The following is a 57036-nucleotide window of genomic DNA, read 5'->3' on the forward strand; positions in this document are numbered from 1 at the left end:
CTGCGTCAGCAGCAGAGAGGCGAACTATACGCACCATACCTAACCCTGTCAACACTTTTCTTGTAAATAGTTTGAAAGCTAAGTTTTCAACCTCCTTTTCCTGTTGCATTTTTCCCTTTGCAATAAGTATTTAGTAAAACCCCTCTGCTGGGGTAAAATCTATACTTATTAAACATGCACTCTTTAGACAAGCCCCCTTTGCAGTAAATTCTATTACCTAGATGAAACTGCTCTTGTCTTACTTAATTAAAGCGATAAAGGTTTATCACAATGAAAGTTCTTGTCATTGGTTCTGGCGGTAGAGAACATGCACTTGCATGGAAACTATCTTCGTCTCCTCGTCTATCTAAAGTATTTGTTGCACCTGGTAACGCAGGTACTGCACTAGACAAGAACTTAACCAACGTTCCGCTAACTGAAATTAGTGAGTTAATCGCTTTTGTAAAGTCAGAGCAAATTGAACTAACCGTCGTTGGCCCTGAAGCACCTCTGTCTCAAGGCGTTGTTGATGCATTCCGCGCTGAGGGTTTAGCTATTTTTGGCCCAACAAAGTCTGCTGCTCAGCTAGAGTGGTCTAAAGACTATGCAAAAGCATTTATGGCTCGCCACCACATTCCAACTGCTAAATACCAAACATTTAGCAGTGCAGAAGATGCGCATGCTTATATTAAAGCGGAAGGCGCACCTATCGTGATTAAGGCCGACGGTCTTGCGGCGGGTAAAGGTGTCGTCGTCGCGATGTCCCTAGAGGAAGCACATGCAGCGGTCGATATGATGTTACTTGATAATAAAATGGGTGACGCTGGTGCCCGTGTTGTTATTGAAGAGTTTATGCAAGGCGAAGAAGCTAGCTTCATTGTCATGGTAGATGGTGAGAATGTGTTAGCGCTTGCAACAAGTCAAGATCACAAACGACTGCTTGATGGTGATGCAGGCCCAAACACGGGAGGCATGGGTGCTTACTCTCCTGCGCCTATAGTTACTCCGGAAGTTCACGGCAGGGCAATGCGAGAAGTGATTATGCCAACCGTGCAAGGCATGGCTAAAGATGGTCACCCATACACTGGCTTTTTATATGCTGGTTTAATGATTGATGAACATGGCGCACCACGTGTCGTTGAGTTCAACTGCCGTATGGGCGACCCGGAAACCCAGCCAATTATGGCTCGCTTGAAAACGGATCTAGTTGATTTGGTTGAAGCGGCTGTAAAAGGCACATTAGATCAAGTAGAGGCAGAATGGGATCGCCGTGTTGCTTTAGGCGTTGTGTTAGCGGCGGAAGGGTATCCTGATGCACCGAAAAAAGGTGCTGTGATTACAGGATTAAACCATCAGGTTGAAGATGTGACGGTTTTCCATGCAGGCACTACATTTAACGATGAAAAAGCAGTGACTGTAAGTGGCGGCCGTGTGCTTTGCGTGACTGCACTTGGCGAAAACGTGAAGCAAGCACAAACCAAAGCATATGAAGTCGCCGATCAAATCGAGTTTGCAGGTAAGCAATTACGCAGAGACATTGGTTACCGTGCGGTTGGTCGCCGTTAATGTTCAAACGGTTAACCATTCAACGTGATCGCTTAGTTAGCCAATATTTGAAAGGTGGGGTATTGAATTACCCTACCGAGTCTTGCTACGGATTGGGTTGCAAACCTAGCGATCCCAATGGACTCAAACGGATCTTACGTATCAAAGGTCGTCCGCAACATAAAGGGATGATTGTGATTGCTCATGAAATTGCACAACTCAAAGGCTTAATCGAGCCATTGAGTGATGAGGACGTTCGCATCCTTAAGCAATTTTGGCCAGGTCCGTTTACCTTCCTTCTTCCGGCCTCGAAAAAAGTACTACCTTTATTGAGAGGCAAGCATAGAACTTTGGCGGTCCGCATTACTAATCACCCAGTTGCTGCAAGCATTTGCAAACAGGTAGGCGCCTTGGTGTCGACTAGTGCGAATAAAGCAGGTTGTCCATCAATCAAGTCTGCTCGCAATGGTCAAAAAGTATTCGGACAAAAAGTGCTAACGATTGCGGATCGGATCGGGAAGTACAGCCAGCCCTCTACCATTATTGATTTTTCTAGTGGAAGGGTGCTGCGTGGACAGCTAACTAAAGATCAGCAAAATTTGATTAAAAACAGAGTTTTATAGAAAGCCGCTGAGAAGTTTTGCTATTTCAGTTAGAATTCGAGCGAAATTGTGTTGCGTATCACCAAAGCGATTATCTCAATACTTAAGATGTCGCTCTAATTTATTTGTTAGTGAAAAAGTTTATCGTTCATGCCCCTTTATACATTAGGGATTAATCATCACACAGCGCCACTAGCGATTCGGGAGCAGGTTGCATTCCAACCTGACCGGTTGCCTGCTGCCTTGAACGAAATGCTCGATAAACTAGCCGCTCATGAAGCAGCCATTCTTTCGACCTGTAATAGGACGGAAATCTATTGCAATGCCGATACACCGGAAGCCGCGATTGATTGGCTTGCCGAATATCATCAAATTAGCCGTCATCAGATTGAGCCTTATGTGTACGCGCTACCAGCAGAGGATGCCATTCGCCATGCATTTAGAGTGGCTAGCGGCTTAGACTCTATGGTGCTAGGTGAAACTCAGATTCTCGGACAACTAAAAGACGCCGTTAAAACCGCGGAAGATGCTGGTACGCTTGGCAGCTTATTAAATAAGTTATTCCAAAAGACATTTTCAGTGGCCAAAGCAGTCCGCTCGGAAACGGAAATTGGCAGTAATTCAATTTCGATGGCAGCGGCAGGCGTTAGATTAGCAGAACGCATTTTCCCATCTATTGCTGATCAGCAGGTGCTTTTTGTTGGCGCAGGTGAAATGATTGAACTTTGCGCAGCCCATTTCTGTGCGCAAAATCCTAAAAAAGTAGTCATTGCCAATAGAACCGTTGAGCGTGGGCAAGAGTTAGCCTCGCGCTTTCAGGGCCAAGCAGTGGCACTAAACACGCTACCAGATATTCTCCATCAGTTTGATATTGTCGTTTCCTGTACGGCAAGCCCACTTCCTATTATAGGCAAGGGGATGATGGAGCGAGTCATCAAGCAGCGTAAACACAGACCTGTGTTCATGGTGGACTTGGCTGTGCCGCGCGACATTGAGCCTGAAATTGCACAAATGGATGATGTGTTTCTTTATACCGTCGATGATTTATCGGTGGTGGTAAAAGAAGGCATGGATGCGCGTCAAACTGCAGTGAACCATGCAGAAGCAATTATCGATCAGCAAGTTCAAGAGTTTTTGCAATGGCTAGATAACCAAGCGGTTGTGCCCACCATCAAAAGCTTAAGAGACCATGCGGATCGGATTGCCAGAAACGAATTAGAACGCGCAAAGAAACGACTGGCAGCAGGAGATGCACCAGAGAAGGTGTTGGAACAACTAGCGAATGCGATTAGCAATAAATTTACCCACCCGCCTACGCTCGCATTGCAACAAGCAGCACCACATGAGCGAACTGATCTGATCCGTCACGTTTGCCGTTTATTTCATATTCAAGACCATCATTAGCGTTTCCCCGCTAATTAGCCCTCCCTTGCTTTCTTACATGCATGCTATAGTCCATGCAAATTAAACGGATGTTCGTATCAAATGAAACCATCGATCCTTGAAAAATTAGCCCAACTGGCTAATCGACTTGAAGAAGTTGGTCATCTTCTCGCCAGTGAAAACGCCACGGCAGATATGACACAGTACACCAAGCTAACCCGAGAGCATGCTGAGCTCACGCCGGTTGTTGAGCTATATCATCGTTTTCAGCAGGTAGGAAAAGATATCGAGGCCGCTCAAGAAATGCTGAGTGATCCAGATATGAAGGAGCTTGCAGAAGAAGAACTACAAGCAGGCAAAGAAACCATTGAAGCGTTAGAGGTTGAGCTACAAAAAGCCTTGCTACCTAAAGACCCTAACGATGAGCGCAACGTATTTATTGAAATCCGCGCGGGTACGGGTGGTGATGAATCTGCGTTGTTTGCAGCGGATTTATTTAGGATGTACAGCCGCTTTGCTGAGCGTCAGCGTTGGCAAGTGGAAGTACTTTCAGCCAATGAGTCTGATTTAGGCGGCTATAAGGAAGTTATTGCTCGTCTAATAGGTTTTGGTGCGTATTCACAGCTTAAATTTGAATCTGGCGGCCACCGCGTCCAGCGCGTCCCGGCGACAGAAACACAAGGTCGTATTCATACCTCGGCTTGCACGGTGGCGATATTACCGGAAGCGGATGAACTTGAAGAAGTGAATATTAACCCTGCCGATCTTCGGATTGATACCTACCGTGCCTCTGGTGCGGGTGGTCAGCATATTAACAAAACAGACTCGGCCGTACGGGTAACCCACTTACCGACGGGTATTGTGGTGGAGTGCCAGGATGATCGCTCCCAGCACAAAAACAAAGCGCGTGCCTTAGCCGTGCTGGCGGCAAGGATTCAGGACAAGGAACGTCAGGCACGTCATGCGGCAGAAGCTGCGACACGCAAATCGCTAATTGGATCGGGAGATCGTTCTGAGCGAATCCGTACTTACAACTACCCTCAAGGTCGTATTACAGACCATCGCATCAATTTAACCCTATATAAAATTGATGCGATTATGGACGGAGATTTGACCGAGTTAACGCAGTCATTAATCACCGAACATCAGACAGAACTCTTGGCTGAATTAGCCAACGAAAATTGATCGGATGATCGAACGAAAAAAGGAAGCCGTGTGCTTCCTTTTTTATTTCCTTCTTAAAACCGAAATTTTTTTACCTTTCTTGTAACAATTCCTGGTTTTCTCCGACTAAAGACCATATACCCTTTAAGATAGCTACTTAGGTAGTCATTTTGATCCACAGGAGAGCGAGATGTTAATCAAACGTCCGAGTGATATAGCCCCTTCCGAAATCACCAGTAAATCTTTATTCGAATCTCGTCGAGAGTGGATGAAAATGGCTAGCGGCCTTTTAGTGGCTGGAAGTGGTTTGATTTCCATGGAGGCAGAAGCGGGATTTCAGAAGCTAATGAAAAGCCCCTTATCGACAACAGGCAAAGATGACCCGATCAATACGCTCGCGGAAATTACTAGTTATAACAACTACTATGAATTTGGCACAGGCAAAGATGACCCAGCTCAAAATGCAAAAGGATTTAAGGCTCGTCCGTGGACATTAACGGTAAGCGGCGAAGTCGGCAAACCTCAGACGTATGATATTGATGCACTCATAAAACGCATCCCACTTGAAGAGCGTATCTATCGCTTACGTTGCGTTGAAGGATGGTCGATGGTGATTCCGTGGGTGGGATTTCCTTTAGCCACTTTGCTGAAAGAAGTCGCCCCTAACAGTAATGCAAAATTTGTTGCCTTTGAAAGCATCAAGCGACCTAAAGAAATGATTGGCCAACAAGAAGAAGTACTCGCATGGCCATATGTTGAAGGCTTGCGATTAGATGAGGCAATGCATCCTCTCACTATTCTTGCGGTGGGTTTATATGGCGATATTCTTCCCAATCAAAACGGAGCACCAGTTCGACTGGTGGTGCCATGGAAGTATGGATTTAAAAGCATCAAAGCGGTACAGAATATTCGTCTAGTACAACAAATGCCGCCAACGAGCTGGAACAGAGCCAACTCAAGAGAATATGGTTTTTACTCGAACGTGAACCCTGCGGTTGACCACCCTAGATGGAGCCAGAAAACCGAACGTAGAATTGGTGAATTTAGCAGAAGGCCAACCCTTCCCTTTAATGGATACGCAAATCAAGTCGCCCATTTATATCAGGGAATGGATCTGAAAAAGTACTACTAACGCCAGATGATTAAGCATATGAACAAGAGACATTGGACGTTTTGGTTGAAATGCGCGCTTTGGCCGGTGTTGCTATTCCCTGCCGTAAGAATTGCTTATGGGCTTTGGTCTGACCTCACCCATGGCACACTGCTACTTACCGCCAATCCTGTTGAATACATGATTCGCCAAAGTGGATACTGGGGCTTATGTTGGTTGCTAGCGGGGTTAGCTATTCGTCCAATCGGAAAGATGCTTCCTAAAGAGGGACTAATTCGGACAAGAAGGCTGGTTGGACTATTTGGATTTGCTTATATCATCGTGCATTTTTCTCTTTATGCATGGCTTGAACAATCACTGATGCTTAGTGAAATAACGCATGACATTGCTCAGCGGCCATTTATTTTATTCGGCATGATTGGGTTAATCATATTGCTGCCGCTAGCATTAACATCCACACAATGGAGCCAGAAGAAACTGGGAGGTAATCGGTGGAGAACCCTGCATAAGGGGGCGTACATTGCGCCTATATTTGGTGCGATCCACTACTACTTTTTAGTTAAAGCAGATCATCATTTGCCGATTCTTTTTGCATGTGTGCTTGTTGGATTGTTGAGTACCAGACTGCCTTTGTTGCTAGCATTCCGAAAGAAGCATCCTCAATAAAAAAGGAGGAAAATCATTCCCTCCTTTTTTATTGCCTAGCGCACAGCCATTAGCAGACATCTTCTTTTAACGAATCAGGATTCATCCCAATTGCCAATGCTCCCCAGTGTCGCCCATTGATGTAGATAGGCGCAGACACCGTCGCCAATACTTGTCCAGTATCACGAGTGTAGGTTTGTAACAGTAAGCTAAGCTTGCTTTTTGAGAGGCTCTGGATACCAGACTCGGTGAATATCCGTTTGTGTCGACTATCGACTAAATCTTTTTCTGCATTGCCGGTCTGCTCTCTGGCGAACCAACTGTTATGCGTTGGCGCATAGCCATGATCGTCAAAACATAGCGCAAAAATACAACCGGGTATTTTCTTGGCTAGCTCATCATAGATTTGTTGGAACTCCGAAGAGAAACACTCATCCCAAGTGGTGTGGTATTTCGCCGGCTGTGTATTTGGAATTTGCTTATATTGGCGATCAAAAAAGTCTACGCCCTGATTTGCCAAGCGTTGAAGCTTACCTTGGATCAATTCTTTTGATGCCTGAACATGGGTGATGGCAAAATCCATTGGGCCAACCCCTACTCGGAATCGGGATACTAGCGCCTGTACATTGGATGTATTTTCAGTTAGTTCTTTTGACGCATCCTTAGATAACTGCATCTGCTGCTTGATGTTTTCGGTGCCGTCATGGATTTCAGAAACCGTGCCATTAATTTGCTGATTCACCGCTGAAAACCCACCAATTCTGACGGTGATATCTGCCAATTGCGTGGCGATATTCTCATACGCCTGAATCATGCTCTTGAAGTTATCCGCAGACACTGCAACCACATCACGTGTAATCGATGTATCTTGGTGAATCTCTTCCGTTTCGGACTTCGTATTTGAAACTAGGCTAATCACATTATCGATATTCGCTGCAATTTCATCTGTCGCAGAGCGCACTTTAACTGCAAGATTTCTCACTTCATCCGCTACAACAGCAAATCCTCGTCCCGCTTCACCGGCCCTAGCTGCCTCAATAGAAGCATTGAGCGCCAACAGGTTAGTCTGGTCAGAAATGGATTTAATTAAATCGACAATTTGGCGAATGCTAGAAGTGCTTTGGTATAAGTGATCTACGGTTACGTTAAATTGTCCGACTTTATCGCTGATCGTGTTGATACGACTCATCACGTTCATCAACTCTGCGTAGGATTCGTTAGCTTTTCCTAGGTTTTCGGTATTGTGATCTGCAATCGCATGCGTTAACTCACTCACTAACTGTACTGACTGAGTGGCCTCGGTACTGTTAGCGTAAATTCTGTCAGCTAGCTGACTTTGCACCTCTGCACTTTTCGCCGTGAGATTAATGTTTCGATCATTGATTGCGGACGTTACTCCGATATGTAGAACGGATGCTCGTACCTGCTGAATAATAGTCCTAAGATTCACCAAGAAACGGTTATAGGCATCGGACATATCCTTAATTTCATCATAGGTAATTACGGGGATATCCCTCGTTAAGTCCCCCTGCCCTTTTCCTAGTTCATCAAAAATGTGCGTTACTTGATTTAACGGCCTAACAATTAAGAAACGAAGATACCAAACCAAGAAAAAGACAAAAACGGTTGTCACCACCGAAATGCCAATGATCCAATAAATTGCATTTTCAAAGAGAGCCTGAATACTTGCAGTTGTCTCCAATGGCAAATTGGCGGCAGAGATCACAGACGTTACTTCGGACGAGTAATAGGACAAGACCAGTAGAATAGCGCCTTGGAATAACAGCACAAAGAAAAAACTACATAATTTTTTGGATAACGAATTCCAAAAGGTTTTTTCAATCCATGTGTATAGCTGCCAAAAGGCTGTCATGTCTTCTCTCCAAAGCGGCCTACCGCAATGCCAGTTAATATAGCAAGTCAATGAAACGGGAGGTTGACCCCTATCAAACCGGACGTGTTTTGTAATGTTAGGTTAGACAGTGGATGGCATTTCTGCAAGGGTGATAAACAATTTCAAAGCGGATTAGAAAGTATATTTCGATCGTTTTTGATACTTAAACAGTAAAAAAGCAAGAAAATAGAAAACCACTAAGCATGGCCAAAGATCGGCAGCAAGATTTGCAACAGCCGTAAAATTTTGAAGATGTCCTAATGACCATTTAAAGATATGCAGCATGGCGACAGGATTGGCGGTCAATGGCCAGTGATAGCTAATGACTTGCTCTAACAAAATAAGCACTAAACCACCAAGGGCTAGGTACACTCGTTTAAATCGAATTAATAATGGCAACATGAGCCACCCCAAACACTGAGCCAATGCAATATTTAGGTTTAGCCAACTAAACAAGTAGCCAGGCGTCAACAATAACCCGGCAAGCGCTAACTTCATTAATAATGTAAGGAGCGAAAGTGTTAAGAGTATAGGATAAAAGTATCGATTACTACGTACTAGCATGGCCACAAAAATGCTGACGCATAAGAAATGCACTAAGGAACCACTAACCTCTAATATGCGCAGAAAAAGACCAGGATCAGAGATCGGAGACTCGAATGGCTGAGGTAATCCTTGAGGTTTGACCACAATGCCAAACATGGGCATTGCAGGGTCGGACTGAGCAATAAACCATATCACACCCAGTACCAAGGCATAGTCTGCCAATAACCCTTCCGCAAAAACATGGTATCGCCAACGACGGATTTCCAAAGAGAATGGTAAGCGTCGAAAAACGGGCGGGATCAAAGCACCTAACATACCCCCCAAAGAATTGGCCAGTAAATCGACATTGGATGCATTACGACCAGGCAAGAACATCTGCACAGATTCGATAGTAAAACTCAGTAATGCACACAGGCCAGCGGAGATGATCCAAGCAGCTACAGCATGATGACGTTGCCTAAAATCTTGTCGACAAGCAATCCCTAATGGAATAAATGCCACAATGTTTAAGCCAAAATCAAATCGAGAAAAATAATAAGGCCAATGATATGAAAGAAAGGCCCAGAGAGGGGTGCCATTATCTCGCCAGCCTGTAAACGGAAATAAGCCAGCCCACAATAATAGGATGGCAAAACCAAGTGCAAAAAATCTTGGTACACGACTGTGTTTCGGTGGGCGTGCGAGATAGCTAATCGTAAACATAAGAACTAGAAAATACCGTTTTGCAGCTAGCGGGGCAAGCGAATATTAAACATGTAGATGGAATATTTGTAAATTATGTGAAGTATTTAATCAGCGATTGTGCGAAATGGCTGAATTTGATAACTTATGGTATCTCCATAATGATATGATCAGTAATAGATTAGCCTAATAAAACAGCAAGCAAATACGGCTTTCGAATTGCTTAGCGGGGAATTTATGCGTACACCAGTCATTTTAATCGTTGATGACGAACCATTTAACGTTGAAATTATTTGCGAATATTTGAGTGGGCTCAATTGCGAACTCATTACCGCAGAAGATGGCGAAACAGCATGGCGCATCTTGGAAAGTGATCCAGAGCGTTTTGACTTGGTCGTCTTAGATCGCATGATGCCAGGCATTGATGGTATTGAAGTACTGGCAAGAATTAAGGCAAACCCAAAACTCAAGACGCTACCTGTCATCATGCAGACAGCCGCAGCCGCTAAAGAACAAGTGGTAGAAGGATTAAAGCTTGGTGCTTATTATTATCTAACCAAGCCTTATGAGTGTGATGTACTACTTGCAGTGATTCAAACCGCGTTGGCGGATCGATTCTCTCACTTATCTGTTGTTCAACAGATTCACGAAGAGCGAATTATTTTAGACCTTCTCAAAGAAGGTACTTTTCACGTTCAGACATTGCTGGAAGCAAAACGTTTATCTGCTTGCATTGCTAACATCACTAAAAACCCCGCGATTACTGCGCTTGGCCTTTCAGAACTAATGATTAATGCGGTTGAGCATGGCAATTTGAATATTGGTTATGATGAAAAAACTCGGTTAATGGATGAGGGCACATGGTCTTCTGAGATTGATCGCCGATTGTCTCTGGACGAACATAAGAACAAACGGGTTTCTATTCAATTAAAGCGCGACGAATCATCCACCACTGTATTGATTACAGATGAAGGTGATGGATTTGATTGGGAGCACTATATTGAACCATCCCCTCAACGAGCATTTGACTCTCATGGTCGCGGCATTGTTTTAGCCAAAAACCTATCGTTTAAATCTGTCACCTACCTTGGAAAAGGGAATCAGGTAGCGGTTGAATTAGACGTATAAAACAACACCGGATGATTGACTGGTTCAATCTGGGCAAAAAAATGGCCATACAGACGTATGGCCATTTTTTATCTCATCTAAATTACCAAGTTACATTATGGATACGCAGGGTAATTATTTGGTGCTTTAAAATCTTCACTCAAGATATGCCCAAGCGGGATTTTACGAGAACCGTTCATAAACCATTTGTTGTAGTAGGTCATGATTTCACCAGTAATAAACAAATTAGCTAGTGTTTTATTAATAGTTTTCATGAAGTCTACGTCATCTTTACGCGTCATGATGCCGTAAGGTTCAACAGACAAGTACTCATGCAAGAAGGTATAAGCATTACCACCCGCTTTGCTTTTCGCTGCCTTGTTAGCTAACAGAATGTCATCGTATGCAATGGCTTCAACCTGTTTTTTCTCTAATAACTCCCAGAGACTTTCCAAGTCTTTAGACATCACAACCTGATAACCCAATTGCTTGTCGTTAGAAACGCCTTTGAGCAACCCCTCTCCTGTCGTCCCTGCTATCACACCAACCTTTTTACCTCTCAAGTCGGAAAAGCTTTTATAACTCTTACTTTTATCTGACAGCAGACGAATACCGGCCACATACATCGTATATGAGAAGCTGTATTTCTTTTGACGTTCACGATTATTGGTTGTATCAGCACATAATGCATCGATTTTCTTGCCATCCATCAGCGTAAATCGATTTTTCGCATCAACAACATCGACCCAATTAATTTGGATTGGTTTGCCAGACGACTTTGATAAGTCCTCGACGACGCGTTTGCATAAATCAATTGAATAGCCAATTGGTTGCTTTTGGGCGTCTACATCTGAAAATGGCTCTTCACCAGGAAAGTGGCCAAGATTAATCTGACCACTAGATAAGATACGATCTAATGTTGCATCTGCTACTGAAGGTTGGGAAATCAACATAGCAGAAGCTGAGGCGACAGCCAGCAGCATCGGATTGCTACGTGAAGGATGTTTTTTTTGCATGTTTTTCTCTCCTCAAAAAACAGACAACAGTGAAACCTAAATGACTGGTCATTCACCATTAGGGGAAATACGTAGATAAATCTACCTTAGTCCAAATTGCCTGTTAATAGTAGGAGCGAATTAAAATGGCCGCTAATACAGCAAAGATAATAATTAGCAACCAAGTCTGCCGGCGCTGCTCTCTTGCTAAATGTAAATAAGCATCGGTAAGCGTCTTACTGTGGTTGGCTGACAACAATTGATCTAGTTTTCTAGGCCATTGCGGGATGCTGGTTGCCCAATGAGGCACTTCATTTTTTAGCGTTTTCCACAACCCTTTAAAACCGATTTGCTCATTCATCCAGCGTTGTAAGAATGGTTTTGCCGTTTTCCAAAGGTCTAACTCAGGGTCTAACTGACGACCTAAGCCTTCGATATTGAGAAGCGTTTTTTGCAAGAGCACTAACTGAGGCTGAATCTCTACCTGGAAGCGTCTAGATGCTTCAAACAAGCGCAATAAGACCTGACCAAAGCTAATTTCTGCTAATGGTTTATCAAAAATAGGCTCGCAAACGGCACGCACTTCTTTTTCTAGTTCATCTACCCTTGTTTCTGGTGGCACCCAACCAGATTCGATATGCGCAGTGGCGACACGCTTATAGTCTCGATTAAAAAACGCCAGAAAATTAACGGCGAGATAGTGTTTATCTTCATCTGATAAAGTGCCAACAATGCCGAAGTCTAGGGCGATATAGCGACCATCTGGCGCCACCAATATATTGCCTGGGTGCATATCCGCGTGGAAAAAACCATCCCGAAACACTTGCGTAAAAAATATTTCTACACCAAATCGGGACAGTTGTTTTAGGTCTACCCCTTCGTTTCTTAAGCGCTCAATCTGGCTAATTGGAGTGCCATGCATGCGCTCCATCACCATCACATTGCGACGGGTAAAATCCCAGTAAATCTCAGGCACGATCAACATGTCTGATTGAAGGAAGTTTCGGCGCAATTGGCTACCATTTGCCGCTTCTTTCATCAAATCCAGTTCATCGTGCAAGTATTTATCAAACTCGCGGACGACTTCTTGCGGGCGTAATCTCTTTCCATCAACAGATAATCGTTCGACCAATGAGGCAAGAACGCGCATTAATGCGAGGTCTGACTCAATCACCGGTTGAATACCTGGACGCAAGACTTTTACCGCGACTTCTTTGCCATTTAGCAGTTGCGCAAAGTGGACTTGCGCGACAGAAGCGCTAGCGATGGGTTGGCGATCAAATTGAAGAAAGAGTTGTGATAACGATTGGCCAAATTCTGACTCAATAATTGAAATCGCTTCGTCCCCAGAAAAAGGAACCACTCTGTCTTGGAGTTTTGCGAGTTCATCAGCCACATCTGGGGGAAGTAAGTCGCGTCGAGTCGATAATACTTGGCCAAACTTTACAAAAATTGGGCCTAGGCTTTGTAAAGCTAAACGTAATCGTTCTGCACGTGGTCGACTAGCAGGGCACCAGATTAATAAAAAGGACACTACTTTTCGACTTAGCTTTGTTCGCTCATGCCCTAACAAAAACTCGTCTAACCGATACTGCACCACGACGCGGGCAATCGACAACAAGCGTAACAACCGCATACTATTCCTTGTTCTTTTTAGCTTCTAGTGCTTGAATTCGAGCGGCTAGCCTCGCGACATCGTCTCTTAACGAATCCACTTCAGCCACAAAATCTCTGACACTGATTTGATCCGCTAACACGCCGGCCTCATCACGTAGCCAAGTAGTTACTTGCTTGCCAATAGATTTGGTTAACTGTTTGCGCTGATTGAGTTCGGCGGATAGCCATCTCATGAGCGGAACCGCCGCGGCATCGCCAACCACAGTAGCTAGATCGGCAGTGGCATCCCAACGAAGGGACTGCAAGACAGTCCCCATTGCATGGGCTAGTTGAACATCGCCTTCAATTCGAAATGCGGTGCGGCGGGTTGCCTCATCGCCAAGCAATTTAGGCAGTTCACTAAATGCGCAGGACAACGTTGCGTCGACGACGACAGGGGAATCGATCCGGCTTAGCGCGCCATCGGGATGAATGAATAAATCCATCTCTAATGGGGACAGTTGCACCCGGACCGTTTTACCAGCAAATGGTTGTAAGTTGGCAAGCAGCTCAGGTTGCTGGCCTAGCAAATGATGGACAACAAGATAACCAGATTGTCTGAGCATATTCTTTACCTACTGACCGTACGAAATTAAAGCTTAAACCCTTTGTGAAGCGCTACCACGCCACCGGTTAGGTTGTGATAGTTCACCACACCAAAGCCAGACGCTAACATCATTTCTTTTAGCGTGTCTTGGTCCGGGTGCATGCGAATAGACTCTGCTAGATATTGGTAGCTCTCTGGATCATCGGCGACCAATTTGCCCATCATTGGCAGCAGTTTGAATGAGTAAAAGTCATAAGGCATTTTTAAAGGGCCCCATACTTTAGAGAATTCCAGCACCAGCAAACGGCCACCCGGCTTTAATACACGGCACATTTCACTTAAGGCAGCGTCTTTGTGGGTCATATTACGTAGGCCGAAGGCAACACTGACGCAATCAAAGTAGTTATCTGGAAACGGTAATTTTTCTGCGTCACACAACAAGCTAGGCACTACAAAGCCCGCATCTAGCAAGCGATCGCGGCCGACTTGTAGCATAGAGCTATTGATATCGGTGTGCCATACCTCGCCTGATTTGCCTGCTTTTTTAGCAAACGCTTTTGTCAGGTCACCAGTTCCTGCCGCAATATCCAATACACGGCTACCTTCACGCACTCCACTTTGCGCGATGGTAAAGTGCTTCCAAATGCGGTGAAGACCACCAGACATAAGGTCGTTCATCACATCGTACTTCTGCGCTACCGAATGAAAAACGCCCGCTACTTTTTGAGCTTTTTCGTTTTCATCGACTGTCTTAAAGCCAAAATGGGTATCAGCCATGGCATATCCTTCGCAATTTTCTTTAAAGCGGATCGCGTGAAGCGCCGGCAGCGGCTAATCTGCCTAAATAATCACGCCAATAAATATCGTATTGTTTGCCTAGATCATACAGGTATGACCAAGAATAAAGGCCTGTGTCATGCCCATCATCAAACACAAGTTTGATGGCATAGTGACCAACAGGCTGAATATCTTTAATGTTTACTTCTTTTTTGCCCACTTGTAATACCGCTTGCTCTGGGCTGTGGCCTCTTACTTCTGCACTTGGCGAGAAGACGCGTAAATATTCACAAGAGAGCTGAAAAGTAACGCCATCTGAAAATGAAATCTCTAATACACGAGACTGCTGATGCAGTTTGATTTCTGTTGGAAATGTAGACGAATTCACTAGTTTGACTACCGATGGTTTTCACAATCCTACATGATACGCTACAGAGCGAATTGCCGAAATCTATCTAGACATAATCGAGGGCGGAATATTACAAAAAAGTACCGGATAACAGCTTAAATCCATCAACCTTGCAAATTTGTCATGTATTCGTAACATTAATCACATAAGCTTCACACATCTGTAGCAGAACATTGATATGAGAGAGAAGGAAGTATTATGGCCGCCAACATTTTGGTGATTGAAGATGAACCAGCGATTCAGGAATTAATTGCATTTAACCTGGAGCAAGCAGGGCATCATGTCATGCGTGCAGATACTGGTGAACGCGCCCTTTCTCTTGTTAAAAATGCCCTTCCTGATTTGATCTTGTTAGATTGGATGTTACCTGGCCAAAGCGGTATTGAATTTGCGCGCAAAATGCGTGGCGATGAGAGAACGCGTACCATTCCTATCATTATGCTAACCGCTAGATCAGATGAGCAAGACATGATCACCGGTTTAGAAACCGGTGCAGATGACTACATCACCAAACCATTCTCTCCAAGAGAATTGCTTGCCCGCATTAAAGCAGTATTGCGCCGTCGCGCACCGCAGATGACAGACGATCAAGTCGAGGTACGTGGTTTAAAACTAGACCCGCAAACTCACCGTGTGTCTAGCTCTGGCAAAACCTTAGATTTGGGACCAACCGAATTTAGATTGCTGCACTACTTCATGACCCATGCAGAACGTGTACACTCTCGCACCCAATTACTAGACCAAGTGTGGGGCGACCATGTGTTCGTTGAAGAAAGAACAGTGGATGTGCACATTCGTCGTTTACGTTCCGCTTTAGAACCATCTGGTCATGCAGACCTTATCCAGACTGTTCGTGGTGCGGGCTACCGTTTTTCTGCTCAATTAAACTAATTCAGCCTGACCAAATTGGTGAAAAGAATGGGGCGTTGATAAACGCCTCTTTTTTTGCGCCTATGGCGGTGCTAACCTAACCATATCTAGCTTGATTGCGAATCATCAGATGAGTGACTCTTTCTTTTCCACCAAACAAAAGCCGGCTTATATCAAGCGATATCCGCCCATTATGAAGTTTTGGGGAAGGATTTTATCCTACGCCCTACCCTTTATTGCGATTGTTTGGGCTTGTTTCAAGTTTGATTATGAAAAAGAAGGTCTGATCATTGCCTGCCTTTTTCTTGGCATGGCATTACTTAGCCAGCTGCGTCAGCTTTTTAAACTCACAGCCTGGTTGCTAGATCCTAGCCTTGAAACCGCGCCGGATGCGAAAGGAAACTGGGGTGATGTATTTCTGATGTTGTATCAGCAAGAAAAACGTCGTCGTAAAGATCAGCGCAAACTTGCCGCCACCCTAACTCGATTTACGAGAGGGGCGGAAGCGTTGCCCGACGGTGTGGTTGTGCTAGATGAGAATCACCGTATTGAATGGTGCAATGTCGTGGCAGAACGTCATCTAGGGCTTTCTCGTAAACGCGATATGGGCCTTACGATTAACTACCTGATCCGCCAGCCGCATTTTGTTGAGTACATTAACAACGAGCGCTATAAAGAGTCGATTACGATTCACCCTGATGCAGCGCCAAACACCCTACTTTCTGTTCAAATCTTTCCATTTGAAGCGACACTCAAGCTATTGGTCACTCGAGATATTACTCAGCTTGAAAAAATTGGCGTCGTACACCGTGATTTTGTGGCCAACGTGTCGCATGAATTGCGTACACCATTAACCGTCGTCGGTGGTTTCTTAGAAACCATGCTAGACATGGAAAATATGGAGGCGGCAGCCAGCAAACGCTATATGGGGATGATGTTAGATCAGACCAAGCGGATGGAACGATTGATTGCTGACTTGCTGACTTTATCTCGTCTAGAAAGCCAAAGCGGGCAACACAAAGAAGAACCAGTGAATATTCCGAAACTAGTTGAAATCATGGCGCATGAGACACGCAGTCTATCGGGTGGGCGGCATCAAATCACCATTGAAGTGCTCTCTGCAGACTGGTTACATGGCAACATGGATGAACTACATAGCGCGATGGGTAATCTAGCAAGTAATGCGGTGCGCTACACCCCTGAAGGCGGTAGCATCACCCTGAAATGGGAGCGTCAAGGCGAGATAGCGGTATTCTCTGTCAAAGATACTGGTATCGGTATTGATCAAGAACACATTGATCGCTTAACCGAGCGATTCTACCGAGTAGATAGAAGCCGCTCTCGCGAAACCGGCGGAACTGGCTTAGGCTTGGCAATTGTAAAACACGCTTTGCTACGCCACCAAGCCAAGCTTGAGGTAAGCTCGGTATCGGGTGAAGGTAGTACCTTCAGCGCGGTATTCCCAAGTAGCCGGATTATCCCCCGATCGATGACGGAGCTTAGCTAAACCAATCTGATTTCCTCACCACATCGCATACTTAAACTTATTCAACAGATTAGGTATGCGATGCCAACCATTGCTGCAATTGCATTGCCGACATTGCGCCCGAATGACGCGCTACTTCTTTTCCAATTTTAAATACGATCAGCGTAGGGATGCTACGAATTTGAAAACGCGCACCTAGCATTTGCTCGGTTTCGGTATTTACCTTTGCCAATCTAAATCGTGTTTTTAGCTTTGCCGCTGTCTCTGCAAAGCCTGGCGCCATCATCTTGCACGGACCACACCAATCTGCCCAAAAATCGACTACCACTGGAAGTTGGTTGTTATTCACAAAGGCATCGAACTGGCTGGTAGTTAAGTCAATCGGGGCATCCGTTAGCACGGGTTGATGGCAGCGCCCACAGTTTGGGGCGTCTGATAGGCGTTCTGCGGGCAGACGGTTCGTAGCAAAACAGTGAGAGCAGACAATGTGAAGACTCATTTGGGTATCGCTTATCAAATCATGTTATTCAGCTATACATAAGGTAAGAGTATCGATTTTCAAGTAGCAATAGATACGCTTACCTTTCAATCGCTTACTTTTTACAGCTATTGATTCCGATAATTGGGTAAAGCGGGCAAAAGCGGAACATGCCGGTTAGTAACGGCACAATGCCAATATATCCCCAGAAGCCAATCTGTCCAGAGATTGCCGCAACCACTAAAAGTGTGCCGACAACAATACGTAAAATACGATCAATACCACCTACATTTGCTTTCATGACTTCGCTCCAATTAAAGACTTACTTTTGAATGACCTGACAACTTTTTGCACCTAAGCGCTTCAATATGATTTCTAGCGGACAAAACCGGGTAATGCCACTTTGAAACAAATTAAAGCCAACAAATGCGGTAAACCAAAGCCACTTTGCGCTCACAAAGAGCGGACTGCCGGCAACGCCCAGCCCTAGAGAGAGCAGAATAAATACGCCTGCGAAAATTCGAATCATGCGCTCAACGTTCATTTTGAACCCCTTTCTTCTTCGCGTGTTTGATGACTAACAAAATACAAAATAGGAATGACGACCAACGTGAGTAGCGTAGACACTAAGATCCCAAATATGAGTGAAATCGCTAACCCATTAAAGATAGGGTCATCCAAAATAAAGAATGCGCCCAACATGGCAGCTAATCCGGTTAACACAATTGGCTTGGCGCGCGTCGCCGCAGACTGAATAACAGCCTCAGCTAATGGCATGCCGGCATTGGTTTGTAATTGGATAAAATCCACTAGCAAGATCGAGTTCCTTACAATAATGCCTGCCAAAGCAATCATCCCAATCATGGAGGTTGCAGTAAATTGCGCGCCCAATAATGCATGCCCTGGCATCACACCGATGATAGTGAGTGGAATTGGCGCCATAATGATGAGTGGCATTAAATAACTTCTAAATTGCGCGACGACCAAGATGTAGATCAGCACCAATCCCACCGCGTAAGCTGCCCCCATGTCTCTAAAGGTTTCATAGGTGATTTGCCATTCGCCATCCCACTTTACGCCTGCGCCAGTTTGGTCTGACACAGGAGGATGAATGAAATACTCCTGAATCTGTTCACCATTTGAAAGCGGCTTCGCGAATAAGTCTTTTCTTGCCGCAAACATGCTGTAGAGCGGGCTATCTAAATGACCGGCAGCATCTGCCGTCACAAAAATCACAGGTAAAAGATCTTTGTGATAGATAGGTTGTTCCACCTGCGTTTTCTTGACGCTCACGAGTTCGGATAGCGGAAATAATTGCCCAGCCTGATTGGAGACCCGAAGTTGCAGCGTATCTTCAATACGTGTTTGCAACGCAGGTGGCAACGCTACCCGAATAGGAATCGGGGCAAAGCTATCTTTTGCATGTAGCCATGTTGCATCTAGCCCGATGCCGGCAGCGTACAATGCTTGCTGAACCGCAGTCACCGTAATCCCTTTTCTTGCCAATTGATCATGATCGATCACCAAGGTGACTTCATCGGCTTTCGCTATTTGCGTACTATCTATCGCAACCAAATCGCTATTTTTTTGAAATGCCAATAATGCTCGGTTGGCGGCTTCCTCACGAAGTGGCGTATCTGGCGCATAAATTTCGGCCACAATTGGTGCTCTTACTGGCGGACCTGGAGGCACTTCTACTACATTTACTTTGCCGCCCATTTCTTTTGCGATGCGATCCAATGTTGGCCGGACAGACGAGGCGATTTCATGGCTCTGACGATCACGGTGATGCTTATCCAGTAAATTCACCTGAATATCACCTAGCTCTGCGGCTGCACGTAAATCGTATTGCCTAACGAGTCCATTAAAATTAATGGGCGCAGACGTCCCCGCGTAGGCCTGATAGTTGACCACTTCAGGGATGGTTGCCACATATTGGCCCATCCGCTCTAGCACGGCGGCGGTTTTTTCTACCGGCGTGCCAACAGGCATATCAACCACAATTTGGAATTCACTTTTGTTATCGAATGGCAACATTTTCAGTACCACCAAACGGACACCCGCCAAGCCAACCGAAATCACCATTAGTAAAAGAATGCCGCCCCATAGTAGGCTTCGTGCTCTCCTCCCTCTTTGCGAATCCACAAATGGGGTAAACACCTTTCTAAAAAACACGCCTATCCCCTGATGCGCTGGGTCAGCATACTGCTCGTTAGCATGGCTATTTTTTAACCATCTGCCGGCTAACCACGGCGTAACAACGAAAGCAATGGCTAAGGAAATTAACATCCCCATACTGGCGTTAATTGGGATTGGGCTCATATATGGCCCCATTAATCCGCTCACAAACGCCATTGGCAATAAAGCGGCAATTACGGTTAGTGTAGCCAAAATAGTTGGCCCACCTACTTCATCTACCGCCGCAGGAATAAGTTGATACAAAGATTTGCCCGGGTTTGCTGCATGGTGCCGGTGAATATTCTCCACCACTACAATTGCATCATCGACCAGAATGCCAATACTAAAAATCAAGGCAAATAATGAAACGCGGTTTAGCGTGAAGCCCCATGCCCAACTGGCAAACAACGTAGCCAATAATGTGAGCACAACGGCAAGCCCCACAATGGCTGCCTCTCTTCGTCCTAGCACCAACCAAACCAAGGCCACTACCGATGCAGTTGCAAACAATAGTTTCTGGATCAGTTTCTGCGCTTTGTCGTTCGCAGTTTCGCCATAGTTTCGGGTAACCGTCATTTCCACATTGGCAGGAATCAACACGCCTTTTAGCTGATTGACTCTTTCGGATAGATGATTCGCCACATCAACGGCATTTTCACCAGCCTTTTTCGTTAATTGAAGCGTAATGGCAGGATGGCTAGCAGAATCCTTACCCGCTGTTCCATACCAGACATATTGCGTAGGCGTTGGAGCGCCATCGGTAATATCGGCGACATCGCGTAGATAGATTGGCCTTCCCGCATTTGTACCGACAACGACATTCTGTACGTCTTCGACGGAGGTGAAATACTCCCCCGCATGCAAGGCAACACGCTGATTATGATCAACTAGTGCGCCGGCATCGATACCGGTATTTGCTTGCCCTAACGCATTCGCAACACTACTAATCGAGACACCGCTATCCGCCAAACGCGTAGGGTTTACCCATACATTGATGGCGCGGCCAGGATCTCCAATCAGTTTGAGATCACTAACCCCCTCCACTCGCTTTAAGATGGGGGAAATCGTTCGGGCAACCTTGGCTAAATCATAGCCAGTTAACGATTCATCTTTCGACCAAAAGGTAAATGCCATGACAGGTACATCATCAATCCCTTTTGGCTTGATGATCGGCGTACCCACACCCATACTAGTTGGCAACGCATCGGTATGCGCATGAATAGTGTCATATAAGCGAACCAGCGCTTCGCTATGTGGCACGCCCACTTTGAATTGCACGGTAAAGATAGCCATCCCTGGGCGTGAAACCGAATACACATGATCTACCCCTGCGATTCGATCAAGTACTTGCTCATAAGGGGTAGCAACAAACTTCTCTACATCAGCTACCCTTGCGCCCGGGTACGGCACCATCACGTTAGCCATCGTGACGTTGATCTGAGGTTCTTCCTCTCTTGGTGTCATGAAGACAGCAAATAAACCCACCAAAATAGCAATTAACGCTAATAGTGGCGTGAGCGAGTTTTGCTGAAAGAGCGCAACAATTCGTCCAGAGATGCCCATTGGTTTTGTCTCTTCAGACATTATGGATTTCCCTTCGTATTGGGAAGGCTTTCAACCACATCGCCGATTTGTAACCCAGCCAGTACTTCTACACCTTCCGGTCCAAAATCACTACCTAAGCGAACCATTCTGCGTTCCGTTTTGCCTTGGTTACGCACATTCACAAGCGCTAACTCGCCACGGTGAATCACACTTTTACTTGGAATCACCATTTTGGTGACAGGCTCTGCCATCACCCACAAAGCAATGGTCTGCCCAGGGACAACGTTGGCTGAAGTCGGCAACAACATGCGCACTTCTCTTGTATGGGTAACGGCATCGGCAGCGGGTAATACAGTGATCACGCCCCCGCTTTGCCAAGGTTGTGAACCTACTTGCCAAGTTACTTTGCCTGCTTTTGCTAATTGTTCTGCCACCGACTGAGAAACATATGCCACGGCACGAAGTTTTGATGGATCAAATAACGTCATCAACGCCACGCCCGGCGCAGCGATTGTTCCTTTTTCAACCGAGGTTTCACTTACAACCCCATCAAACGGTGCGGATAACTGCGAAAAACTAGACTGCGTCACCGATTGGCTCACCCCGCCAGAAAGGGATTGCACGGTTGCCAAAGCGGCATCGTAGTTCGATTGCGCAGTATCTAAAGACGCCTTGCTAACAAACTGCTGAGCCACTAATTGCTTGGTGCGCTGCAAATTGGCTTCCGCATTTTTTAGCTGCGCCTTCGCCGCACTGAGTTGCCCTGCAGAAATAGAAATGCCATTTTGTAAGACGCGGTTATCCAATCGCACGAGCAACTGCCCTGCTTTGACCTTGTCGCCCGCATTGACCAACACATCGGTCACCCTCGCCTGAATATCCGAAGACAATTGCACCGTATTCACAGCTTGTACGCTTGCAGTCAAACGGATTCCTTGATGTACTTGCTTCATTTGCACGGTGTAGCTAGCTTGAGTTCCCCCAGCCATCGCTGCAGTAGCAAGCAGCACATTGGCAAAAAGCGCGGTCAGGAGACTTTTTTTCATGGCATTTACTTTTAATTTACTATATAACCATATAGTAATATGCTTTTATAAAAAATCAAGTACATTTTGATGTAGTAGATGCGCTAAAATGAAAAGTACAACAGAAGGAATTTGTTATGGAAATGCTCAATGATGCGGCGTTAATCAAAGTGGCTAGTTATTTCAAAGCACTTTCAGAGCCAACTCGCTTAAAACTATTAAATGCAATGCGTGACGGCTGCAAAACGGTTAGCGAACTCAAAGAACTCACCGGTTGTAGCCAAGCGAACACGTCTAAGCACCTTGCTATGCTGCTAGAAGCCGGCTTAGTTTCCCGCTTACAAAAAGGCAATCAAGCGATTTACTCAATTGCGGATGAATGCACTTACGAACTTTGCGATATTGTCTGCGGCAACGTGGCCAAGATTTTGCAGCGAGATGCAGTCATCAGCGCTGCATTACAAGGCATTAACCCGAATAGTTAAAGGGAAACTTGTGACTAGAATCATGATTTGCATCAAAGCTTTGATATAAAGCGATTGTGATTCAAATGAGAGCTTGATAGCATCTGATAATCAATATCGTTTAGATTTCGGATTGAAGATCATGACCGCCGTTCCGCTACATACCTTACCCAAAGGTGCACATGCCAAGATTATCAGTATTGATATTCAAGAGGCGTTCGGCGCTCACGATGAAAAAGTTACCTTGCGGTTGAAAGAACTAGGGTTTCTTCCCGGTGCAACCTTAAAAATCATCGGCTACGGTCTATTTGGAAAAGACCCTATCGCCGTCCAAATTAACGGGACGAAGTTTGGTTTACGTCGTCGCGAAGCAGAGAAAATCCTCGCCGTTCCTCATAAGGCCTAAAGAAGCATGAATGCAGCTCCATTCCGGTTTGCCCTTGTGGGTAATCCAAACTGTGGCAAGACCGCCTTATTTAATCGCTTAACAGGTTCTAGAGCCAAAGTAGCAAACTACGCTGGCGTTACTGTCGAAAAAAGGATTGGCCAGTTTCTCGCAGGCGAGCAAACAGCTGAAATCATCGATCTTCCGGGTACATATAGCCTTTATGTCGCCTCCCCTGATGAGCAAGTAGCAAGACGCGTAATCTTAGGCGAGATGGCGGATGAAGCCAGCCCGGATGCATTGATTGCGGTTGTCGATGCTACCAACCTAAAACTAGGCCTACGCTTAGTGTTAGAGCTAAAAACCCTTGAGATTCCAATGGTGCTCGCGTTAAACCTAGCCGATGCAGCCGAACATCGAGGCATCCGGATTAACGTTGCAGAATTAAGCCAACGCTTAGGTTTACCGGTAGTAGAAACCGTCGCGGTAAGAAAGTCAGGCGTTAATGCGCTATCGCAAGCGATGCAAAAGATGGTTGTACCCAATGCCACCAAAAGAGAAGGCATTCATCTGCCTGATCGGGTTGAGGATATCGAAAGCCTGTATGCGCGGATTGATCAGATTCTTGAAGGCTGTGTTACCGCACCAGCCAACCCACCCCGCTGGCAAGAGGTGTTAGATAGCCTCATCATGCACCCAGTGGCAGGCTTGGTGATTTTGCTGACGATTTTATTTCTCATGTTCCAAGCTGTTTTTGCTTGGGCAAGCCCCTTAGTCGATGCAATTGACGGCGCCGTTCAATGGATTGGCGCTCAAGCAGGCGCACTTTTACCCGCCGGTATTTTGCAAGACTTTGTCGTGAACGGTTTAATTGCCGGCACGGGTAGCGTACTGGTATTCCTTCCCCAGATTATTATCTTGTTTGCCTTTATTTTGGCACTAGAAGACTCCGGCTACTTACCACGCGCGGCCTTCTTGCTTGATCGACTCATGCGAGGGGTTGGATTATCTGGCCGCTCTTTCATTCCTCTGTTATCTAGCTTTGCCTGTGCGGTGCCAGGCATCATGGCGACCCGATCAATCGCAGACCCGAAAGAACGACTCATCACCATTATGGTCGCTCCGTTAATGACCTGTTCGGCAAGGCTACCTGTTTACGCCTTAGTCATCGGGGCATTTGTGCCAAAGGCAACCGTATGGGGAGGATTTAATCTCCAAGGGCTAACCCTATTTGTGCTTTACATTGCGGGGATTCTTAGCGCGGCAGTCATTGCTTGGATACTACGCCGCAATCAAAAAGCGGATGATGATTTTCCGCTACTACTAGAGTTACCAAGCTATCGCTGGCCGCATCTTTATCACTTCCTGATGGGTCTAAAAGAAAGAGCATGGATCTTTATTCGCCGTGTGGGCACGATTATTCTAGCGCTATCCATTTTGCTATGGTTCTTAGCAACTTACCCCCATGCACCAGTGAATGCCACCGCCCCTGCAATTGAATACAGTTTTGCGGGGATGTTAGGTAAGTTTATGCAGCCAATATTTGAGCCACTAGGCTTTAGTTGGCAAATGTGTATTGCGCTAATCCCCGCGATGGCAGCACGAGAAGTGGCGGTGAGCGCCTTAGCAACGGTCTACGCAGTTGGTGGAGGCGATGCGGCGCTTGGTGCTAGTCTTGCGCATGCATGGGCATGGCCAGTGGCGTTAGCTTACTTGGCTTGGTTTGTTTATGCACCGCAATGCTTATCGACCATTGCTGTTGTTAGACGCGAAACCAACTCAGCAAAAAGCACCGCTTTATTTACGGTGTATTTATTCGTACTAGCGTATGTCGGTGCATTATTGACGCGCTATCTCGCAAGTTAACAGGAGTGCATTATGTCTGAAATCGCACAACAACTAATCGTCGGTGTAGCCGTTGTTACGGCAGCGGCTTTCGTCCTACGCAAATACGTCATCAAGAAAAAAGGGGCCAATTCTGGCACCTGTGATCAATGCGGAAGCTGCGGTAGCAACGCAAAATCTCGTTGCAAGTAATATCCGTTATTAATTTGACAGCAGTTGGCTATGCAATCACATAGCCAACGCCCCGCATGGTGCGAATAAACTGCTCGCCAAGTTTCTTGCGCAGATGATGAATGTGGACCTCTACCGCATTACTGCCCACTTCTTCACCAAAACCATACAAACTATCTTCTAATTGCTCTCGCGAACGTGCCGTGCCTTTGTGTTCTAGCAAATCGATCAGCAGCGCAAACTCTTTACCAGATAACACCACTAATTCTTCCGCCTTCCATACTTGCCGAGAGGCAGGGTCCACCCTTAAATCACCCACACGGATTTCTGGTGTTGCGCGGCCATGCGCCCTTCTCATCAGTGCCCGAACACGTGCCTGCAACTCCTCCATGGCAAATGGCTTGATCAGGTAATCATCGGCACCCGCCTCTAAACCTGCGACGCGATCTTCAATACTATCTCTAGCGGTCAGCAGCAAAACCGGAATATCACTTCCTTTACTCCGTAACTTACGAAGCACACTTAAACCATCTTGCCTTGGCAAGCCAATATCTAACACCACTAGTTCATAATCAGTAGTAAGCAAGGCAGATTCTGCCTTCACGCCATCGTCTAACCAATCGACAACTAACCCCGTTTCACGCAACACCGCTGCAATGCCATCGCCTAATAGCGCATCATCTTCCGCTAGCAAAATTCGCATATTAGCTTCCTTTTTTACCGATCACTTTCTTTAGCACCGGCCAAACAGTATCTAGCAATAAGGGCTGTGCCTTGGCAATTGGGTGTAAGCCATCAGCCTGAAACAAGTCTCTTCTATTCGCTACTTTTTCAAGTAAAAATGGTACGAAGCTAGCCAAATGATCTTTTGCCAAGTCTTGATACATTTGGCTGAACTTTTTCTGATACAAACGACCATAGTTAGGCGGAATCTGGACACCGATTAGCACTAGTTTTGCGCCGGAATCGGTTACTTGCTCCATCATGCGCTGTAAATTGTTTTGCGTAGCTGTTAGCTGTAAACCACGTAAACCATCATTTGCGCCTAATTCGAGCAACACTATGTCGGGGTGATGTTTGTTTAAGAGTTGCGGCAGGCGGGCAACTCCACCAGCAGACGTCTCTCCGGACACACTGGCATTAATCACATCGTGCGATTTGGCGACCCGCTTTTGAAGAAGATCAACCCAACCTTCTCCTTTGGCTAATCCATAACCCGCCGATAAACTATCGCCCATAACCAAGATGGTTGCAGCCATTGCGGGGGCACCGAATAATGCAACGATCAGCAATAAAGACTTTGACAGGACAGACAACATGAATCGCACAGCAAACTCCTTTGGCAATGATGACATCATTGTGCAGGCGCAGCGCGTAGGAAAGCAAGTGACGATCAACGGTAAAACAACGGATATTCTGAAAGATGTGTCACTTCATTGCGAAAAAGGAGAGACCATCGCTATCGTGGGCAAATCCGGCAGTGGGAAGTCAACCCTATTGGGTTTGCTTGCAGGGCTAGATCAACCAGATAGTGGCAGTATTCATCTATTTGGCCAGCACCTCAACATACTGAGTGAAGATCAACGCGCCAAACAGCGTGCCGGTAAAGTTGGTTTTGTTTTTCAAAACTTCCAATTGCTCGACATGCTGACCGTCCTAGAAAACGTCATGCTTCCTTTAGAATTAGCCGGAGAAAAAAATGGCCGTGCGATTGCGATTGGATGGCTAGAAAAAGTTGGCCTTGGGGATCGGCTAGATCAACTGCCAAGTAGCTTATCGGGCGGAGAGCAACAACGTGTAGCGTTGGCACGCGCATTTGTTACCCAGCCCGCCATTTTATTTGCCGATGAACCGACGGGAAATCTAGACGGAGACACAGGACAAGCCATTATCGAACTGTTGTTTGCGCTACAAACAAACAGCCAAACCGCGCTTATCATTGTGACGCATGATGACCAACTAGCATCCCGTTGCCAGCGGCAATTACTACTGCAAAAAGGCGAGTTAGTTAACTAATTTCATCCATCTGTTCAAAACGGCGAGATAAATGCGCTTCCATTAGTTTTACGGTTTCAGAGATCAGGCTTGCTTGGTTGGCTTTTAATAAATTAGCATCCGACAACTGCCGGCGCCAGTGCCTTGCCCCTGGCAAGCCTTGATACAACCCTAAGATATGTCTAGAGATGTGGCGAAGCGGGACGCCTTCGGCAATGCAGCCTTCCACAAATGGCATGATGTTAGCGATGACCTCTTCCCTTGAGAGAACCGGGTGATCATCGCCATAAATTTCAGCATCTACATTCGCTAGTAGATATGGATTATGATACGCCTCACGACCAATCATCACCCCATCGACATGCTGCAAATGGGTAAACGTATCGGGCAATGTCTTAATCCCACCGTTAATCAAAATTTCCAACTCTGGAAACTCTGCCTTTAGGCGATACACATAATCGTATTTCAGAGGTGGTATTTCACGGTTCTCTTTGGGCGACAAGCCTTTGAGGATCGCATTTCTGGCATGCACAATAAAAACGGTGGTTTCACTTTTTTGCGCAACGTTAGCGACAAATTCCCGCAAATAGTCATAACTTTCAACATCATCGATACCAATTCGATGCTTAATCGTTACCGGAATACTCACCTGATCTTGCATGGCTTTTAGGCAATCCGCCACATGATCTGGCTCAGCCATTAAGCAAGCGCCAAAAGCACCCGATTGCACCCGCTCACTTGGGCAGCCAACGTTCAAGTTGACTTCATCATAGCCCCACTCTTGCGCAATTTTAGCGCACGCGGCCAAATCATTACGTTCGCTACCACCTAGTTGTAACGCAACAGGGTGTTCGCACTCATCAAATTTAAGATGTCTTTCCTGATTTCCATGCAAAATCGCCCCCGTATTCACCATCTCGGTATATAGCCAAGTGTGTTTAGTAATTTGACGGGCAAAATAGCGGTAAAAACGATCCGTCCAATCCAACATCGGAGCAATCGCCAGTTTGCGAGGAGGTAAAGACATGCCTATTCCAAATCAAGAAAACGTATCGTGCTCATTTTACTGCAAAAACTGCATTGCTCGGCACTCTTCCTAACGCGTACACATGCAGCCACGTTGGAAAAAAGGTAAACTGATTTCAACTCGATTGATTTTGAATGATTCGCGCATGAACCCAGATTTAGAAATCGACCTAAAAGGTCTAAACTGTCCACTCCCTATTTTACGAACCAAGAAAACCTTAGCGACGTTAGATAGTGGGAAATTACTGCAAGTATTAGCAACAGACCCAGGCACACCAACCGACTTTGCCCAGTTTTGCCAACAAACCGGGCACGAGCTAATTTCCACCGAGCAAGTCGACAACTACTGGAAATTCCTTATTCGCAGAAAATGAGCCGAGGTTAAGTCGCTTTAATGCCGTGGTGCATTCAGCGCCGATGCAACCGTTGGGAATTTCAGCTTGACCCGTAGTTCTTGTTTTAGACGCTGGTTACGCAGGCGTCTAGACTCATTCAGATAGGACATCATGACAGGCGATAGCCGTTTTGAGGCTTCTTCTCTTGTGACTCGCTCAGGTTTGGGCAATTGCGCATAGGTCGCCACCGCCTCGAAGTAATCGCCCATTTTAAGATCACTGTCATCCACCGCGTGATAAATGCGCCTATTTTTACCCCTAAAAAGCGCGAAGGCTGCAATGCGAGCAAGATCATCTGCGTGAATATGATTGGTATAGCTGTCTTCACTTTCCAATAGGCTTGGGAGCTGATTTTCTAGCCTAGCCAAGGGAAGTCGATCTAGCGCATAGATGCCTGGCACTCGCAAAATCGATACTGAGCGTGCCGCGACGCCGCCCCAAGCACGGAGTTGTTTCTCGGCGGAGAGTCTACGTTTTGCCCTTAACGTTTGTGGATTCACCATCTGGCTTTCTTCCACCCAATTCCCTTGGCAATCTCCGTAAACACCGCTAGTACTGATATAGACCAATCGCTGTGGTAAAATATTGTTTTTGTTGCAAATACTCGCTTGATTGCGTTGCTTTGGTTGATGCATTATCCAAGCGAGTAACTGTTGGGTTCGACGATCCAATTCGCCAGTCGTGTCATTAGGCGGCGCAAAATGCAGGATATAAGCGTATCTCGGGATCGCCCTACGTTGTGTGGGCAGCAAATCCAGATCGACACGGATAGGAAGCGCACCCGCAGTTTGCCAGCTATTGGCTTGCGCCTCTCGCCGAACCACTACATGCACACGAAATCGAGTGAGAAGCCAAGGCAAGATTCGCTTTGCAATATCACCAGCACCAACTAGTAACAATAATGGCTTATTCATTACGCGAGATGGCTGAGGCATTCGCCGACCCTTTTCGTCAGATTTAGAATTAACACGCATTTCAAGAAGGAATTTTCATGTCCTGCCAGGTCAAGTTGACACCAAGCGGTCACGAGTTTAACGCAAAACCAGAAGACACACTTCTGGAATCCGCCATGCAAGCAGGGCTAAATATCCCTTACGGTTGCCGTAATGGCGCCTGTGGCGCTTGCAAAGCAACCATCGTGACCGGTGAAGTACGTCATGGAGACTTCCAATCAACCACGTTGACTGCAGACGAAATTGCAGCAGGCAAAACATTGCTATGCTGCGCCTACCCAGAAACCGACTTAACGATTGAAGTTAAAGAAGTGACCGGTGGCAAAGATATTCCAGTAAAAACCTTGCCATGTCGCGTACACAAAATTGAAAAGCCAGCAGATGATGTGGCTGTCTTGTACTTAAAATTACCAGCAAGCGAACGCCTGCAATTCATGGCTGGCCAGTACATCGACATCCTAATGAAAGATGGCAAACGCCGTAGCTTCTCATTGGCTAATGCGCCACATGACGATGAATTCTTGCAATTGCATATTCGCCACGTACCAGGCGGTTCTTTCTCTGACTATGTCTTTACCGGCATGAAAGAAAAAGAAATTCTGCGCTTTAATGGCCCATTAGGCACCTTTTTCTTAAGAGAAGATTCAGATAAGCCAATGATTTTGATTGCAAGCGGAACGGGCTTTGCGCCAATCAAAGGCATCGTCGAGCATGCATTGAAAGAAGGCTGTGATCGCCAGATGGTGTTCTATTGGGGCGCACGTCAGCCAAAAGACTTGTACATGTTTGATTTGGCATTGAAATGGCAACAAGAAAACCCGAACTTCACCTTTATTCCCGTTGTTTCTGATGCAACTGCAGACGATAACTGGGCAGGACGTACCGGTTTTGTTCACCAAGCCGTTTTAGACGACTTTGCCGATCTATCAGGCTACCAAGTGTATGCATGTGGAGCACCCGTTGTTGTAGAAGCGGCACACAATTCCTTCATCCAGACACGCAATCTTCCTGAAGACGAGTTCTACTCTGACGCCTTCTTTTTGGCGAAAGACTTGAAACCTTAAGGCCAATTGCACTGTCAAAAAAACCGACACCCATAAAAAGTGTCGGTTTTTTTTATTAAAACCCTCAAAAAAATCTTTTCAAAAACTTAAAAACAAGCGATATTGAAATTACAGGGTTTGCCCTGATTTCCTGAGTAGCACCACTGAAACGTAGTCCCTGCACAGGAGGTTTGTCATGAGAAACCCAAACACCGATATTCTCGATGTCTTAGCGCGCAGCGACATGCTACAGTTTAACGGCGAATATGCGCGCCCAGAGTATCTATTCGTTCCTGAAGAGGATGCGGCATCGCATCCAGACGATGTTGTCCTTGAACTTTCGACCGACAATTTAGACGAAGACTTCACCTTAGCCGAGTTGGAAAATGCAAAACCGCTAGGAGAAGGTGCCTATCTACTCGAAAACCGCGGATTATTGCGGTGCCTGACTTCATTTATTCTTCACTAACCTTTTCGAATTTCTTCCGAACTAAATAAAAACACCCGGTCGAGACACCGGGTGTTTTGCATTCTATTGCCCGCCATAAATAGTTGTTTCAATTGTAAAAAAGTAAGTACTCGCCTTGACTTAGCGGGCCACCAACTCTAAAGTACACTTACTGAACAAATGTTTATTAACTTAAAATCGCCACCAATATGGACCAACCCACTCAAAGAAATAGCCGTAGAAAAGAAGCCCGTCCGGGAGAAATCCTAGATGCGGCATTGGCTATTTTTGGCGAAAAAGGGTACGCCGCAGCCAGTATTGAGGACATCGCAAAACGCGCAGGTGTGACCAAAGGGACGCCCTATCTTTATTTCAAAAATAAAGAAGATTTGTTCAAAGCGTTGATTATTGCATCGATTAGCCCAACGGTTGATGGGCTCACCGAATATCTAAAAGAGGCACAATCCTTGCCCGTTGCACTGCAACTACAAGGCACATTGCACTTTTGGAAAACCAACGTTTTAGACACCTCTAGATCGATCATTTTAAAACTAATGATGGCAGAAGCCAGCAACTTCCCGGAAGTTGCACGATTCTACCAATCTGAAGTCATCGAAAAAATTACTGATCAGCTAGCGGCATTAATTACATTAGGCATTGAAAGAGGTGAATTTCGCCCGATCAATGTAGAAAGTATTACCCATGCATTATTGGCCCCAATGATTTATGCCGTGTTGCAGAAACATTGTTTTCAGTGCCATCAGCATCCCGCCCCGGAAGATTGGTTACCTGACTCGGTTCAGGTACTAATTCGGGGACTGCTTATCCAACCCACCATCAATACAAATCTACCGCCTCAGCATTGTTAAAGGATAATCTTGAATGAATGCACTTAAACCAACTCTTATGGCTGTTAGCTTATTTGCTGCCATTGCTTATCCGGCGGCAGCGGATAATCTAATGGACATCTATCAAGCAGCCAGACTTCAAGATCCGACCTATGCTTCTGCTGCTGCTACTTATCAGGCAAATATTGAGGCATACCCGCAGGCACGCGCAGCGCTATTGCCGCAAGTATCAGCAACAGGCGCCACCACTTGGAATGACTCAAAAACGGATCTATTCGCTGGTGGCACGGCTAATTCTCAATACAACACCAATTCATTGGTGGTTACTGCCAAGCAAAGCTTATACAACCAAGCGAATTACGCAGCACTAGAACAGGGAAAACTGACGGTTGATCTAGCGGAAATCCAGCTAAAATCAGCCAAGCAATCCTTAATTTTAAGGGTCGCCCAAGCTTACTTTAATGTACTCGCTGCGATGGATAAGATCACCTACATTAATCAGCAAAAGGCTGCAATTAGCCAGCAGCTTGCGCAAGCGAAAGCCAGCTTTGAAGTCGGTACAGCTACCATTACCGACACCAATGAAGCGCAAGCTAAGTACGATCTCATGATTGCCACCGAAATAGCGGCACAAAACGATTTAGCCATTAAGCAAGAAACACTTCGCCAATTAGCGGGTAAGCCATTTAATGGCGTAGCACCATTGGTGAACACAAACCGAATCAACCTGAAAGGTAGTAACCTCGATTGGCAAAACACCGCCCAGCAAGATAGCTTGGCGGTAAAAGCCGGGCTCATCCAGAAGTCGATCGCAGAAGAAGAAATTAAACGCGTGAAAGCTGGGCATTTGCCGACATTAGATTTGGTCGCCAATAGCGGGCGCAGCACTACCCATGGTTCTTCTAGTCCTGGACGGACAAATTACAACAATATCGGACTCCAGCTAACCATTCCTATTTATAGTGGCGGTTCAGTGACCTCGCAGTCTCGTGCAGCCGTTGCAAAAGATGAAGCAGCAAGACAAGACCTTGAAGCGGCAAGGCGTAGTGCATTGCAAGATGCCAACACTAGCTACTTAGGTGTAGTTAGCGGCGAAGCACAAGTCAAAGCACTGGAACAAGCACTAGTATCCGCAGACAGCGTACTAAAGTCGACTAAGCTAGGACAAGAAGTCGGCGTCAGAACCAATATTGACGTACTGAATGCACAGCAAAGTTACTTCAGCGCGCAGAACGACCTCTCTGCTGCTCGCTATAGCTACCTACTTAGCTATCTCAGCCTGAAGTCTGTTGCCGGACAGTTAGATGAAGCAGATGTTGCCGAAATCAATCAACGATTAGGCAATTGATTTCACCATTCTGCTCAAAAAGTAATGCCTCTCACAAAAAGAGAATGACCGCCAAAACGGGCCTCATTCTCTTTTTTTATTTTTCCGCATGACATCTTCAAGAATGATGCGGTATTTTTCTTAATTTCGCGTAGAATAAAAGCATAATCATATGACCATCCCGCCAATCCAATGGGGATGGAGTCTACAAAGACAGGGCAATGGAAGGCTCTTTAAGAGAGTGCCCTTTGAATGGAATGCTTTTATGCGCACACGCTCCTCTTGGATACGTGACAGCTTGTTTGCATTAATTGTCGTCGTTGGCTTTCTTGCCTTAACGAAGACAACGACTTTCTTTGATAGTTTTGAAGGAAAAGTCTACGACACAGGCCTCAAGTTAGCGAAGCGCCAGCCTAGTAATGAAATAGCCGTCATCGCGATTGACGATAAAAGCCTGAGAAGTATCGGACGTTGGCCATGGTCTAGAGAAGTCATGGCAAGATTTACCGCGCAGCTTTCTAGTGGAGAACCCAAAAGCATCGTCAATACGGTGTTCTTTTTTGATCCACAGACCGATCCGGGCATGGTTTATATTAATAAACTCATCCCGTTAGTAGCCAAAGCGCAAGCCGCGGAGAATGGTCAGCGTAATACGCCACCAACAACGGTATCGCCAGCCCCCGCAGATGGTAACGCTACCGAGTCTCCTGATACACCCGCCCCTGTTACCCAAGCACCAGAAGCACCGCAAGTAAAAAACCCTTACTTACAATCAATGAGCCAGGTACTCAAAGATGCAGATAAAAACCTGAACGTTGATAAAAAACTAGCGGATGCCATTGAAAAATCTGGCACGGTCGTCCTATCTGCTGACTTCACTCTGCCACAAGCAGGAGAAGCAATTGGTCGTCCGAATAATGAACCTGGATACATTAGCAATTTTCAGATCCCGCAAATTCAAGATAATGGACGCAGCAATTTAAGCTTAACCGCCAAAGACGCCAACTGGCCTTTAGATGTGTTTGGGTCTCACGCAGCGGCAATTGGCTATAGCATGTACATCCCAGATACAGATGGCGTGGTTCGGCAAGAATCCCTCTATATCAAATTAGGCGATAGTTACTATCCTTCACTTTCTCTTATTGCTGCGGCACGACAAAAAAATCTTTCACTTGCCGACATTAGCCTCACCACGGGTGGGCCACTTAGTTTAACCAATCAAAAGTTACCAGCAGATAGTGCTGGCATTATTCGCCCTTACTTTTACGCGAATGACAAACCATTTCCTGTTGATTCATTCTTTGATGTTTTAAGCGGGGCGATACCTGCTGAAAAATATAAAGACAAACTCGTTTTAGTTGGCACCATTGCCAATGGGCTTGGCGATCAGTTAGTGACGCCAACCAATACAAGCACACCGCCCGTGATTGCGCTTGCTCACTCGACATCTAGCTTACTTCAAGGCGATGCAATCTCTCAGCCCGCTTGGGCCGATTGGAGTGCCACCAGCACCATCACCTTTATCGCCCTTTATCTCATGTTCATTTTGCCAAGACTTCCTGCCAGAGCAGGTGCTGTCGTGAGTCTTGTATTACTGGCCGCATGTATCGGCTGCGAACTTTATTTATTAGCCAACCAGCTTAAATGGGTCCCACTCACCATCCCCGCACTCTTGCTGGCAATTGGTCATTTAGCCATGACCACTAGGAAGTTCTTGTTTACCGAAGATGGCAAAGCAAGAGCAGATGCAGAGTCCGCAGAGAGTAACCGTATGCTTGGCTTAGCCTTCCAAGGTCAAGGCCAACTTGATTTAGCGTTTGATAAATTCAGAAAATGCCCGCTAGATGAAAGCATGATGGATGTGCTGTACAACTTGGCATTAGATTTTGAACGCAAGCGTCTATTTAATAAGTCACTTGCTGTTTACGAATATATGAAGTCATTCAGCACAAAATTTAGAGATGTACCCGAGCGCTTAGAACGAGCCAAACAAATGCAAGGCACCGTCATTTTGTCGAATGCAGCGGGCTCTCCACAAGGCACGCTCATTACCGAAGGCACCGAAAAGCCGATGCTTGGCCGCTATCAAATTGAACGCGAACTAGGCAAAGGAGCAATGGGGGTTGTTTATTTCGGTCGAGACCCAAAAATTGGTCGGACAGTTGCCATCAAGACAATGGCTTTATCGGAAGAGTTTGCTCCAGAAGAATTAGCCAAAGCACGTCAGCGCTTCTTCAGAGAAGCCGAAACTGCAGGTCAATTAAATCACCCGAATATTGTGACCATTTATGATGCGGGCGAAGAGCATGATCTAGCGTATATTGCGATGGAGTTCTTAAAAGGACAAAACTTAGAGCAATATACACAAAAGGATCATTTACTCCCTCGTGCATTAGTGTTAAACATTGTGGCACAAATTGCGGAAGCGCTGGATTATGCACATAAGCAGCAAGTGGTTCACAGGGATATTAAACCTGGCAATATTATGTACGAGCCGGCTAGTCGCCAAATCAAAGTAACCGACTTTGGTATTGCACGGATTACCGACTCTAGCCGAACACGAACTGGGCTGGTACTAGGTACCCCTAGTTACATGTCTCCAGAACAATTGTCTGGTAAACGAGTTGATGGTCGATCTGATCTCTTCTCGCTAGGCGTAATGCTGTACCAACTATTGACCGGACACTTGCCATTTGAGGGGGAGTCAATGGCAGAGTTAATGTTTAGAATTGCGAATGAAACCCCTACAGACATTACCACCTATGCTGCAGATATTCCTAGTTGCGTAGTGGAAATTATCAACAAAGCTTTACAGAAAGATCCGGACCGTCGATTTATTAATGGATCCGATTTTGCCAGATCACTAAAGCGCTGTAGTTTGGAATGTGAACATGGCTGAGAAAGACCAATTAGTATCCATGTTGGGGCAAACGCACCCAGGCATGGAAAGAGAACATAACGAAGACGCTATTTGGATGGATAGCAGTCTTGGTTTAGCTATTCTTGCAGATGGCATGGGCGGCTATAACGCAGGAGAAGTTGCCAGCGGCATGGCCGTTGCCTGTATTAGTACCGATATTCGGATTAAGCTTGATCCCTTGAATGGCAGCAAAAAAGACCCGCTTGAAACGACAGTGCAATTTTACGAGCGCCTTTTACAACAAGCGACGTTATATGCCAACCAAGAGATTTTAGAAACTGCAGAGAGACAGCCAGAATGCCAAGGCATGGGCACCACCTTGGTTGCGGTCAAGTTTTATGACAAGATGGTAACCGTTGCGCACGTTGGTGATGCTAGGCTCTATCGTCTGCGCAATGGCCTTTTAGAGGTCATGACAAAAGACCACTCGCTATTACAAGAACAGTTAGATAGTGGATTGCTCACACCAGAAGCTGCGCGCTACGTTCCTTATCGCAATTTAGTGACTCGCGCTGTTGGTGTACAGGCCGCACTAGATGTTGATGTACAAACGTTAGCGATTGAAGAAGGGGATATTTACCTACTCTGTTCTGATGGATTAAATGACATGCTAACGGATGAAGAGATTGGCTATACGCTTGAAAGCGCAATCACTTCACCACAGTTAGCCATCGACCTGCTTATTCAACAAGCGAATGATGCAGGCGGCAAAGACAATATTTCGGTTATCGTCGCCAGAGTTGAGGGCGAGGTAGTGAGCACCAATGGTGCGTTGGACTGGCTAATGCCTTGGAGATAAGCGCAACATGGCAAAGCTGATACTTTCATTAGATGGGGCAGAACTGCGTGAGATTCCACTCACTGGCAGCCGAATTACCATTGGCAGAAAACCACACAACCAAATTGTGTTAAACAATTTGGCGGTAAGTGGCGAACATGCATTGTTAATTCGAAACAGAAATGAATACGTACTGGAAGACAGACAAAGTACCAACGGCACCTTCGTTAACGGCCAACCGGTGAGCAAAGTTCGTCTAAATAATCACGATACCATCGGGATTGCGCGTTATCGCTTAAGATACGTCGATGACACTGCTTACAAACCACAAGCAGGCCAGTTTGAAAATACCGTACTAATTGCACCAATGAGTACAACTAGCCATAGTGATGCACCAAGAAAAGCCGTAGCCGTGGCACCTGCACCAGTAGTTACACCACCACCGCTAGAAAGCTTAACTGAACCACCATCATTACCTCCTCAAAAGGCGCAGATCGAAGCCAAAGTTGTCATCGCAAATGGCCCGAATGCAGGCAAAGAACTGGTGATTAGCAAAAACTTTGTGACACTTGGGAAACCAGGTTTCCAAGTAGCCGTGATTAGCCGTCGTCCGCAGGGCTTTTTCCTAACGCATGTTGAAGGCGCGCAACACCCGATTGTGAATGGTGAATCGATTGGCACCCAAGCGTTTGAACTTTCCACGCAAGATGAAATTGAGCTAGCGGGGATTGTGCTTCGGTTTGTCATGACTAGCCGGATTTAAGCACCGTGAAAACTTACTTCAAACAACACCGCTGGCCGTTATTGGTAAGCGGTTTGTTTTTTCTACTGCTCGTCGCAGATAGCATTGGCTTACTTCATTTACCCGCCGTAGAAACGCTTGAGCAAAGTTATTACGACTTCCGTTTAAACCAGCACCAGCCAACAAAGCAATCTGATCAAGTAGTCATCGTCGATATCGATGAGAAAACACTTGCAGTGGAAGGTCAATGGCCCTGGCCAAGGCAACGTTTTGCGAAATTACTCGATCAGCTAACCAATACGTATCAAGTTAAATTAGTAGGCTTAGATATCACATTTGCGGAACCAGATTCACACAACCCATTACCGTTACTCAAACAACTTGGGCAAACGGAATTAAAAGAAAATACGCAATTCCAGCAAACACTCGCGCGCTTAGCGCCCATGCTAGATCCTGATGCGCAACTAGCAGAAAGCCTAAAACATAAAGAAATCATTTTAGGTTATTACTTCTCTAATGAATCAACCCGGCAGTTTGGGCAAATTCCAGCCCCCTCTCTCAGTAGTGATTTATTGCCGGCTTATTCACTGAATCACTTACCCAATTTTACGGGCTATGGGGCCAACTTAGCACAACTACAAAATGTGGCGGTTGGTGCAGGTCACTTTAATCCATTTACAGACCCGGATGGTTTAATCCGAAGAGTCCCCTTATTAGAGAAATACAATAACGGTTTATATGAATCCCTCGCGGTGAGGATGTACCGTCGGCTACAAGGGGATCCACCTATTTTACCAATCAGCCAATCAGCTGCCGGTGGCTATGAAGCAATTGAACAATTGTTGATTGATGATTACAAAATCCCTGTTGATCAATCACTGAATGCATTAGTACCTTATCGCGGTCCTGCGCGAACCTTCACTTATTTATCGGCAACCGATGTCCTAACGGGCAAAACACCTGTGGCGCAACTAAAAAATAAAATCGTTTTAGTTGGCACGTCTTCCATTGGTTTGGCTGATTTACGAAATACACCTGTTGGCAATGCTTATCCGGGTGTCGAAATCCATGCCAATTTACTGGCGGGTTTATTGGATAGGCACATCCCTTTCCGACCAACTTACGCCATCGGGATCGAACTGCTTCTCCTTTGCGTACTGTTTGTCACGCTAACCATTGCACTCATTCGTGCAAAAGCGATCTTTGCGGCGATCACGGCCGCTGGCATCATGTTGATCCTTGTTCTTACCAACCAATGGATTTGGCAAGCGCAACTCACTGACTTACCAGTGATCCGATGTTTGTTATTGGTATTTGGACTCTTTGTTATCTTCATGACCTTTGGCTTCTTTTCAGAAACCAACCTTAAACGCCAGTTGGCCAATCGATTTGGGCAATACGTTCCGCCAGAAATCGTCGAAAAGATGTATGAATCTCCTGAGGACTATACAACGGAAGGTCAAAACCGCGAGTTAAGCGTTCTGTTTAGCGATGTTAGAGACTTTACCTCCCTCTCGGCGCACTTAAGCCCTGTGCAACTCACAGAAGTCATGAATCTATTACTGAGTGAATTAACCGAAGTCGTCAGAGAAAAACATCTAGGGACCATTGACAAATATATTGGCGATTGCATCATGGCCTTCTGGGGGGCGCCTGTCATGGATGAGCAACATCCATCCCACGCCATATCTGCCGCACTGAGCATGCAAGCCACCATGGTTCGCTTACGTCCTGAATTTGCAAAACGCCAGTTAGCCCCCTTACAAATTGGGGTCGGCATTAATACCGGACAAATGGTGGTAGGAGAAATGGGCTCTCGCTACCGTACAGCCTATACTGTAATGGGAGATGCGGTGAATCTAGCCGCCCGCTTAGAAGCACTAACCAAGCATTACGGTGTGGGTATTTTGGTTGGGGAAGACACTTACAAAGCGACTAAAGATCAGTTTTTATTTAGACATATCGGGCAAGTCATCGTCAAAGGACGGGACGAACCAACCAGTATTTTTGAACCGATTTGTGAAATCCATGCGGCTTCGCCGGTGTTACTCAAATCTGTAGAGTTGTTCAACCAGATGATGCAGCAATATAGCCAAGGCGAGTTCCTTGCCGCGCAGCAGATCTTGATGCAGTTAATAGAGAAAGAGCCAGATACCCTCCTGTATTTGCATGTTGAACATTCAATCAAGGAACTCATCGCGAATCCACCCCGCCACTGGGATGGCATTACTAGAATGAAAGAAAAATAAGATGGAAATTTCAGTCCTAGGATGTAGCGGCGGTATAGGCGGTGACAGACGCACCACTTCTTTTTTACTTAACGACCACACATTAATTGATGCAGGTACTGGAGTGGGGGATTTATCTCTTGATCAACTATTAAAGATTGATCAAGTCTTTCTGACCCACGCCCATCTTGATCATTGCTGCATGTTACCGATGCTGATTGATGCCGGTGCGGGTATTCGCACAAAACCAATTGAAGTGCATGCCAATGCAGAAACCATCGCGGTTCTGTCTGCACACATGTTCAATAATAAGTTGTGGCCAGACTTTACTAGCATTCCAAGCAAAGAAGCACCGTTTGTCCGTCTGAATACCTTAGCTGTAGATGATGAAATCAGTCTTGACCCGGTGACTACCTTGCACGTATTGCCAGCCAATCACTCGGTTCCTGCGGTGGGCTATGGCATCAGCACCTTTGGTAAAACGTGGATTTTCACCGGCGACACCAAAGGCAGCCCAATTTTCTGGGAAAAGCTGAACCAACTGCCAGCACCTACTTGGCTCGTGATCGAAACCTCGTTTACCAATCAAGACCATCACCTAGCCAATGTGTCTGGCCACCTTTGCCCTGATAGTTTAATTGCTCAGTTAGATCAATTATCCGCAGGTTGCCACCTTGTGATTACCCATCTAAAACCAGGTGAAGAAGAAGCCATCTTAGAGGAGCTACAGGCGACCAACCCCTTGATTGGCGATATCACGGCCATTCGATCTGGTTTTCGGTTTGAATTAACCGAGTCGCAAGCAGATATCATCCCCGCCAATCCAAGCATTGGCGCAGAATGGCTGGATGAATTAAATAAAATTGGTACCGACTTATCCGCAGAAAAAGATCTCGCCACCCTATTAGAGCGTATTCTCATTGCGGCCAAAACTTACTCGAATGCAGATGGTGGCACGGTTTATAGATTAATAGACAACCACTTAAAATTTGAAACGGTCCTAAACGATTCGCTAGGCTTTGCAATGGGCGGCACCACCGGCAAAGCAATTTCCTTCCCACCTATCGCACTCTCAAATAATGGTGTAGCCAATCACCATCATGTAGTTGCCCATGCCGCACTTACCGGACAAACCATTAACATCGAAGATGCCTACACGGCAGATGGTTATGACTTTAGCGGCACCAAAGCATTTGATGAACGCACGGGTTATCGCTCCCGCTCCTTTTTAACCGTGCCGATGAAAGATCATGACGGGCAAGTGATTGGCGTGTTGCAGTTAATCAATGCTCGCTACCCTGATAGTGGACGTATTATTGGTTTTAGCCATGCCGTTCAGCGACAGGTTGAGTCCTTAGCATCCCAAGCAGCGATTGCGCTTGGCAACCGCCTCCTGATTGACCAGTTAGAAATGCTATTCGAGTCCTTAATCAACCTGATTAACCAGGCACTGGATGAAAAATCCCCGTACACCGGTGGTCACTGTGCTCGAGTACCCGAATTAACCATGCAGCTGGCGAATGCCACTGCAAATGTTGATTATGGCCCGTATCAATCGTTCTCTTTGGATGCAAAAGACAAGTACGAACTCAAGATTGCCAGCCTCTTGCATGACTGTGGAAAAATCACTACCCCCGTGCATGTGGTAGACAAGTCGACCAAGCTAGAAACCATTTATGATCGTATCGAGGAAGTGAATCGCCGCTTTGATATCGCCAGTAAAGAACTCGAACTTCAAATGTTGCGTGGCAACGCTACCGAAGCAGAAACCAATAGCGCCTTAGCAGCCTTAGAAAATGATCGACAATTTATTAATCAGACCAATCGTGGTGGTGAATGGTTAAGTGATGAGGCCGTCCAACGGATTACACAAATTGCCAGTCGGACTTGGCATGATGCAGCGGGCAATGCATACCCCATCCTGACCGAGAACGAAGTCAACAACCTGTCTGTAAGAAAAGGGACGTTAACTGACGAAGAGCGCCAAATTATTAATCACCATATAAATGTCACCATCAATATGCTAGAAGCGCTCCCATGGCCGCCTCATTTAGCCAGAGTGCCAGAGTTTGCTGGCGGGCATCACGAGCGAATGGACGGCAAAGGCTACCCTAAGGGCCTCACCAAAGAAGAAATGAGCGTACAAGCCCGCATGATGGGCATTGCGGACATTTTTGAAGCACTTACCGCTGCTGATCGGCCATATAAGCCCGGATTAAAGCTATCTGTCGCGCTGACCATCTTGGGCAAAATGTGCAAAGACCAACATATTGACCCAGATCTCTTTGAAATCTTCGTAAAAGAAAAGGTCTACCTCTCTTACGCAGAAATGTTCTTACCCCCCCATCAAATTGACGAAGTGAATATCGACCTCATCCCGGGGTGGAGCGGCTTTCAGGGCTAGCACAATTTCTGATATCAGGCGAAAATACACGCTTACATTTGAATGCCTAATGTAGACATCGCCACCTAGATGTCTACCTACCTATTTTCTGGAAAAAACGTGCACGTCATTGGCAATAAAACCGAACTCCCAGCGCCTTCCGCTGAAGCGCAAGCAGTTTCAGACCAACTGGTCGCCCATCTTCATCAGGTTATCGCTGAAAATAAAGGCTGGATTCCCTTTGTAAAGTTTGAAGAACTTGCTTTATATGCGCCGGGGCTAGGCTATTACAGTAATGGCTCGATCAAACTAGGCAGCCAAGGCGACTTTACTACAGCGCCAGAGCTGTCTTGCCTATTTGGCCAAACGATTGCTAAGCAAATTCAGCAAGTACTAACGCAAACGGGTGGTGATGTACTCGAATTTGGCCCCGGTTCTGGCAAACTCGCCTTAGACATTTTGCTTGCCTTAGAGAAATTAAACGCATTACCCGATCACTACTACCTACTAGAAGTGAGTGGCGATCTTAGAGAGCGTCAGCAGAGCCGGCTCAAAAAAGAAGCCCCTCATCTACTGCATTTAGTCTCATGGCTAGATGAGTTACCCACCACATTTACCGGCGTAATGCTTGGAAATGAAGTATTAGATGCGATTCCAACCCATCTGGTACGCTGGACGAACGATGGAATTAAAGAAGTAGGCGTCTCTCTCATCGATGGACAATTTGCACTAGTCGATCGCGCAATTGAAGACCCTTCTTTACTTCAGCAGGCAGAATCACTACCGGTCGAAGCACCCTACCTAAGTGAAATTCAATTAAGAGCCGCTGGGTTTGTAAGCACGCTGGCCCAAGCGCTAACGCATGGCCTGCTACTCATGATTGATTACGGCTTTTCTGAACGCGAGTACTACCACCCACAGCGTGATCAAGGCACCTTGATGTGCCACTACCGTCATCATGCCCACCCAGATCCACTCATTTTAGTTGGGCTGCAGGATGTCACCACCCATGTCGACTTTACGGCAATGGCGGTGGCCGGTGTCAACGAAGGGTTAACTCTATCTGGCTACACCAGCCAAGCCATGTTTTTAGCCAACGCGGGGATTACTGACCTACTATCAGAAATAGATCAGACAGACCTTGCTACTTACCTCCCCTTTGCGAATCAAGTACAACGATTAATGAGCCCTGCAGAAATGGGGGAGTTGTTTAAAGTGATTGCTTTAACCCGCAATATCGACGATTCACTGCTTGGTTTCTCGGTCGGAGACCGTTCGCACGCGCTTTAAACGCTTTTTTTGAATTATTTTGCAAAAAGGTGTTGACAGCCTAAAGGGGAAAAAGCATAATACGGCCTCTTTCGGCGAATTAGCTCAGTCGGTTAGAGCGACGGAATCATAATCCGCAGGTCCGGGGTTCGAATCCCTGATTCGCCACCAAATACAAAAGCCAGCTCCTAGAGCTGGCTTTTTTGTTTTTCATTGACCATCATCTGTCTGCAATTTCTTTACGTTATGCTATTCTGAAATTAACCAGATAATCATAACGACACTCATGCAAAAAATTATTTTTGCAATTCTACTGACAAGCCTTACATTTACTTCTTGCATCGCCTATAGCAAGGAGTCTCTTCATATTATTGCGTGGCCAGGCTACGCAGATGATGATGTCGTTTCGGAATTCAGCAAACGCTTTAATGCAGACGTAACCGTCAGAATTATTGGATCTGATGATGAGCTATGGGAAACCATCCACTCACCAGACATTAAGGCAGACGTATTTGCCGTTAACACCGCCGAGCTGCAACGCTATATCGAAGAGAATCTAACCACACCCATCAATTCAGAAGACTTACCCAACCAGAAATTCCAGCAAAAGCAATTTCAGCCACTATCCAAAGTCCACGGGCTAATCAACAACAACCACCTTTACGCCATTCCTTATGCGTATTCAGAAATGGGCTTAATCTACAACAAAGATATCGTCAAACAAGCCCCCACCAGCATGAACGTCATGTGGGATAGCACATATAAAGGACAAGTACTATCTTACAACGGTAGCACACAGAACTTTTCTATGGCCGCCCTAGCCCTTGGCATCAAAAACCCATTTCAACTTAACCAAACCCAATTTGGCAACGTCACCAAACGCATTGCAGCCCTGAGAAAAAACACCGTTAGCTACTACAACATGCCAGAAGAAGTGGTTGAAACGTACAAACGAAAACCCGTTGCACTAGTCTATGCAAACTACGGCACACAACAGGTAAAAATGCTAAGAGATGCCGGCGCCAACATCGGCTACATCATCCCCAAAGAAGGTGCACTTGCATGGCTAGACTGCTGGGCAATCCCCTCGAAAAGCGAAAATAAAAAGCTAGCACATGAATGGATCAACTTCAGCTTAAGAAAGCCCGTCAGCGACCTCCTATCCAGCCGCTACGGCCTATCTAACACCATCACCACCACACCCAACACACCCAAGGGCAAACTCATCTGGCTAGAACCAGTTGAAAATGCCACCATGCGCACCCAAATCTGGGAGAGAATCATTGGCGGTTATCGCAAAGGCGTGCAGTAACCACCTCCCCACATAGCTACACCATTCAAAACCAAGACAAACAACCCCATCTCTAGCACGCGCCAGACCAATGCACATAGATATTCGGTTGCATCTGCCATGCCAATCTCCAAAAAGAAAAACCCCATCAGCATTGGCTGGTGGGGTTTAGATAAATGATTTCAGGACTACAGATGAATAATATGGGAGTTCAGGGTGGAGGTAATACAGCTAGTGAGACGTGCAGCTATTGATCAACAGCAATATCGACACCCCTCGCTCAAGACATCGGATTATGCTATTTTGATAGGTAATATGGGGTTCACGTAAAAAGCTGGGATATGTTACATATACAAGATCAGAGCAGTAGGGGCAAATTGTAAACTTCGCCATATCGTAGATATGAACACACATTGACAACTCAGGAGAAAGCATGTGGCAGTTCGCAGGTGCGATTAGATATTTATGTAACGAGTGCGACGAGTATGGTCACACTGACATAAGCGATTTTGAAGTTGAGAACGTAGACTGCACCGAAAGAGCAATGGGAGCAGAATTAACTTATGAGCTAACACTAGATGAAGTCTGTTCAAATTGTGGTTATTCAATCGAATTTAACTTCATGGTTTATGTATATCCAGAAGGTTGCATAAATTATGTTGAGAGCAATATCCAGGGTGCATCAACAACAGACACCCCTGTTTTCGAGTATTTCCCAGAGTTATATGAGGCAAGAGAATTCGATCTCGCAATTGCGAGCACAAAAGAGATCATTCTAGAAATCCAATCAGACCCAGAATTAATTCGCAACATAAACTCTCGCCAGTTCGAAGAAGTTGTCGCTGAATTATTCAGAAACAAAGGATTTCAAGTAGAACTAACAAAGCGCACAAGAGATGGCGGCAAAGATATTATTGCGATAAGTACAGATCGCTTTGGAATCCCGCTAAAGTACTTCATCGAGTGCAAGCACTATGCAGAAACAAACACTGTCGGAGTAGACGTAGTTAGAGCATTACATGGTGTAAAAAACACTAAAGACGGCCCAAATAAAACAATTATTGCAACAACATCGAGTTTTAGTACTGATGCTATTAGATTCGTAGAAAAGGAAGCGTCAAGTAGTTGGGATATATCGTTGGCCGACTACAATCAAATTGTGACTTGGATAGACGACTATAATAGTCCTCACTAAGCACATTTAAGCAAACTTCTGTATCCAAAACTTTTTAAAAACCGGTAAGCACATGCAAATCCACTCGACCAGAAATGGACCAGAAAGCAAAAAACCCCAGCCGGTTAGACTGGGGTTTTCCTTGTATTTACTGGTGGGTCGTGCGGGACTCGAACCTGCGACCAACGGATTAAAAGTCCGCTGCTCTACCAACTGAGCTAACGACCCAACCTTAAACGGTTGGCGTTACCGGCATTTGCCGATAACAGAAACTGTATTTTTTGACACTTCAAAACTTACAATTTCTTGTATTTGGTTTGGTGGGTCGTGCGGGACTCGAACCTGCGACCAACGGATTAAAAGTCCGCTGCTCTACCAACTGAGCTAACGACCCAACCACAAGAGAACGTAACTATACAGAAGCTTTTTTAAACGGTCAACCCCTAAGGGTAAAATTATTTCTGATAGCGGGTAGGGTCGCTCACTCCGGCACTCTCAAAACCTTCTTTACGAATTCGACAGCTATCACATTCTCCGCACGCACGACCATCTGCATCTGCTTGGTAGCAAGAAACCGTCAATCCATAATCCACCCCTAGGGCAACGCCTTGGCGGATAATCTCTGACTTAGGAATATCGATCAGTGGCGTAAGGATTTTCAACGCTTCACCTTCTACGCCGGTCTTGGTCGCCAAATTAGCCATTTTTTCATAGGCAGCAATGTATTCTGGGCGGCAGTCTGGATAACCGGAATAGTCGACAGCGTTCACACCAATACCAATTGCATCGGCATGCAATACTTCTGCCCAAGCAAGTGCAACAGATAGCAAAATCGTATTACGCGCAGGCACATAGGTAATTGGGATACCTTCTGTTGGGCTGGTCGGCACATCAATCGAGGCATCGGTTAACGCAGAGCCACCAAACAAGGTTAAATCTAACTTCACCACGCGGTGATCTTTTGCGCCTAAAAAGTCTGCCACTTTTTTGGCGGCATCCAATTCAGAGCGATGACGCTGTCCATAATCAAAACTCAGCGCGTAGACATCATAGCCTTGCGCTTTTACCATTGCTAATACGGTTGCTGAATCTAGCCCACCAGACACTAATACAACGGCCTTTTTACTCATTTCTTCATCCTTCTCATGCAACAGCATTACACACCCGGCTTTTCGCCCCAGAGTATCTTGTGCAACTGTACTTGCATACGTACACTTAATTTATCTCTAACAATCCAATCAGCCAGTTGATCTGGCTTTAGCCCTTCCCAGATAGGGGAAAACAATACAGGGCATTTACTATCTAACTGATGCGAAGAGAGCATGCCTTTTGCCCACTCATAATCCGCTTCACTCGTTAGCACAAACTTCAACTCGTCTTTTGTGGTGAGCAGTGGCAAATTGTCTAATAGGTTTTTTGCTTCTTCGCCAGAGCCTGGTGTTTTTAAATCCATGATGCGCGACACGCGAGGATCTACCTCTGCTATCGACATCGCACCGCTGGTTTCTAATGAAACCGAATAACCTTCATCACACAGTCTTGTCAGTAGTGGCAGGCAGTTCTTCTGAGCAAGCGGCTCTCCGCCGGTTACACAGACGTATTTCGCACCATGCTTTGCCACCTCTTGAAGCACTTCGTCATAGGTTTTGTGCTCGCCACCGTAAAAAGCATATGCACTATCACAATAGCCACAGCGGAGCGGACAGCCGGTTAAACGGACAAATACCGTTGGCAAGCCAACCCGGCTAGACTCTCCCTGCAAAGAGAAGAATATTTCAGTTAATAGAACGGAATCTGCTACAGCCATGGCGAATACACTCTTTGTTCCAAGCGGATGAAACGATCTTGCGCCATTCATGGCAAGATGAGTAATCCGCTAGTTTTGATACCACAAAAAAACAAAGCCTGCCGCAATGCGACAGGCAGTCATAGGTAGAAATTCTACCTGATTTAACTTACTTTTTGGCAGCTAAGCGCTTTTTCGCTTGATCTGCGGCACTCGTTAGTGGGAACTTTGTCACAAGCTCTTCTAATGTCTTTTTAGAAGCCCCCGCATCACCTAACTCTTGTTGTGCGGTAGCGATATTCAACATGGCATCTGGCACCTTGTTTGAATCAGGCCACATAGAGATTAGCTTTTGCTGCTCTGAAATAGCTTTTTTGTAATCGCGCTGAGCGGTATACGCGTTACCAATCCAGTACTGTGCATTTGGCGCGTAGCGGCTATTTGGGTAACTCTTGATGAAGGATGCAAAGCCTGTAATTGCAGCTGGATAGTTGCCACTACGAAACTTGGCAAAGGCGGCATCATATGTCGCATTTTCTTGAGCAGGATCACCCGCCGCTTGCGGTGCTGCTGCATTCGTTGTGCTAGCAGCAGCGGCAACAGTCGCTGATGGTGTAGGCGCTACCGGCGCTTGCTCGATCTTTCGAAGACGCGTATCCGTATCTAGATATAGATCTTTTTGGCGCTTTTCCATTTCATCAAGACGATGTGCCTGTTCTTCAAGTTGCCCATTTAACTTGGCAATTTGCCCGTTGAGTTGCTCAATTCGATTGATCAACTCAAGCATTTTTTGGCTGTTTACCGTTGCTTCGATTTTTGAAACACGATCCGCTAGTTGCTGCTGTTCCACACGAACATCTGCGACCTGTTTTCGCGCCTCGTCATCATCAAACAAACCGGCGTGAGCGCCGTTCACGGCGCTCACCATCCCCACTGCCATTAACGCACGAAGCAAATACCGGTTCATGGATTATTGTCCTTGGTACAAGAAGTCCGCACGACGATTTTGAGCATAGCACTCTTCAGATGCTTGCTCGCAACGCGGCTTTTCTTCGCCCAAACTAGCTGCTTCTACACGGTTTGTATCCGCACCCAATACTTCTAGCGCTTCTTTGACCGCATTGGCACGTTTCTGACCTAGCGCCAAGTTGTATTCACGGCTACCGCGATCATCGGTATTCCCTTGAATCAGCACTTTTGCCGCAGGGTGGTTTTTCAAGAACGCCGCATTTGCTTCAATCAAACCTTTGAAATCATCTTTTACGGTGTACTGGTCGTAATCAAAGAAAATACTGCCCTTTTGCAAGTTTGCCACTTCATCGCCAGCATTTTGTTTGTCTAAGTCGACCTGCGCCATTTTGCCATCATCATTTACTTGAGTGGTTTGCGCATTCGCATCCGCATTATTGCGGCTTTCAACTGGGGCACCATTGGTAGCCTGAGGGTTGTTGCTGGCACATGCAGCCAATAGTCCAGCCAATAAAATGCTGCCGGCAAATTGCATTACTCGCATTGTCACTACTCCTCTAAGATTGTAAATTCAGTCTGCGACTTACCCTTAAAAGGACACACAGACTATCAATTGGTTCCAAGCAATTAAGCGAATTAATTAGCCAATTAAGTGTTCACGTTAAATCTTGCCAGAGAAAACAACTCTGGCACAAGCAAAAATAAGCCGCCTAGCTTATTTGCCGGTAAATGGTCCCCATGCAGGTTCTCTCACATCACCAGACAATTCGGTCAGCTTTTGCTTGACGCGACCATCACTAGACACGGCAGCCAACACCCCCCGTCCGCCCTGGGATGTCGCGTATAAAATAAGCTTGCCATTCGGTGCAAAGCTAGGGGATTCGTCATGAGAGGTATCGGTTAATACCTGCACTTGCTTAGAAGCAAAGTCCATGATCGCTACTTTAAAACGACCGCCACTATTTTGAATGAATGCCAAGTTTTTGCCATCTGGACTAACATCTGGAGAAACATTGTAGCTACCTTCAAATGTCACACGAGAAGCAGACCCACCCTCACCACCCATTCTGTAAATTTGTGGGCTACCGCCACGGTCTGACGTAAAGTAAATACTGCCATCTGGCGCGAAAGTTGGCTCGGTATCAATGCCAATACTTTGGGTTAGGCGTCTTGCGGCTCCGCCTTGCGCAGGAATGCTATAAATTTGCGAACGACCATCTTGCGTTAACACCACAGCTAAACGGCTGCCATCGGCAGAAAACGCTGGTGAGCTATTGCTACCTTTAAAGTTGGCTACCGCCTTACGGCTACCACTAGAAAGGGATTGCACATACACCACCGGTTTTTTAGCCTCAAAGGACACATACGCAATTTGCCCCCCATCGGCAGACCAAGTAGGAGAAATGATTGGCTCGCTACTACTGACGACTGATTGCGGGTTATAACCATCTGCATCGGCCACTTGCAGGAAGAAGCGCTTACCTTGTTTAAGTACATAAGCAATCTTGGTAGAGAAAACCCCTTTATCGCCCGTTAGTTTTTCGTAGATACGATCAGAAACTTTATGGGCAACACGGCGTAACTGAGTGGCAGATTGGTTTAGCACAATACCATCTAGTTGCTCACGTTTTGCCACATCAATTAGACGGTATTTCACTGCTGCAACACCATTTGCCTGCGGCTCAACCACGCCCATCGCAACCACGGCAACACCACGTTTATTTAACTCGTCAAACGGCAACTGAGAAATATCGGTTGGGATTTGCGCAGGTGAAAAATCTACAATCTTAAACAAGCCACTTCGGTTTAAGTCGGCTTTAACCACCGGCGTAATTAATTGGGTGTAAGTGTTTTCTTTTGCAAATGGAATGATGGCAACTGGAATTTGATTGCCACCAGTACCCACCACCTCAAAATCTAAAGCAGAGGCGGTATGACCAAACATAGCGACATAAAATGCCCCTGCGATTAATGTACGAACCATTGTTTTCATCGAGTCGCTCTCTTTATTAGCTATTTACTGAGTAGGCAAATGGCAAAACGCCATGCTCGCTTATCTTAGGCGGAAACTAAATTCGGATTCTCGCCCCAACGTCACCCCTTCTGGAGGTGGTGGAAATTTACGTAATGCATGCAATGCACGCTCAACCGCATCGTCGTATGACTTATTCCCACTAGATTTGAGCAATCGAATACCGTCTTCTAATACTTCATAATTTGGTAGCAATGGCACCAAAAACTTTGCTTCAAGATTGGCACCGCCAGGATCTTCAAAATTCACCCGTTGACGAACTAAAGCCGCCACTTTTTGCTGATAATCGGCAGTGTCTCGGCCAATTTTTGCTCTTGCCTGCGCATCCGCTTTGGCCTTTGCATCTGCAGCCGCTTTTTGGGCGGCTACTTCTTTACTGCGCTCAGCCTCTTCCGCCGCCATCTGACGCGCCATTTCGTCTTTAATTGCCTTTGAATTGTCTTTTTTAACTTCTGGCTTAACAGGCTTTTCAGGCGTTGGTGTTACTTCGACCTTCTGTGGCTTTTCTTTTTTCGCTTTAGACGCTGGGGTTTCTAATTTAATGGCTGCTTTTTCATTTTTGGCGACAACCGGCGCCTCAACGGGTTGTGTTACCGTTGGTTTTTTCACCTCGACGGGTTTAGGGTCGGGCTTCACTTCTGGCTTTACCACTTCTTCTTTATCTGTGACAGGCGGAGACTTTTTCACTTCTTTCGGTGGCGTAATGGGCTTAGTGGCCTCCACATCTTTTCCGGGCAAAGATGACCATAAAGTGGCCTCTACCGGTTTGGGTGGTGTGCTATTCCAAGATGCGCCGATATACAGCACAATCAACAGAACGATATGAGCCATCACCGCTAGCACAATACCTAGCGGCGATAATCCCCCATCGTTTTTCAGCCTATTCATTTGCCACCCTGTTGCTGAACCAGCAAGCCAACTTGTTTGATGCCATCTTTTTGCAGGCGACTCATGACATTAATCACCGCTTCGTATTTGATGGTTTTATCGGCACTAATCACGACAGGCAACGCAGGGTTTTCAACCTGCTTAGCGCGAATCGCCTCTACTAATTCATCTATGCTAAGTGTCGATACATTCCCTTGCCCATCATTTAAAGACAAGGTGTCTGCACCATCATCTTTAATTTGGATTTGCATTGGACGAACATCCACTTGGCTACTTTGCCCGGCTTCTGGCAGTTTGATTTGCCCCGTTTGCATCATTGGTGCGGCAACCATAAATACGATCAACAACACCAAGACCACATCAATAAACGGAACAACGTTAATTTCACTTTTGAGTGCGCGGCGCGCCCGTCTTGAACTCGCCGCCATTTTAGCGACCTGCCTGACGTTGAAGGATGTTAGAAAACTCTTCCATAAAGCTTTCTAGCTTGATAGATAGACGGTCGATGTCGTGCAAGTAGCGGTTATATGCAACCACAGCCGGAATCGCAGCAAATAGACCAATTGCCGTAGCAATTAGCGCCTCTGCAATGCCCGGTGCTACATGTGCAAGCGTTGCTTGCCCCACATTTGCCAAGCCTCTAAAGGCATTCATAATCCCCCATACCGTACCGAATAGGCCAATGTAAGGAGACACAGAGCCCGTTGTGGCCAAAAAGGCTAGATGAGACTCCAGACGATCAATTTCACGCTGATATTCAGCACGCATTGCACGTTGGACGCTGTCCATCATGTCTCTTGGCTCAACGCCTGTTTGTCGCTTTTGCTTTAAAAACTCACCGAAGCCCGCCGTAAAAATACGAGACATGCCAATATTGTCTTCGCTATTTTGGCTAGCATGTTGATACAGCTGGTTTAGATCGTTACCACTCCAAAACTGACGCTCAAATTGCGCACTTTGCTTACTGGCTTTGCGAATGGCAGACCACTTAGAAAAAATAAACGACCATGACATTAAGGACATAAAGAGAAGTGCAATCATCACCAACTGAACAATTACACTAGCACCGGTAATTAGGTGCATAAAGGATAGATCTGTACTGGCTTCCATTTACCCTGCTTTCGCTATGTAGTCTGTTTTCGCGTACCGCTTGGTATACGCTTTCAATTTATTATTTATTGTTTATCTTGCGTATCTGCCACCGGCAAACCAAAGTGCTGATAGGCAAGTGGCGTTGCCATGCGGCCTCGCGGCGTTCTTTGCAAATAACCTTGCTGAATCAAATACGGTTCTAGTACATCTTCAATCGTATCTCTGGCTTCGCCAATTGCAGCGGCTAAGTTATCAACACCAACCGGTCCACCTGAGAATTTGTCGATTACAGCAGATAAAAGTTTCCTATCCATGACATCTAATCCAGCAGAATCGACATCTAGCATCTGCAGCGCTTCATCTGCAACGGCCTGGCTAATCGTGCCATCTGCCCTAACTTCTGCAAAATCACGCACCCGACGTAATAACCGGTTGGCAATTCGCGGCGTCCCACGTGAGCGTCTAGCGATTTCAAACGCGCCCTCTTCAGAGGACTCCATGTTTAATAATCTTGCAGACCGCGTCACAATTTTCTTTAGTTCTTCTGGCGTATAAAACTCTAGCCTTGCCACGATACCAAAGCGATCGCGTAGCGGGTTAGTTAACATCCCCGCCCTAGTCGTTGCACCAACCAGGGTAAATGGCGGTAGATCTAGCTTTACCGAACGGGCGGCAGGCCCTTCGCCGATCATGATGTCGATTTGGTAATCTTCTAGCGCAGGGTAAAGAATTTCTTCCACCACTGGAGAAAGCCGGTGAATCTCATCAATAAACAACACATCATGTGGCTCTAGGTTGGTGAGCAGCGCAGCCAAATCCCCCGCTCTTTCCAATACTGGGCCACTCGTTTGCCGGAGGTTCACCCCCATTTCTCGCGCAATAATGTGGGCCAAGGTCGTTTTACCTAAGCCTGGCGGCCCAAATAGCAAGACATGATCGAGCGCTTCTTTACGCTTTCTGGCCGCCTCGATAAAGATAGACAACTGGCCACGCGCTTTTTCTTGGCCAACATACTCATCTAGTAGCTTCGGGCGCAGCGCACGTTCTAGCGCATCCTCTTGATTACCCGTGCTGACAGGGTTAATCACACGAGCAGCAGGGTCAAACGAATCGGTTTCTATCATTTACTTTTACTCGCCAGCCAGATAGCTGCCATCTGGTCATCATATTTAAATTGCCTGACAAAAATCAAACGCCAAGCCAATCTTGTTCAGGCTTCATTCAGCCAATATACCGCTTACCAACCAACGACCGAATCATCACGATCTAACCACATTGCATCACCATAACTAAAAAAGCGGTATTGATGTGCAATTGCATGATCATAAATTTGCTTCATGCGTTCATAACCTGTAAATGCAGACACTAGCATTAGTAGTGTTGATTTTGGTAAATGGAAATTAGTGATTAATCTATCTACCACTTTAAAACGATAGCCCGGGGTAATGAACAAATCCGTCTCTTGCCAACCCGCTTGCAACTCACCCGATCTTGCTGCCGACTCTAACGCACGCAATGACGTCGTCCCCACCGCAATTACGCGCCCACCGTTTGCTTTGGTTTCACGGATTTGCGCAATGGTTTCTGCAGTAATTTCATACCGCTCGCGATGCATAATATGCTCGGATAACGCTTCGACTCGGACTGGCTGAAATGTTCCTGCACCAACATGCAAGGTAACAAAAGCTTGCTGAACATTTAAGGAAGAAAGCTCTGACAGTAACTCTGGCGTAAAATGCAAGCCCGCCGTTGGCGCGGCCACTGCACCATCGGCACGCGCATAAACCGTTTGATAACGACTTTCGTCTGTCTGATTAGGGTCATGCGTAATATACGGTGGAAGCGGCAAACGGCCACTTTCTTCTAGAATATCTGAAACGGGTTGCTCGCTAACGAATTGGAGATGAAATAACTCACCTTCCCGTCCCAACACAACCACCTTCCAACGATCGGCCAAAATCAAGTCACTGCCCGCAGGTGGTGACTTGCTTGCACGTACATGGGCAAGCACTTCATGCTCGCTCAGCACACGCTCAACCAAGACCTCCACCTTACCACCGGTCGCTTTTTGCCCAAATAAACGCGCCTTGATCACTTTAGTATCGTTAAACACCAATAAATCATTGGGTTTTACTAGTTGGGTTAAATCGCTGAACAATCTGTCTTTAAACTGTTGCTCTGCCGTATCTAGCAAGCGGCTTTTCCCTCTCACCTCTGGTGGGTATTGGGCAATTAACTCTTCTGGAAGATGGTAGTCAAAATCGGACAACAACATATGGCATTTCCTGCCCGCACAACGAATGGGCGAGCACTCTCAAAATCAAAACAAAGATTATACGCGATGATGTCTTTGACGTTTGATATTAAACCTACTTTTCAGCACCGTTCTCCACTCCAACAAATAAGAAACACAGCCTTTCCCACCTTTTATGAAGAGGACCCAAAAAGCTTTTTTCATCTTTTTCAAAAAAACGCTTGCCAAACCCAATGAAGCTATGGATAATACGCATCTCTGTTGAGCAGCAAATTGCTGACACAGATGCCCAGGTGGTGAAATTGGTAGACACAGGAGACTCAAAATCTCCCGCCGCGAGGTGTGTCGGTTCGAGTCCGACCTTGGGCACCAGAATATAAAAACCCGCATGAACTTTGTTCTGCGGGTTTTTTGTTTTTTTATTCAGCCGTTCGTCGCTGACACAACAAAAAAGGGGCCGAAGCCCCTTTTTTTAAATATCTCGCGCAACGTCACTTTGGCGCATCGTGCAAACACTAGAATAACTTACTGCCAAACAATAAATAACAGGCAGCCAGCATCAGTCCCGCACCCACCACAAACGCGAGTGAGTTCACCTTCGTCATGCTAAATAACCCAATCATTTCAATAATGAAAAGATCATATGCAATGACCCTAAGGTCACCAACTCTTTTTTGTAATATTTTTGCATTTAAAATGTAAAGAATCGTCAAACTTCAGTAGCAACCACTACTCGCGTCCCGGCCTCTCGTAGCACCGCTTTCATTTCTTCTGACAAATCAATATCTGTAAATAAAACATCCACTTGGCTGATGTGAGCCAACTTGACCAATGCCTCCCTACTGAACTTGCTATGATCGGCGACCAGCCAGACTTGGCGAGATTGCTCGATAATGGTTTGCGCCACCTTTACTTCACGATAATCGTAATCTCTAAGCGTGCCGTCCGGGTCGATACTCGATACACCAATAATGCCGATATCGACCTTAAATTGGCGAATAAAGTCGATGGTTGCCTCTCCGGTAATCCCTCGATCTCTTGAGCGCACCACACCACCCGCCACAATCACTTCGTGCTCGGGGTTATCTGCCAAGATGGCTGCCACATTCAAGTTATTAGTAATCACCGATAAGTTTTTATGTGAAAGCAGCGCCCGCGCCACCTCTTCGGTCGTCGTCCCCAAGTTAATAATCAAGGACTGCCCGTCTTCTATTTGCTCAGCCAATGATTGGGCGATTTGCCGCTTAGAATCCGCGTGCAGCACTTTACGCTGCGTATAGGCGATGTTTTCAACACTCGACGGCAAACCTGCCCCACCATGGTAGCGGCGCAATAAGTTCATTTCGGCCAGCTGGTTAATATCTCGACGGATGGTCTGCATCGTGACATCAAACTGCTGCGCAAGCGCCTCGACACTCATGAACCCACGTTTTTTCACTAAGTCCAACAAGGCTTGCTGTCTCTGATTGAGCATGTCCCACTTTCATTTCGGTTCGTTTTTTCACCAAAACACACAAAAAGCAACATTTCGCTGCGACCATGACTAGATGGCTTTAGTTGCGATGAAATCTAGCAGAGCTTCTACCATCATGATGTTTCAGTGATATTTCATTATACATCTTGTTATAAAAAATTCATAAAACGAAAATAAAACAACATTTAATGTTGCATTATGAAAATTACAGCGTTAGTATTCGCAAAAAACAA

The 57036-nt window shown here is 46.0% G+C and carries 55 protein-coding genes and 4 tRNA genes; 29 read left to right on the top strand and 30 right to left on the bottom strand.

The genetic code is table 11. The annotated features are described in order from the left end of the window. Positions 1-270 precede the first annotated feature (270 nt). The 6 genes from purD (at position 271) to msrQ (ending at position 6450) form a co-directional block, all read left to right on the top strand. Positions 271-1545 carry a phosphoribosylamine--glycine ligase gene (gene purD, locus LIN78_RS09710; protein ID WP_227180604.1) on the top strand — a complete coding sequence of 425 codons (1275 nt, stop codon included), beginning with the start codon at positions 271-273 and terminating at the stop codon, positions 1543-1545. Continuing rightward, positions 1545-2147 carry an L-threonylcarbamoyladenylate synthase gene (locus LIN78_RS09715; protein ID WP_227180605.1) on the top strand — a complete coding sequence of 201 codons (603 nt, stop codon included), beginning with the start codon at positions 1545-1547 and terminating at the stop codon, positions 2145-2147. The genes purD and LIN78_RS09715 overlap by 1 nt, the downstream gene beginning before the upstream one ends. 129 nt (positions 2148-2276) lie before the next feature. Continuing rightward, complete coding sequence (gene hemA / locus LIN78_RS09720; protein ID WP_227180606.1) at positions 2277-3530, top strand: glutamyl-tRNA reductase; 1254 nt, start codon at positions 2277-2279, stop codon at positions 3528-3530. An 81-nt stretch (positions 3531-3611) separates the two neighbouring features. Then, positions 3612-4694, top strand: coding sequence for a peptide chain release factor 1 (gene prfA / locus LIN78_RS09725; RefSeq protein WP_227180607.1), 1083 nt, complete (start codon positions 3612-3614; stop codon positions 4692-4694). Positions 4695-4863: 169 nt separating this feature from the next. Continuing rightward, positions 4864-5805, top strand: coding sequence for a protein-methionine-sulfoxide reductase catalytic subunit MsrP (gene msrP, locus LIN78_RS09730; protein WP_227180608.1), 942 nt, complete (start codon positions 4864-4866; stop codon positions 5803-5805). An 18-nt stretch (positions 5806-5823) separates the two neighbouring features. Continuing rightward, on the top strand, positions 5824-6450 hold the full coding sequence (gene msrQ / locus LIN78_RS09735; protein ID WP_227180609.1) for a protein-methionine-sulfoxide reductase heme-binding subunit MsrQ: 627 nt from the start codon (positions 5824-5826) through the stop codon (positions 6448-6450). Positions 6451-6499: 49 nt separating this feature from the next. Here msrQ and LIN78_RS09740 read toward each other — a convergent pair whose 3' ends face one another. Both LIN78_RS09740 and LIN78_RS09745 read right to left on the bottom strand, forming a co-directional pair. Further along, entirely contained in the window at positions 6500-8302 is a 1803-nt protein-coding gene (locus LIN78_RS09740; protein WP_227180610.1) for a methyl-accepting chemotaxis protein, read from the bottom strand. A gap of 153 nt (positions 8303-8455) precedes the next feature. Next, positions 8456-9571, bottom strand: a complete 1116-nt coding sequence (locus LIN78_RS09745; protein WP_227180611.1) for a VanZ family protein — start codon at positions 9569-9571, stop codon at positions 8456-8458. 216 nt (positions 9572-9787) lie between these two features. Here LIN78_RS09745 and LIN78_RS09750 point away from each other — a divergent pair, with 216 nt between their 5' ends. Further along, a complete protein-coding gene (locus tag LIN78_RS09750; RefSeq protein ID WP_227180612.1) occupies positions 9788-10678 on the top strand; it encodes a response regulator in 891 nt (296 codons plus the stop codon). A gap of 95 nt (positions 10679-10773) precedes the next feature. Here the strand turns inward: LIN78_RS09750 and LIN78_RS09755 are convergent, their stop codons facing one another. The 5 genes from LIN78_RS09755 to LIN78_RS09775 form a co-directional block, all read right to left on the bottom strand. Beyond that, entirely contained in the window at positions 10774-11673 is a 900-nt protein-coding gene (locus tag LIN78_RS09755; RefSeq protein WP_227180613.1) for an amino acid ABC transporter substrate-binding protein, read from the bottom strand. Between the two features lie 103 nt (positions 11674-11776). Continuing rightward, the gene (gene ubiB / locus LIN78_RS09760) at positions 11777-13288 is read right to left on the bottom strand and encodes a ubiquinone biosynthesis regulatory protein kinase UbiB (protein ID WP_227180614.1); all 1512 of its coding nucleotides are present in this window, start codon (positions 13286-13288) and stop codon (positions 11777-11779) included. Position 13289: 1 nt separating this feature from the next. Further along, on the bottom strand, positions 13290-13874 hold the full coding sequence (locus tag LIN78_RS09765; protein WP_227180615.1) for a ubiquinone biosynthesis accessory factor UbiJ: 585 nt from the start codon (positions 13872-13874) through the stop codon (positions 13290-13292). Between the two features lie 26 nt (positions 13875-13900). After that, complete coding sequence (ubiE, locus tag LIN78_RS09770; RefSeq protein WP_227180616.1) at positions 13901-14632, bottom strand: bifunctional demethylmenaquinone methyltransferase/2-methoxy-6-polyprenyl-1,4-benzoquinol methylase UbiE; 732 nt, start codon at positions 14630-14632, stop codon at positions 13901-13903. A gap of 22 nt (positions 14633-14654) precedes the next feature. Continuing rightward, complete coding sequence (locus tag LIN78_RS09775) at positions 14655-15020, bottom strand: gamma-butyrobetaine hydroxylase family protein (protein WP_227180617.1); 366 nt, start codon at positions 15018-15020, stop codon at positions 14655-14657. A gap of 219 nt (positions 15021-15239) precedes the next feature. On the opposite strand from LIN78_RS09775, the gene phoB reads away from it, so the two are divergent. Together phoB and phoR are read left to right on the top strand one after the other, a co-directional pair. Further along, positions 15240-15932 (top strand): phosphate regulon transcriptional regulator PhoB, encoded by a 693-nt coding sequence (phoB, locus tag LIN78_RS09780; protein WP_227180618.1) that lies wholly within the window; start codon positions 15240-15242, stop codon positions 15930-15932. Between the two features lie 109 nt (positions 15933-16041). Next, a complete protein-coding gene (gene phoR, locus LIN78_RS09785) occupies positions 16042-17418 on the top strand; it encodes a phosphate regulon sensor histidine kinase PhoR (protein WP_227180619.1) in 1377 nt (458 codons plus the stop codon). Positions 17419-17467: 49 nt separating this feature from the next. Here phoR and trxC read toward each other — a convergent pair whose 3' ends face one another. From trxC to LIN78_RS09810, 5 genes are all read right to left on the bottom strand, one after another. Further along, complete coding sequence (gene trxC / locus LIN78_RS09790) at positions 17468-17896, bottom strand: thioredoxin TrxC (protein WP_227180620.1); 429 nt, start codon at positions 17894-17896, stop codon at positions 17468-17470. Positions 17897-17990: 94 nt separating this feature from the next. Then, complete coding sequence (locus tag LIN78_RS09795; protein ID WP_227180621.1) at positions 17991-18176, bottom strand: YgaP family membrane protein; 186 nt, start codon at positions 18174-18176, stop codon at positions 17991-17993. A gap of 21 nt (positions 18177-18197) precedes the next feature. Then, complete coding sequence (locus LIN78_RS09800; RefSeq protein ID WP_227180622.1) at positions 18198-18419, bottom strand: YgaP family membrane protein; 222 nt, start codon at positions 18417-18419, stop codon at positions 18198-18200. Continuing rightward, on the bottom strand, positions 18416-21637 hold the full coding sequence (locus LIN78_RS09805; RefSeq protein ID WP_227180623.1) for an efflux RND transporter permease subunit: 3222 nt from the start codon (positions 21635-21637) through the stop codon (positions 18416-18418). The genes LIN78_RS09800 and LIN78_RS09805 overlap by 4 nt, the downstream gene beginning before the upstream one ends. Continuing rightward, positions 21637-22644 (bottom strand): efflux RND transporter periplasmic adaptor subunit, encoded by a 1008-nt coding sequence (locus tag LIN78_RS09810; RefSeq protein ID WP_227180624.1) that lies wholly within the window; start codon positions 22642-22644, stop codon positions 21637-21639. The genes LIN78_RS09805 and LIN78_RS09810 overlap by 1 nt, the downstream gene beginning before the upstream one ends. 116 nt (positions 22645-22760) lie before the next feature. On the opposite strand from LIN78_RS09810, the gene LIN78_RS09815 reads away from it, so the two are divergent. The 4 genes from LIN78_RS09815 to LIN78_RS09830 all read left to right on the top strand — a co-directional run bounded on the left by LIN78_RS09815 (position 22761) and on the right by LIN78_RS09830 (position 25509). Further along, on the top strand, positions 22761-23108 hold the full coding sequence (locus tag LIN78_RS09815; RefSeq protein ID WP_227180625.1) for an ArsR/SmtB family transcription factor: 348 nt from the start codon (positions 22761-22763) through the stop codon (positions 23106-23108). Positions 23109-23229: 121 nt separating this feature from the next. Next, positions 23230-23493 carry a FeoA family protein gene (locus LIN78_RS09820; RefSeq protein WP_227180626.1) on the top strand — a complete coding sequence of 88 codons (264 nt, stop codon included), beginning with the start codon at positions 23230-23232 and terminating at the stop codon, positions 23491-23493. Between the two features lie 6 nt (positions 23494-23499). After that, positions 23500-25338 carry a ferrous iron transporter B gene (feoB, locus tag LIN78_RS09825; protein WP_227180627.1) on the top strand — a complete coding sequence of 613 codons (1839 nt, stop codon included), beginning with the start codon at positions 23500-23502 and terminating at the stop codon, positions 25336-25338. 12 nt (positions 25339-25350) lie between these two features. Continuing rightward, positions 25351-25509 (top strand): FeoB-associated Cys-rich membrane protein, encoded by a 159-nt coding sequence (locus tag LIN78_RS09830; RefSeq protein WP_227180628.1) that lies wholly within the window; start codon positions 25351-25353, stop codon positions 25507-25509. A gap of 28 nt (positions 25510-25537) precedes the next feature. Here the strand turns inward: LIN78_RS09830 and LIN78_RS09835 are convergent, their stop codons facing one another. Both LIN78_RS09835 and LIN78_RS09840 read right to left on the bottom strand, forming a co-directional pair. Continuing rightward, on the bottom strand, positions 25538-26191 hold the full coding sequence (locus tag LIN78_RS09835; RefSeq protein WP_227180629.1) for a response regulator: 654 nt from the start codon (positions 26189-26191) through the stop codon (positions 25538-25540). Between the two features lies 1 nt (position 26192). Continuing rightward, positions 26193-26807 carry an arylesterase gene (locus LIN78_RS09840; protein WP_227180630.1) on the bottom strand — a complete coding sequence of 205 codons (615 nt, stop codon included), beginning with the start codon at positions 26805-26807 and terminating at the stop codon, positions 26193-26195. On the opposite strand from LIN78_RS09840, the gene LIN78_RS09845 reads away from it, so the two are divergent. Beyond that, a complete protein-coding gene (locus tag LIN78_RS09845) occupies positions 26806-27504 on the top strand; it encodes an ABC transporter ATP-binding protein (RefSeq protein WP_227180631.1) in 699 nt (232 codons plus the stop codon). The two genes, LIN78_RS09840 and LIN78_RS09845, sit on opposite strands and share 2 nt — an antisense overlap. On the opposite strand, the gene dusA is transcribed toward LIN78_RS09845, so the two are convergent. Next, positions 27497-28510: a tRNA dihydrouridine(20/20a) synthase DusA gene (gene dusA / locus LIN78_RS09850; RefSeq protein ID WP_227180632.1), complete on the bottom strand. Its 1014-nt coding sequence runs from the start codon at positions 28508-28510 to the stop codon at positions 27497-27499. The genes LIN78_RS09845 and dusA overlap by 8 nt on opposite strands. Before the next feature lie 82 nt (positions 28511-28592). Here dusA and LIN78_RS09855 point away from each other — a divergent pair, with 82 nt between their 5' ends. Beyond that, entirely contained in the window at positions 28593-28883 is a 291-nt protein-coding gene (locus tag LIN78_RS09855) for a sulfurtransferase TusA family protein (protein ID WP_373307750.1), read from the top strand. A 17-nt stretch (positions 28884-28900) separates the two neighbouring features. Here the strand turns inward: LIN78_RS09855 and LIN78_RS09860 are convergent, their stop codons facing one another. Beyond that, positions 28901-29839, bottom strand: coding sequence for an NAD-dependent epimerase/dehydratase family protein (locus tag LIN78_RS09860; RefSeq protein ID WP_227180633.1), 939 nt, complete (start codon positions 29837-29839; stop codon positions 28901-28903). Positions 29840-29895: 56 nt separating this feature from the next. On the opposite strand from LIN78_RS09860, the gene LIN78_RS09865 reads away from it, so the two are divergent. The 12 genes from LIN78_RS09865 to LIN78_RS09920 all read left to right on the top strand — a co-directional run bounded on the left by LIN78_RS09865 (position 29896) and on the right by LIN78_RS09920 (position 45155). After that, positions 29896-30921, top strand: coding sequence for a CDP-6-deoxy-delta-3,4-glucoseen reductase (locus LIN78_RS09865; RefSeq protein ID WP_227180634.1), 1026 nt, complete (start codon positions 29896-29898; stop codon positions 30919-30921). Positions 30922-31096: 175 nt separating this feature from the next. Next, positions 31097-31369, top strand: coding sequence for a hypothetical protein (locus LIN78_RS09870; RefSeq protein WP_227180635.1), 273 nt, complete (start codon positions 31097-31099; stop codon positions 31367-31369). Between the two features lie 188 nt (positions 31370-31557). Then, positions 31558-32217 carry a TetR/AcrR family transcriptional regulator gene (locus LIN78_RS09875; RefSeq protein WP_227180636.1) on the top strand — a complete coding sequence of 220 codons (660 nt, stop codon included), beginning with the start codon at positions 31558-31560 and terminating at the stop codon, positions 32215-32217. 13 nt (positions 32218-32230) lie between these two features. Next, positions 32231-33544, top strand: coding sequence for a TolC family outer membrane protein (locus LIN78_RS09880; RefSeq protein ID WP_227180637.1), 1314 nt, complete (start codon positions 32231-32233; stop codon positions 33542-33544). Positions 33545-33788: 244 nt separating this feature from the next. Then, positions 33789-36422: a CHASE2 domain-containing serine/threonine-protein kinase gene (locus LIN78_RS09885; protein WP_227180638.1), complete on the top strand. Its 2634-nt coding sequence runs from the start codon at positions 33789-33791 to the stop codon at positions 36420-36422. Beyond that, positions 36415-37242 (top strand): Stp1/IreP family PP2C-type Ser/Thr phosphatase, encoded by an 828-nt coding sequence (locus LIN78_RS09890; RefSeq protein ID WP_227180639.1) that lies wholly within the window; start codon positions 36415-36417, stop codon positions 37240-37242. The genes LIN78_RS09885 and LIN78_RS09890 overlap by 8 nt, the downstream gene beginning before the upstream one ends. A 7-nt stretch (positions 37243-37249) precedes the next feature. Next, entirely contained in the window at positions 37250-37984 is a 735-nt protein-coding gene (locus LIN78_RS09895; RefSeq protein WP_227180640.1) for an FHA domain-containing protein, read from the top strand. A gap of 5 nt (positions 37985-37989) precedes the next feature. Next, positions 37990-40212 carry a CHASE2 domain-containing protein gene (locus LIN78_RS09900; protein WP_227180641.1) on the top strand — a complete coding sequence of 741 codons (2223 nt, stop codon included), beginning with the start codon at positions 37990-37992 and terminating at the stop codon, positions 40210-40212. A 1-nt stretch (position 40213) separates the two neighbouring features. Next, on the top strand, positions 40214-42595 hold the full coding sequence (locus LIN78_RS09905) for an HD domain-containing phosphohydrolase (protein ID WP_227180642.1): 2382 nt from the start codon (positions 40214-40216) through the stop codon (positions 42593-42595). Between the two features lie 99 nt (positions 42596-42694). Next, complete coding sequence (locus LIN78_RS09910; protein WP_227180643.1) at positions 42695-43864, top strand: class I SAM-dependent methyltransferase; 1170 nt, start codon at positions 42695-42697, stop codon at positions 43862-43864. Positions 43865-43937: 73 nt separating this feature from the next. Next, a tRNA-Met gene (locus LIN78_RS09915) sits at positions 43938-44014 on the top strand. A gap of 115 nt (positions 44015-44129) precedes the next feature. Beyond that, the gene (locus LIN78_RS09920; RefSeq protein ID WP_227180644.1) at positions 44130-45155 is read left to right on the top strand and encodes an extracellular solute-binding protein; all 1026 of its coding nucleotides are present in this window, start codon (positions 44130-44132) and stop codon (positions 45153-45155) included. Here LIN78_RS09920 and LIN78_RS18205 read toward each other — a convergent pair. Then, entirely contained in the window at positions 45134-45256 is a 123-nt protein-coding gene (locus LIN78_RS18205) for a hypothetical protein (RefSeq protein ID WP_264474581.1), read from the bottom strand. The two genes, LIN78_RS09920 and LIN78_RS18205, sit on opposite strands and share 22 nt — an antisense overlap. A gap of 311 nt (positions 45257-45567) precedes the next feature. Here LIN78_RS18205 and LIN78_RS09925 point away from each other — a divergent pair, with 311 nt between their 5' ends. Next, positions 45568-46329, top strand: a complete 762-nt coding sequence (locus tag LIN78_RS09925) for a restriction endonuclease (RefSeq protein ID WP_227180645.1) — start codon at positions 45568-45570, stop codon at positions 46327-46329. A 131-nt stretch (positions 46330-46460) separates the two neighbouring features. On the opposite strand, the gene LIN78_RS09930 is transcribed toward LIN78_RS09925, so the two are convergent. The 12 genes from LIN78_RS09930 to queA all read right to left on the bottom strand — a co-directional run bounded on the left by LIN78_RS09930 (position 46461) and on the right by queA (position 55350). Then, positions 46461-46536: transfer RNA gene (locus LIN78_RS09930), tRNA-Lys, on the bottom strand. A 90-nt stretch (positions 46537-46626) separates the two neighbouring features. Further along, positions 46627-46702 (bottom strand) — tRNA-Lys (locus LIN78_RS09935). A 61-nt stretch (positions 46703-46763) separates the two neighbouring features. Then, positions 46764-47438 (bottom strand): 7-cyano-7-deazaguanine synthase QueC, encoded by a 675-nt coding sequence (gene queC, locus LIN78_RS09940; RefSeq protein WP_227180646.1) that lies wholly within the window; start codon positions 47436-47438, stop codon positions 46764-46766. Positions 47439-47464: 26 nt separating this feature from the next. Next, entirely contained in the window at positions 47465-48115 is a 651-nt protein-coding gene (queE, locus tag LIN78_RS09945; protein ID WP_227180647.1) for a 7-carboxy-7-deazaguanine synthase QueE, read from the bottom strand. A gap of 148 nt (positions 48116-48263) precedes the next feature. Then, positions 48264-49061: a tol-pal system protein YbgF gene (gene ybgF, locus LIN78_RS09950; protein ID WP_227180648.1), complete on the bottom strand. Its 798-nt coding sequence runs from the start codon at positions 49059-49061 to the stop codon at positions 48264-48266. Positions 49062-49064: 3 nt separating this feature from the next. Next, entirely contained in the window at positions 49065-49607 is a 543-nt protein-coding gene (gene pal, locus LIN78_RS09955) for a peptidoglycan-associated lipoprotein Pal (protein ID WP_227180649.1), read from the bottom strand. Positions 49608-49778: 171 nt separating this feature from the next. Then, the gene (gene tolB / locus LIN78_RS09960) at positions 49779-51056 is read right to left on the bottom strand and encodes a Tol-Pal system beta propeller repeat protein TolB (protein ID WP_227180650.1); all 1278 of its coding nucleotides are present in this window, start codon (positions 51054-51056) and stop codon (positions 49779-49781) included. Positions 51057-51116: 60 nt separating this feature from the next. After that, positions 51117-51983 carry a cell envelope integrity protein TolA gene (tolA, locus tag LIN78_RS09965; RefSeq protein ID WP_227180651.1) on the bottom strand — a complete coding sequence of 289 codons (867 nt, stop codon included), beginning with the start codon at positions 51981-51983 and terminating at the stop codon, positions 51117-51119. Continuing rightward, the gene (locus tag LIN78_RS09970; RefSeq protein ID WP_227180652.1) at positions 51980-52411 is read right to left on the bottom strand and encodes an ExbD/TolR family protein; all 432 of its coding nucleotides are present in this window, start codon (positions 52409-52411) and stop codon (positions 51980-51982) included. The genes tolA and LIN78_RS09970 overlap by 4 nt, the downstream gene beginning before the upstream one ends. A 1-nt stretch (position 52412) precedes the next feature. Continuing rightward, positions 52413-53093 carry a protein TolQ gene (gene tolQ, locus LIN78_RS09975; RefSeq protein ID WP_227180653.1) on the bottom strand — a complete coding sequence of 227 codons (681 nt, stop codon included), beginning with the start codon at positions 53091-53093 and terminating at the stop codon, positions 52413-52415. A gap of 65 nt (positions 53094-53158) precedes the next feature. Next, positions 53159-54199 (bottom strand): Holliday junction branch migration DNA helicase RuvB, encoded by a 1041-nt coding sequence (gene ruvB / locus LIN78_RS09980; RefSeq protein WP_227180654.1) that lies wholly within the window; start codon positions 54197-54199, stop codon positions 53159-53161. Between the two features lie 113 nt (positions 54200-54312). Then, the gene (gene queA / locus LIN78_RS09985) at positions 54313-55350 is read right to left on the bottom strand and encodes a tRNA preQ1(34) S-adenosylmethionine ribosyltransferase-isomerase QueA (RefSeq protein WP_227180655.1); all 1038 of its coding nucleotides are present in this window, start codon (positions 55348-55350) and stop codon (positions 54313-54315) included. A 266-nt stretch (positions 55351-55616) separates the two neighbouring features. On the opposite strand from queA, the gene LIN78_RS09990 reads away from it, so the two are divergent. Beyond that, positions 55617-55701, top strand: a tRNA-Leu gene (locus LIN78_RS09990). 337 nt (positions 55702-56038) lie between these two features. Here LIN78_RS09990 and LIN78_RS09995 read toward each other — a convergent pair. Continuing rightward, on the bottom strand, positions 56039-56803 hold the full coding sequence (locus tag LIN78_RS09995; protein ID WP_227180656.1) for a DeoR/GlpR family DNA-binding transcription regulator: 765 nt from the start codon (positions 56801-56803) through the stop codon (positions 56039-56041). Positions 56804-57036: the final 233 nt, after the last annotated feature.

It is taken from the genome of Leeia speluncae, assembly GCF_020564625.1.
GTDB lineage: Bacteria > Pseudomonadota > Gammaproteobacteria > Burkholderiales > Leeiaceae > Leeia > Leeia speluncae.

What these genes read in the sequence shown, in the direction of transcription:
- purD (WP_227180604.1), top strand. Translation starts at nt 271, where the DNA reads ATGAAAGTTCTTGTCATTGGTTCTGGCGGTAGAGAACATGCACTTGCA.
- LIN78_RS09715 (WP_227180605.1), top strand. Translation starts at nt 1,545, where the DNA reads ATGTTCAAACGGTTAACCATTCAACGTGATCGCTTAGTTAGCCAATAT.
- hemA (WP_227180606.1), top strand. Translation starts at nt 2,277, where the DNA reads ATGCCCCTTTATACATTAGGGATTAATCATCACACAGCGCCACTAGCG.
- prfA (WP_227180607.1), top strand. Translation starts at nt 3,612, where the DNA reads ATGAAACCATCGATCCTTGAAAAATTAGCCCAACTGGCTAATCGACTT.
- msrP (WP_227180608.1), top strand. Translation starts at nt 4,864, where the DNA reads ATGTTAATCAAACGTCCGAGTGATATAGCCCCTTCCGAAATCACCAGT.
- msrQ (WP_227180609.1), top strand. Translation starts at nt 5,824, where the DNA reads ATGAACAAGAGACATTGGACGTTTTGGTTGAAATGCGCGCTTTGGCCG.
- LIN78_RS09740 (WP_227180610.1), bottom strand. Translation starts at nt 8,302, where the DNA reads ATGACAGCCTTTTGGCAGCTATACACATGGATTGAAAAAACCTTTTGG.
- LIN78_RS09745 (WP_227180611.1), bottom strand. Translation starts at nt 9,571, where the DNA reads ATGTTTACGATTAGCTATCTCGCACGCCCACCGAAACACAGTCGTGTA.
- LIN78_RS09750 (WP_227180612.1), top strand. Translation starts at nt 9,788, where the DNA reads ATGCGTACACCAGTCATTTTAATCGTTGATGACGAACCATTTAACGTT.
- LIN78_RS09755 (WP_227180613.1), bottom strand. Translation starts at nt 11,673, where the DNA reads ATGCAAAAAAAACATCCTTCACGTAGCAATCCGATGCTGCTGGCTGTC.
- ubiB (WP_227180614.1), bottom strand. Translation starts at nt 13,288, where the DNA reads ATGCGGTTGTTACGCTTGTTGTCGATTGCCCGCGTCGTGGTGCAGTAT.
- LIN78_RS09765 (WP_227180615.1), bottom strand. Translation starts at nt 13,874, where the DNA reads ATGCTCAGACAATCTGGTTATCTTGTTGTCCATCATTTGCTAGGCCAG.
- ubiE (WP_227180616.1), bottom strand. Translation starts at nt 14,632, where the DNA reads ATGGCTGATACCCATTTTGGCTTTAAGACAGTCGATGAAAACGAAAAA.
- phoB (WP_227180618.1), top strand. Translation starts at nt 15,240, where the DNA reads ATGGCCGCCAACATTTTGGTGATTGAAGATGAACCAGCGATTCAGGAA.
- phoR (WP_227180619.1), top strand. Translation starts at nt 16,042, where the DNA reads ATGAGTGACTCTTTCTTTTCCACCAAACAAAAGCCGGCTTATATCAAG.
- trxC (WP_227180620.1), bottom strand. Translation starts at nt 17,896, where the DNA reads ATGAGTCTTCACATTGTCTGCTCTCACTGTTTTGCTACGAACCGTCTG.
- LIN78_RS09795 (WP_227180621.1), bottom strand. Translation starts at nt 18,176, where the DNA reads ATGAAAGCAAATGTAGGTGGTATTGATCGTATTTTACGTATTGTTGTC.
- LIN78_RS09800 (WP_227180622.1), bottom strand. Translation starts at nt 18,419, where the DNA reads ATGAACGTTGAGCGCATGATTCGAATTTTCGCAGGCGTATTTATTCTG.
- LIN78_RS09805 (WP_227180623.1), bottom strand. Translation starts at nt 21,637, where the DNA reads ATGTCTGAAGAGACAAAACCAATGGGCATCTCTGGACGAATTGTTGCG.
- LIN78_RS09810 (WP_227180624.1), bottom strand. Translation starts at nt 22,644, where the DNA reads ATGAAAAAAAGTCTCCTGACCGCGCTTTTTGCCAATGTGCTGCTTGCT.
- LIN78_RS09815 (WP_227180625.1), top strand. Translation starts at nt 22,761, where the DNA reads ATGGAAATGCTCAATGATGCGGCGTTAATCAAAGTGGCTAGTTATTTC.
- LIN78_RS09820 (WP_227180626.1), top strand. Translation starts at nt 23,230, where the DNA reads ATGACCGCCGTTCCGCTACATACCTTACCCAAAGGTGCACATGCCAAG.
- feoB (WP_227180627.1), top strand. Translation starts at nt 23,500, where the DNA reads ATGAATGCAGCTCCATTCCGGTTTGCCCTTGTGGGTAATCCAAACTGT.
- LIN78_RS09830 (WP_227180628.1), top strand. Translation starts at nt 25,351, where the DNA reads ATGTCTGAAATCGCACAACAACTAATCGTCGGTGTAGCCGTTGTTACG.
- LIN78_RS09835 (WP_227180629.1), bottom strand. Translation starts at nt 26,191, where the DNA reads ATGCGAATTTTGCTAGCGGAAGATGATGCGCTATTAGGCGATGGCATT.
- LIN78_RS09845 (WP_227180631.1), top strand. Translation starts at nt 26,806, where the DNA reads ATGAATCGCACAGCAAACTCCTTTGGCAATGATGACATCATTGTGCAG.
- LIN78_RS09840 (WP_227180630.1), bottom strand. Translation starts at nt 26,807, where the DNA reads ATGTTGTCTGTCCTGTCAAAGTCTTTATTGCTGATCGTTGCATTATTC.
- dusA (WP_227180632.1), bottom strand. Translation starts at nt 28,510, where the DNA reads ATGTCTTTACCTCCTCGCAAACTGGCGATTGCTCCGATGTTGGATTGG.
- LIN78_RS09855 (WP_373307750.1), top strand. Translation starts at nt 28,593, where the DNA reads ATGCAGCCACGTTGGAAAAAAGGTAAACTGATTTCAACTCGATTGATT.
- LIN78_RS09860 (WP_227180633.1), bottom strand. Translation starts at nt 29,839, where the DNA reads ATGCCTCAGCCATCTCGCGTAATGAATAAGCCATTATTGTTACTAGTT.
- LIN78_RS09865 (WP_227180634.1), top strand. Translation starts at nt 29,896, where the DNA reads ATGTCCTGCCAGGTCAAGTTGACACCAAGCGGTCACGAGTTTAACGCA.
- LIN78_RS09870 (WP_227180635.1), top strand. Translation starts at nt 31,097, where the DNA reads ATGAGAAACCCAAACACCGATATTCTCGATGTCTTAGCGCGCAGCGAC.
- LIN78_RS09875 (WP_227180636.1), top strand. Translation starts at nt 31,558, where the DNA reads ATGGACCAACCCACTCAAAGAAATAGCCGTAGAAAAGAAGCCCGTCCG.
- LIN78_RS09880 (WP_227180637.1), top strand. Translation starts at nt 32,231, where the DNA reads ATGAATGCACTTAAACCAACTCTTATGGCTGTTAGCTTATTTGCTGCC.
- LIN78_RS09885 (WP_227180638.1), top strand. Translation starts at nt 33,789, where the DNA reads ATGCGCACACGCTCCTCTTGGATACGTGACAGCTTGTTTGCATTAATT.
- LIN78_RS09890 (WP_227180639.1), top strand. Translation starts at nt 36,415, where the DNA reads ATGGCTGAGAAAGACCAATTAGTATCCATGTTGGGGCAAACGCACCCA.
- LIN78_RS09895 (WP_227180640.1), top strand. Translation starts at nt 37,250, where the DNA reads ATGGCAAAGCTGATACTTTCATTAGATGGGGCAGAACTGCGTGAGATT.
- LIN78_RS09905 (WP_227180642.1), top strand. Translation starts at nt 40,214, where the DNA reads ATGGAAATTTCAGTCCTAGGATGTAGCGGCGGTATAGGCGGTGACAGA.
- LIN78_RS09920 (WP_227180644.1), top strand. Translation starts at nt 44,130, where the DNA reads ATGCAAAAAATTATTTTTGCAATTCTACTGACAAGCCTTACATTTACT.
- LIN78_RS18205 (WP_264474581.1), bottom strand. Translation starts at nt 45,256, where the DNA reads ATGGCAGATGCAACCGAATATCTATGTGCATTGGTCTGGCGCGTGCTA.
- LIN78_RS09925 (WP_227180645.1), top strand. Translation starts at nt 45,568, where the DNA reads ATGTGGCAGTTCGCAGGTGCGATTAGATATTTATGTAACGAGTGCGAC.
- queC (WP_227180646.1), bottom strand. Translation starts at nt 47,438, where the DNA reads ATGAGTAAAAAGGCCGTTGTATTAGTGTCTGGTGGGCTAGATTCAGCA.
- queE (WP_227180647.1), bottom strand. Translation starts at nt 48,115, where the DNA reads ATGGCTGTAGCAGATTCCGTTCTATTAACTGAAATATTCTTCTCTTTG.
- ybgF (WP_227180648.1), bottom strand. Translation starts at nt 49,061, where the DNA reads ATGAACCGGTATTTGCTTCGTGCGTTAATGGCAGTGGGGATGGTGAGC.
- pal (WP_227180649.1), bottom strand. Translation starts at nt 49,607, where the DNA reads ATGCGAGTAATGCAATTTGCCGGCAGCATTTTATTGGCTGGACTATTG.
- tolB (WP_227180650.1), bottom strand. Translation starts at nt 51,056, where the DNA reads ATGAAAACAATGGTTCGTACATTAATCGCAGGGGCATTTTATGTCGCT.
- tolA (WP_227180651.1), bottom strand. Translation starts at nt 51,983, where the DNA reads ATGAATAGGCTGAAAAACGATGGGGGATTATCGCCGCTAGGTATTGTG.
- LIN78_RS09970 (WP_227180652.1), bottom strand. Translation starts at nt 52,411, where the DNA reads ATGGCGGCGAGTTCAAGACGGGCGCGCCGCGCACTCAAAAGTGAAATT.
- tolQ (WP_227180653.1), bottom strand. Translation starts at nt 53,093, where the DNA reads ATGGAAGCCAGTACAGATCTATCCTTTATGCACCTAATTACCGGTGCT.
- ruvB (WP_227180654.1), bottom strand. Translation starts at nt 54,199, where the DNA reads ATGATAGAAACCGATTCGTTTGACCCTGCTGCTCGTGTGATTAACCCT.
- queA (WP_227180655.1), bottom strand. Translation starts at nt 55,350, where the DNA reads ATGTTGTTGTCCGATTTTGACTACCATCTTCCAGAAGAGTTAATTGCC.
- LIN78_RS09995 (WP_227180656.1), bottom strand. Translation starts at nt 56,803, where the DNA reads ATGCTCAATCAGAGACAGCAAGCCTTGTTGGACTTAGTGAAAAAACGT.